General features: G+C 45.2%; 47 protein-coding genes, 1 tRNA gene and 1 pseudogene (1 of these 49 running past the window's edge). 13 read left to right on the forward strand and 36 right to left on the reverse strand.

Annotated features, from left to right (window positions below; genetic code table 11):
- From MHN09_RS09235 to mutY, 5 genes are all read right to left on the reverse strand, one after another.
- A partial coding sequence (locus MHN09_RS09235; protein WP_239240320.1) for a formyltransferase family protein occupies positions 1 to 594 on the reverse strand: 594 nt, incomplete at its 3' end.
- 177 nt (positions 595 to 771) lie between these two features.
- Positions 772 to 1,263, reverse strand: a complete 492-nt coding sequence (locus MHN09_RS09240; protein WP_012516827.1) for a DUF411 domain-containing protein — start codon at positions 1,261 to 1,263, stop codon at positions 772 to 774.
- A 1,470-nt stretch (positions 1,264 to 2,733) separates the two neighbouring features.
- Positions 2,734 to 2,809 (reverse strand) — tRNA-Phe (locus tag MHN09_RS09245).
- 151 nt (positions 2,810 to 2,960) lie between these two features.
- The gene (locus MHN09_RS09250; RefSeq protein WP_014947929.1) at positions 2,961 to 3,233 is read right to left on the reverse strand and encodes an oxidative damage protection protein; all 273 of its coding nucleotides are present in this window, start codon (positions 3,231 to 3,233) and stop codon (positions 2,961 to 2,963) included.
- Between the two features lie 59 nt (positions 3,234 to 3,292).
- Positions 3,293 to 4,360 carry an A/G-specific adenine glycosylase gene (mutY, locus tag MHN09_RS09255; RefSeq protein WP_239240323.1) on the reverse strand — a complete coding sequence of 356 codons (1,068 nt, stop codon included), beginning with the start codon at positions 4,358 to 4,360 and terminating at the stop codon, positions 3,293 to 3,295.
- A gap of 113 nt (positions 4,361 to 4,473) precedes the next feature.
- Between mutY and MHN09_RS09260 the strand changes: the two genes are divergently transcribed.
- The 6 genes from MHN09_RS09260 to arcA all read left to right on the forward strand — a co-directional run bounded on the left by MHN09_RS09260 (position 4,474) and on the right by arcA (position 11,261).
- Positions 4,474 to 5,178 carry an alpha/beta hydrolase gene (locus tag MHN09_RS09260; RefSeq protein ID WP_239240326.1) on the forward strand — a complete coding sequence of 235 codons (705 nt, stop codon included), beginning with the start codon at positions 4,474 to 4,476 and terminating at the stop codon, positions 5,176 to 5,178.
- Positions 5,179 to 5,269: 91 nt separating this feature from the next.
- On the forward strand, positions 5,270 to 5,989 hold the full coding sequence (trmB, locus tag MHN09_RS09265) for a tRNA (guanosine(46)-N7)-methyltransferase TrmB (protein ID WP_014947926.1): 720 nt from the start codon (positions 5,270 to 5,272) through the stop codon (positions 5,987 to 5,989).
- The gene (locus MHN09_RS09270) at positions 5,989 to 7,071 is read left to right on the forward strand and encodes a methyltransferase (protein WP_014947925.1); all 1,083 of its coding nucleotides are present in this window, start codon (positions 5,989 to 5,991) and stop codon (positions 7,069 to 7,071) included. The genes trmB and MHN09_RS09270 overlap by 1 nt, the downstream gene beginning before the upstream one ends.
- A 149-nt stretch (positions 7,072 to 7,220) precedes the next feature.
- Positions 7,221 to 8,645: a glycogen synthase GlgA gene (gene glgA / locus MHN09_RS09275; RefSeq protein WP_156077761.1), complete on the forward strand. Its 1,425-nt coding sequence runs from the start codon at positions 7,221 to 7,223 to the stop codon at positions 8,643 to 8,645.
- A gap of 107 nt (positions 8,646 to 8,752) precedes the next feature.
- Positions 8,753 to 10,399: a HAMP domain-containing sensor histidine kinase gene (locus MHN09_RS09280; protein ID WP_039236941.1), complete on the forward strand. Its 1,647-nt coding sequence runs from the start codon at positions 8,753 to 8,755 to the stop codon at positions 10,397 to 10,399.
- A gap of 154 nt (positions 10,400 to 10,553) precedes the next feature.
- Positions 10,554 to 11,261 (forward strand): two-component system response regulator ArcA, encoded by a 708-nt coding sequence (arcA, locus tag MHN09_RS09285; protein WP_061093994.1) that lies wholly within the window; start codon positions 10,554 to 10,556, stop codon positions 11,259 to 11,261.
- Between the two features lie 157 nt (positions 11,262 to 11,418).
- Here arcA and MHN09_RS09290 read toward each other — a convergent pair whose 3' ends face one another.
- Positions 11,419 to 14,538 (reverse strand): beta-galactosidase, encoded by a 3,120-nt coding sequence (locus tag MHN09_RS09290; RefSeq protein WP_239240329.1) that lies wholly within the window; start codon positions 14,536 to 14,538, stop codon positions 11,419 to 11,421.
- Between the two features lie 104 nt (positions 14,539 to 14,642).
- Between MHN09_RS09290 and MHN09_RS09295 the strand changes: the two genes are divergently transcribed.
- A complete protein-coding gene (locus MHN09_RS09295) occupies positions 14,643 to 15,497 on the forward strand; it encodes an AraC family transcriptional regulator (RefSeq protein WP_239240332.1) in 855 nt (284 codons plus the stop codon).
- On the opposite strand, the gene pmbA is transcribed toward MHN09_RS09295, so the two are convergent.
- Positions 15,494 to 16,825: a metalloprotease PmbA gene (gene pmbA, locus MHN09_RS09300; protein WP_049588406.1), complete on the reverse strand. Its 1,332-nt coding sequence runs from the start codon at positions 16,823 to 16,825 to the stop codon at positions 15,494 to 15,496. The genes MHN09_RS09295 and pmbA overlap by 4 nt on opposite strands.
- Before the next feature lie 72 nt (positions 16,826 to 16,897).
- Between pmbA and yjgA the strand changes: the two genes are divergently transcribed.
- Both yjgA and MHN09_RS09310 read left to right on the forward strand, forming a co-directional pair.
- The gene (yjgA, locus tag MHN09_RS09305; RefSeq protein ID WP_014975398.1) at positions 16,898 to 17,455 is read left to right on the forward strand and encodes a ribosome biogenesis factor YjgA; all 558 of its coding nucleotides are present in this window, start codon (positions 16,898 to 16,900) and stop codon (positions 17,453 to 17,455) included.
- Positions 17,456 to 17,517: 62 nt separating this feature from the next.
- The gene (locus MHN09_RS09310) at positions 17,518 to 17,946 is read left to right on the forward strand and encodes a hypothetical protein (protein ID WP_039225852.1); all 429 of its coding nucleotides are present in this window, start codon (positions 17,518 to 17,520) and stop codon (positions 17,944 to 17,946) included.
- A gap of 88 nt (positions 17,947 to 18,034) precedes the next feature.
- Here the strand turns inward: MHN09_RS09310 and tldD are convergent, their stop codons facing one another.
- From tldD to MHN09_RS09460, 29 genes and pseudogenes are all read right to left on the reverse strand, one after another.
- Positions 18,035 to 19,477, reverse strand: coding sequence for a metalloprotease TldD (gene tldD / locus MHN09_RS09315; protein ID WP_039217280.1), 1,443 nt, complete (start codon positions 19,475 to 19,477; stop codon positions 18,035 to 18,037).
- Complete coding sequence (locus MHN09_RS09320; RefSeq protein ID WP_049588411.1) at positions 19,470 to 20,288, reverse strand: carbon-nitrogen hydrolase family protein; 819 nt, start codon at positions 20,286 to 20,288, stop codon at positions 19,470 to 19,472. Before MHN09_RS09320 ends, tldD begins: the two co-directional genes overlap by 8 nt.
- Positions 20,281 to 24,276, reverse strand: a complete 3,996-nt coding sequence (locus MHN09_RS09325) for a YhdP family protein (protein WP_239240335.1) — start codon at positions 24,274 to 24,276, stop codon at positions 20,281 to 20,283. Before MHN09_RS09325 ends, MHN09_RS09320 begins: the two co-directional genes overlap by 8 nt.
- A gap of 26 nt (positions 24,277 to 24,302) precedes the next feature.
- Positions 24,303 to 25,769: a ribonuclease G gene (gene rng, locus MHN09_RS09330; RefSeq protein WP_014947913.1), complete on the reverse strand. Its 1,467-nt coding sequence runs from the start codon at positions 25,767 to 25,769 to the stop codon at positions 24,303 to 24,305.
- Positions 25,766 to 26,371, reverse strand: coding sequence for a Maf family protein (locus tag MHN09_RS09335; protein WP_239240337.1), 606 nt, complete (start codon positions 26,369 to 26,371; stop codon positions 25,766 to 25,768). Before MHN09_RS09335 ends, rng begins: the two co-directional genes overlap by 4 nt.
- A gap of 36 nt (positions 26,372 to 26,407) precedes the next feature.
- On the reverse strand, positions 26,408 to 26,884 hold the full coding sequence (gene mreD / locus MHN09_RS09340; RefSeq protein WP_061093985.1) for a rod shape-determining protein MreD: 477 nt from the start codon (positions 26,882 to 26,884) through the stop codon (positions 26,408 to 26,410).
- On the reverse strand, positions 26,877 to 27,779 hold the full coding sequence (gene mreC, locus MHN09_RS09345; protein WP_239240339.1) for a rod shape-determining protein MreC: 903 nt from the start codon (positions 27,777 to 27,779) through the stop codon (positions 26,877 to 26,879). Before mreC ends, mreD begins: the two co-directional genes overlap by 8 nt.
- Positions 27,780 to 27,816: 37 nt before the next feature.
- Positions 27,817 to 28,860, reverse strand: coding sequence for a rod shape-determining protein (locus MHN09_RS09350; RefSeq protein WP_014947909.1), 1,044 nt, complete (start codon positions 28,858 to 28,860; stop codon positions 27,817 to 27,819).
- Positions 28,861 to 29,215: 355 nt separating this feature from the next.
- Positions 29,216 to 32,908, reverse strand: a pseudogene (locus tag MHN09_RS09360) (H-type lectin domain-containing protein).
- Positions 32,908 to 33,363, reverse strand: a complete 456-nt coding sequence (locus tag MHN09_RS09365) for an agglutinin biogenesis protein MshP (RefSeq protein WP_239240345.1) — start codon at positions 33,361 to 33,363, stop codon at positions 32,908 to 32,910. Before MHN09_RS09365 ends, MHN09_RS09360 begins: the two are co-directional and overlap by 1 nt.
- A complete protein-coding gene (locus tag MHN09_RS09370; RefSeq protein WP_239240347.1) occupies positions 33,353 to 34,108 on the reverse strand; it encodes a type II secretion system protein in 756 nt (251 codons plus the stop codon). Before MHN09_RS09370 ends, MHN09_RS09365 begins: the two co-directional genes overlap by 11 nt.
- Positions 34,108 to 34,662 carry a prepilin-type N-terminal cleavage/methylation domain-containing protein gene (locus MHN09_RS09375; RefSeq protein ID WP_239240349.1) on the reverse strand — a complete coding sequence of 185 codons (555 nt, stop codon included), beginning with the start codon at positions 34,660 to 34,662 and terminating at the stop codon, positions 34,108 to 34,110. The genes MHN09_RS09370 and MHN09_RS09375 overlap by 1 nt, the downstream gene beginning before the upstream one ends.
- On the reverse strand, positions 34,652 to 35,113 hold the full coding sequence (locus MHN09_RS09380) for a type II secretion system protein (protein ID WP_239240351.1): 462 nt from the start codon (positions 35,111 to 35,113) through the stop codon (positions 34,652 to 34,654). Before MHN09_RS09380 ends, MHN09_RS09375 begins: the two co-directional genes overlap by 11 nt.
- A gap of 1 nt (position 35,114) precedes the next feature.
- Positions 35,115 to 35,615 carry a prepilin-type N-terminal cleavage/methylation domain-containing protein gene (locus tag MHN09_RS09385; protein ID WP_014975389.1) on the reverse strand — a complete coding sequence of 167 codons (501 nt, stop codon included), beginning with the start codon at positions 35,613 to 35,615 and terminating at the stop codon, positions 35,115 to 35,117.
- Between the two features lie 22 nt (positions 35,616 to 35,637).
- Positions 35,638 to 36,225 (reverse strand): prepilin-type N-terminal cleavage/methylation domain-containing protein, encoded by a 588-nt coding sequence (locus tag MHN09_RS09390; protein WP_101563278.1) that lies wholly within the window; start codon positions 36,223 to 36,225, stop codon positions 35,638 to 35,640.
- A 45-nt stretch (positions 36,226 to 36,270) separates the two neighbouring features.
- Positions 36,271 to 36,765: a hypothetical protein gene (locus MHN09_RS09395; protein ID WP_239240354.1), complete on the reverse strand. Its 495-nt coding sequence runs from the start codon at positions 36,763 to 36,765 to the stop codon at positions 36,271 to 36,273.
- Positions 36,766 to 36,792: 27 nt separating this feature from the next.
- Positions 36,793 to 38,028 (reverse strand): type II secretion system F family protein, encoded by a 1,236-nt coding sequence (locus MHN09_RS09400; protein ID WP_014975386.1) that lies wholly within the window; start codon positions 38,026 to 38,028, stop codon positions 36,793 to 36,795.
- Positions 38,028 to 39,740, reverse strand: a complete 1,713-nt coding sequence (locus MHN09_RS09405) for a GspE/PulE family protein (RefSeq protein ID WP_039236887.1) — start codon at positions 39,738 to 39,740, stop codon at positions 38,028 to 38,030. The genes MHN09_RS09400 and MHN09_RS09405 overlap by 1 nt, the downstream gene beginning before the upstream one ends.
- On the reverse strand, positions 39,740 to 40,966 hold the full coding sequence (locus tag MHN09_RS09410; RefSeq protein ID WP_239240357.1) for a tetratricopeptide repeat protein: 1,227 nt from the start codon (positions 40,964 to 40,966) through the stop codon (positions 39,740 to 39,742). Before MHN09_RS09410 ends, MHN09_RS09405 begins: the two co-directional genes overlap by 1 nt.
- Positions 40,963 to 41,865 carry an AAA family ATPase gene (locus MHN09_RS09415; RefSeq protein ID WP_061439063.1) on the reverse strand — a complete coding sequence of 301 codons (903 nt, stop codon included), beginning with the start codon at positions 41,863 to 41,865 and terminating at the stop codon, positions 40,963 to 40,965. The genes MHN09_RS09410 and MHN09_RS09415 overlap by 4 nt, the downstream gene beginning before the upstream one ends.
- A gap of 2 nt (positions 41,866 to 41,867) precedes the next feature.
- Positions 41,868 to 43,616, reverse strand: coding sequence for a pilus (MSHA type) biogenesis protein MshL (gene mshL / locus MHN09_RS09420; RefSeq protein ID WP_061439061.1), 1,749 nt, complete (start codon positions 43,614 to 43,616; stop codon positions 41,868 to 41,870).
- The gene (locus MHN09_RS09425; protein ID WP_014947895.1) at positions 43,600 to 43,920 is read right to left on the reverse strand and encodes an agglutinin biogenesis protein MshK; all 321 of its coding nucleotides are present in this window, start codon (positions 43,918 to 43,920) and stop codon (positions 43,600 to 43,602) included. The genes mshL and MHN09_RS09425 overlap by 17 nt, the downstream gene beginning before the upstream one ends.
- Before the next feature lie 9 nt (positions 43,921 to 43,929).
- Positions 43,930 to 44,577: a type II secretion system protein M gene (locus MHN09_RS09430; RefSeq protein WP_061439059.1), complete on the reverse strand. Its 648-nt coding sequence runs from the start codon at positions 44,575 to 44,577 to the stop codon at positions 43,930 to 43,932.
- Positions 44,552 to 45,178, reverse strand: coding sequence for a PilN domain-containing protein (locus MHN09_RS09435; RefSeq protein WP_061439056.1), 627 nt, complete (start codon positions 45,176 to 45,178; stop codon positions 44,552 to 44,554). Before MHN09_RS09435 ends, MHN09_RS09430 begins: the two co-directional genes overlap by 26 nt.
- Positions 45,175 to 46,089 (reverse strand): agglutinin biogenesis protein MshI, encoded by a 915-nt coding sequence (locus MHN09_RS09440; protein ID WP_156085765.1) that lies wholly within the window; start codon positions 46,087 to 46,089, stop codon positions 45,175 to 45,177. The genes MHN09_RS09435 and MHN09_RS09440 overlap by 4 nt, the downstream gene beginning before the upstream one ends.
- A gap of 166 nt (positions 46,090 to 46,255) precedes the next feature.
- Positions 46,256 to 46,759 carry a hypothetical protein gene (locus MHN09_RS09445; RefSeq protein WP_239240361.1) on the reverse strand — a complete coding sequence of 168 codons (504 nt, stop codon included), beginning with the start codon at positions 46,757 to 46,759 and terminating at the stop codon, positions 46,256 to 46,258.
- Positions 46,760 to 46,894: 135 nt separating this feature from the next.
- Positions 46,895 to 47,479 (reverse strand): phosphoglycerate mutase family protein, encoded by a 585-nt coding sequence (locus MHN09_RS09450; protein ID WP_168462950.1) that lies wholly within the window; start codon positions 47,477 to 47,479, stop codon positions 46,895 to 46,897.
- Between the two features lie 107 nt (positions 47,480 to 47,586).
- Positions 47,587 to 49,134, reverse strand: coding sequence for a glycerol-3-phosphate dehydrogenase (gene glpD / locus MHN09_RS09455; protein ID WP_239240364.1), 1,548 nt, complete (start codon positions 49,132 to 49,134; stop codon positions 47,587 to 47,589).
- Positions 49,135 to 49,438: 304 nt separating this feature from the next.
- Complete coding sequence (locus MHN09_RS09460; RefSeq protein ID WP_014947888.1) at positions 49,439 to 50,197, reverse strand: DeoR/GlpR family transcriptional regulator; 759 nt, start codon at positions 50,195 to 50,197, stop codon at positions 49,439 to 49,441.
- Positions 50,198 to 50,357: 160 nt separating this feature from the next.
- Here MHN09_RS09460 and glpK point away from each other — a divergent pair, with 160 nt between their 5' ends.
- From glpK to MHN09_RS09480, 4 genes are all read left to right on the forward strand, one after another.
- Positions 50,358 to 51,842 (forward strand): glycerol kinase GlpK, encoded by a 1,485-nt coding sequence (gene glpK, locus MHN09_RS09465; RefSeq protein ID WP_239240367.1) that lies wholly within the window; start codon positions 50,358 to 50,360, stop codon positions 51,840 to 51,842.
- A 305-nt stretch (positions 51,843 to 52,147) separates the two neighbouring features.
- On the forward strand, positions 52,148 to 54,892 hold the full coding sequence (locus tag MHN09_RS09470) for a TonB-dependent receptor (RefSeq protein ID WP_014947886.1): 2,745 nt from the start codon (positions 52,148 to 52,150) through the stop codon (positions 54,890 to 54,892).
- 66 nt (positions 54,893 to 54,958) lie between these two features.
- A complete protein-coding gene (locus MHN09_RS09475) occupies positions 54,959 to 56,413 on the forward strand; it encodes an SLC5 family protein (RefSeq protein ID WP_049589074.1) in 1,455 nt (484 codons plus the stop codon).
- Between the two features lie 309 nt (positions 56,414 to 56,722).
- Positions 56,723 to 57,671 carry the 5' portion of an alpha-galactosidase gene (locus tag MHN09_RS09480; protein ID WP_049589075.1) on the forward strand. The gene runs 1,181 nt beyond the window's last position, so only the first 949 of its 2,130 coding nucleotides appear in the window; the start codon lies at positions 56,723 to 56,725; the stop codon falls past the right edge of the window.

Here is a 57,671-nt window from a genome sequence, read left to right on the forward strand (position 1 = left end):
CCAATTTACAAACCTTCTTTTTACTGGAGGTAGACTTTGGAATGACGCTAGCTTTTCCAATTGAGGTGTGGCGTTATTATAAAGCTCATTAAAGTTATTGAGTAATTCTTCTAACAGAGTTTCTGCGAGTAACTGAGACTTGACCATCAATGATGATATCGTTTCATTGTCTTCGACCTCAAATTTCTCTTGGATTAGGATGCTACCTGCATCAAGTTTCTCAGTAAGTTTATGAATGCTAACACCCGCGTTCTCAGGGTTGTCGATAATGTAGGTTAGTGGGGTTGGGCCTCTACTTTTGGGTAGTAAAGATGGGTGGATATTAATCGCATATTTTATTTCGTTTATGGGTAGTTTGTATCCGTAATCTGCTACAACAAAGACTGTCTGCTCGTCATTTAAATATTCTTTAAGAGTCACGACACTTGGGCGTTCGGTGGAATAAACAATATTGTGTGTACGACAAATTCGTTTGATAAAGCTCGCATTTTCCTGAACATCGTTTATGAAAACGAGCTCAATGTTCAATCTAATTTTGATTAGAAGTGACAAACAATTCGAGAATAAGTCACTTCCAAAATAAACTATCTTCATATATGTTTGCACCTTCTGAGAGTAGCGAATGCCATGCTGCTTAGCAGTACACTAAATATTGCAAATGATTTAACAAGTGCTTTCATGATTACCTCTATCTTTGGTTAATATTCGGTTTTTAAAAATTAAAATTACTTTGATTGTCAAAAGTGCGCATTTATTTGTTTAACTTTGACTTCAATCGAATTGACTGTCGTAGCTATCTACTTTCGCGTAAGGTTCGTAGCTCCCATCTTGATATATAATGAAAACGGTATAAGGCATAAATTGCTCTGCTACTTCCATTCCGGGTGAACCTACTGGCATAGCCGGAACAGATAACCCGATAGCCTTTGGATGTTCTTCTAACAAAAATCGTTTTATAAACTTAGAAGGGACATGGCCTTCAAATACAAAGCCACTTTCTGTAACAGCGGTATGGCAAGAGCGAAGACTTGGCGAAATTCCGTATTCGTTCTTGATGTTGCTCAAGTTATGAAAGTCCTTTGTACGTAGGTGAAACCCTTGGCTTTCTAGATGGGTTATCCACTTTTTACAGCATCCACACGATGGTGATTTATAAACTAATAATTCGAAGACATCGTTTGCGCCATGGTGGATATTTGCCATGGCAACGCCAGGTAGAATTAGCAGTAATACCGCAGCTTGATAGGTGATTTTTTTTAACATTTTTGCCTCCAGACAAAGCTGGCACATATAGGTACATTAGCACCTAGATAATAAACAGGAACTGAAACAAATTGTGCGTGAAATTTGGACGCACTAACCCTGTGTTAGGCAAATATCGGGGGGCGAAAAAGTGAGGAAGTTACTGTAACTGGTTGTTGGAAGAATAAGCCAAATGAAGCGTCCGGCACCACTGGGCGTTGAACAATCATCATGAAAGCTATAAGGACGGGAGCATGAGTACAACCACCTGGTGGGCATGTGCATTCCGACGTGTTGCAACAATCTTTAATACTAGCGTTCTCGGAACTGCTAGAATCTACTCTCATACCATGGCTCATGTTCATAGAGCAATTCGATTCAGAATTGCTATTGTAGTGTTTGTTGTCAATAGCCATTTCAAAACTCATAGTATCTATAGCCATAGCTTGCCCAACGAGGGCAGATAGCACTGTAAATACTAGTATTAATTTTGATAGGGATTTAGACATTTTTTAAGCATTGAACATAACCTATACGGAGAATAATGGATTTTTTCGAATTGGTAAACAGTCGAGACTAATTTGTAATCAGAATAGCCCATTCATCGGCAGAATTTTAGAAATAGTCATGATGAGAGAAATAGCCTACAACAATGCAAATTTTTAGCCGCGCCACTAAATCCGTAATTCAGATACTGCGATAGAACTTGAACGCTCTAAGTAGTTGCCACAATGCTTTCTCTTTGTCCAGTTCCATTAACGTTATAACAGGAGGTACCCGGACTTACACAAAAAATTGAGGAGGCTGACAAATAAATGCTTGAGGAACTCGCGCTCTGACAGATAGAGTTTTTGATGTCGGCGACCTTATTGACAGAAACCTAAATTCTGAGAGGTGTTTGAATTTATTAGATGAGAAATGATTCTTTTCTGTATTAGGGAATCATGAAAAACTAATATTAGAAATCAATTTGAGCAAGCTATACCAATCTGAGCTTTGGTATCAGAATGAAGGTAAATGGTGGCAATACTTAGACAATGAGCTTAAGAATAAATATTTTAACTTAGCTAACAAGTTACCTCTTTCGATATCTATTGAAACGAACTTTGACAACATTGGAATAGTCCACGCAGATCATCCTTTCCATTCTCGGCCGCCTACATAAGACTGTCAAAATTATATTAAGCAAATTCTTTGGGAAAGGATATTATCCTAATAACAATATCAAAGACCCTAAATCTACTTTGTATAAATTCTCTGAAGATTTTATACACATATTCAATTACCGAAACTTCAAACTTACTCACAGTAAAATAAAGTTAGACTGCTAAAACAAAAAGCCCCGCATTTTCATGCAGGGCTTTCTGAATAATGGTGCCTCGCTCCGGGATTGCAACGCGCGGCGCAGCCGCAGGGGCACGTTAGCGTGTGCCTGTGTTTTCAACCACCGGGATCAAAAAAGCCCTCGCATTTCTGCAAGGGCTTGAATGATGGTGCCTCGACCCGGGATCGAACCAGGGACACGCGGATTTTCAATCCGCTGCTCTACCAACTGAGCTATCGAGGCTGAAACTTGTTAGCGTTCTAGGCGTTTGCTGCCTGTCCTGCTGTGGGTGCGTATTAAACGGTTTTCGCCTTCACAAGTCAACCGTTTTTCTCGCTTTTTTTGCGCTTTTATTACTGTTTGCGCATTGTTTGCTCAAAAAACGCTTTTTTGCTTATTTTTCAGGCGGAACATAGCCTTCAATCGTAGGCTCTACGTCGTCAAACAAGTAGGCCGACATTTTTTCTTCTAAAAACTTACGGGCATTCGGCTCCATCATATTCAACTTGTGTTCGTTAATCAGCATGGTCTGTTTCTTTTGCCATTCAGCCCATGCTTCTTTAGAAATGTTGTCGAAAATACGCTTACCCAGTTCACCCGGATAAAGCTGGAAATCTAAGCCGTCAGCTTCTTTTTGAAGCTTGCGACAAAATACCGTTCTTGCCATATTATTTCCTTTCGTTCGCTATCTGCTAAGCAATAAAAGTTACGTTGGGCTTAGAAGGCCTAACGCACTAACTGCTGAATAATCTTGGTTGTAGGTGCCGCTAAACCAACTTCAATAGGCTCGTTCAACGAAAACCAACGAAATGCCGTTTCGGCTACGCGCTTTGTTGGAGCAGAGTTTACCACGGCCACTACCGGGGTGATATCTAAATGAAAATGGCTAAAGGTATGACGGAACCCTTCAAGCGTTCGGGTTTCGTCGACATTGATACCTCGCTTGGCCAACTGCTCAATCCCCTCTTCTATTGAAGACACCTCAATAAAACCATATAGGCCACCCCACAGCCCTGTTGTGGGACGCTGCTCTAAATACACTTGGCTGTTAAACTGTGCCACCATCATATAGGTGGATTTTTCCGGTAGCGCCTTTTTCGGCTTCTTACCCGGGTAGTCGGCTTGCGCGCCTTGGGCGTAGGCAATACAGTCGGCTTGAAGCGGGCACTCATCACACTTTGGCTTGCTTCGCGTACAGATCATCGCGCCCAAGTCCATCATCACCTGTGTATAGTTGGCACAACGTCCGCCTTCTGAATTGGTGGGCGTGTTTTTCTCGGCCACTTCCCAAAGCTGATTCTCTACCTTTTTCTGTCCCGGCCACCCGCCGATTGCATAGTATCGGGCCAACACACGCTTCACGTTGCCATCTAATATAGGAAAGCGCATATTGCGAGATAGCGAAAGTATCGCCCCAGCGGTAGAGCGCCCTATGCCGGGCAAATCCATGACTTCTTCTAGACTATAGGGAAACTCGCCGTTGTATTTTTCTACCAGCGTATTCGCAGCTTTGTGAAGATTTCTTGCTCTTGCGTAGTAGCCAAGCCCAGTCCAATGATGAAGCACGTCGTCTTGAGAAGCCTTAGCCAAGTCGTGCACGGTGGGAAAAGACGCCATAAAGCGTTTAAAGTAGGGAATTACCGTGGTGACTTGAGTTTGCTGCAGCATTATTTCCGACACCCACACCTTATAAGGCGTAACGTCTTGTTGCCAAGGCAAATGCTTTCGCCCGTGTTTATCAAACCATGCGAGTGCTCGCTCTGCAAAGCTACCTGTATATTGTTGTTCTGTCATAATCGTCTGTATGGGCAGTTACTACCGCTTGGTCGTTTTCTACTTAGCGACCATTCATTAAAAAGCGCGCTATGGTAGCATGTAACTAGCCAGTTTATTGTTAAGGAGCACACGTGTCTGTGCAGCACCCTGTTTTATTTTTTCCCGGTACGCTCTGTGACGAGCGCGTATTTCTACCGCTTTGGCGCGAACTAAATATTGCACAACGTCGTTATGTACCGCTTCAATGGGCAGCATCGCTAGAAGAAATGCTGGCATTAAGTGAAGATCGTATTCTTGATAACGAAAAAGTGCACCTTGTGGGTTATTCGATGGGCGGGTTTATAGCTGCATTAGTAGCACAGCGCAATCCTGCCAATATTGCTTCGATAACCTTAATCGGTTACAACCCAGAAGGGTTATCAAAAGAAGAAATTGCAAAGCGAAAGCAGCTTACTACTATGCTTAAGCAAGGTAACTTTAAGCCTGACAACGACGCTTATCTCTCGCGATTTATACACCCTTCCCGCTTAGCGGATGAAAACGTGGCTGGCGTTGTAAAATCGATGGCGCAGGATTTAGGTAAAACAACGTTACTCAACCACACGCTAGCAACCACACCACGAGAAAGTACCGTTAAAGCGCTCGCAAAGATCAATGCGCCAGTAACGTTTATTACTGCCCAGCAAGACGCCATAGCACCAGCAGAAACAATTAAGCAGCTAAAAAATGTACTACCCAAAGCGACGTTCCACACCATTAGTGACGCCGGGCATATGGTAGTACTTGAGAAAACTGACGCCGTAGCGTCTATTATTGCAAAACAAACTGGCGTATAAAATTACAGCATTTTTGCCACTATAGCGTTGCATAAGCCGTGGGTAAGTGGATAATGCGCCACCATAAAATTGGGTAAGAAAGGCATTGCAAATGAGGCAATTCAAAAGTCAGGCGGAAGCAGAAGCCGCTGGAGTATACGTAAGCAAGGTAAAAAGCTTCGTGAAACGCGAAGGTAGACTTACTAAAGCACAAGAAAAAGCGCTAGAAGATTACTGGCCAACCAAGGGCATTGACTACGCTGAAGCACCGTTATCGCTGTCAGAAATTTTTGGCCGAAGTGCGCCTGTTGTTGTAGAAATTGGCTTTGGTATGGGCAAGTCATTGGTTGAAATGGCCGCAAATGCACCTGAGAAAGACTTTATCGGCATTGAAGTTCACCGTCCAGGCGTTGGCGCATGCTTAGCTGAAGCGAGTGAACAAGGCGTCGAGAACTTGCGTGTAATGGACCATGATGCGGTAGAAGTGCTTAAAAATATGATCCCAGACGGTTCGTTGTCTCGCCTACAGCTATTTTTCCCAGACCCGTGGCACAAGAAGCGTCACCACAAACGCCGTATTGTTCAGCCTGAATTTGTTGAGCTGGTTCGCACCAAATTAGCTATTGGCGGTTGTTTTCATATGGCGACGGATTGGGAGCAATATGCTGAGCACATGTTAGACGTTATGATCAATGCCGACGGTTACACCAATACTGCAACTGACGGCGACTATGTACCTCGTCCAGACTACCGCCCAATTACCAAGTTTGAAACCCGTGGCCAAAAATTAGGTCATGGCGTTTGGGATCTAATTTTCGAGCGTACTAAGTAATGATTTTATCTCCTCAAAGCCAACTGTTAGAACGTAATATCGCGCTTTTCGACGAAGGTCAGTGGGCATTTATCAACCCTTCTGATGCATATTTTCTGGACGGTCTTAAATCGCAAGAAGTCACGGTAATTCACCAATATTTCGATATTTTTTCAGAGTGCGTAAGAGTCGTACCCTCGGTATCGTTTGATAGCCGAGATATTACGCGCACAGGTTTTGAGGTGACGCAAAAAGTCGGAAATCATACTCATATATTTACGCCTTTCGTTGCACTAGAGAAATCTCACACTGACGTGATGATTTTCTTACCCAAAGCAAAAACCCATTTTCAGATGCTATTGCGAATGGCAGCCAGCATGGTGGGCCAAAATGGTCGTATTCACGTGGTGGGTGAAAATAAGGGCGGTATAAAGAGTGCTGCTAAGTTGATGGACCAATACGGACCAACCCAAAAGGTTGATTCTGCTCGCCACTGCAGTCTTATTACCGTTTTAGTTGAAGAGCCACATCTTGCCTTTGAACCGGATGCATGGCTCGATATGAATACGTATCACGTTGAGGGCACAGCTTGGCAAGTGGCCTCTATGCCTGGCGTATTCAGCTACAAAGAACTGGATGCGGGAACTGAGCTTTTACTAGAAAAACTCTCAACATCATTGAGTGGTGAAATTCTGGATTTCGCATGCGGCGCTGGCGTGATTGCCAGTTATATAATGCTTAAGTATCCGCATTTGAAGCTTCATCTTACTGATGTTAGCGCACTTGCAGTTTACTGTAGTGCACTCACCCTAGCAGACAACGGATTATCAGCAACACTATATGCTGCGGATGGATTGCACGGTTTTACCCAAAAAGTACAGCATATTGTCACCAACCCGCCATTTCATACTGGCATTAAAACTGACTACACCATCACTAAGCGCTTTATCTCTGACGCTAAAGCAAGCTTAAGTCGTGGCGGCACTATGCAGATGGTGGCAAACCGATTCTTACCCTACCCAGGTTTACTCGCTGAGCACTTCCAAACGGTCTATACCACAGCACAAACGTCGCAATTTTCTGTTTATCAAGCGGCTTTGTAATTAAAAAAACCATTAGCTTGTGCTAATTTAGCTTTTCTACCTGTTGCTCATGCCATTGCATACTCCACGCAATGGCATACGGCGCTTTTTCCGTACACTATATTTAAGCATTACAAGTGCACTGCACGTTACGCTCTGGGGGATCACCTGTGAATATTGTATTTGCTATTTCAGAAGTTGAAGAATTGGTAAAAACCGGCGGCCTTGCAGACGTTGGAAAAGCACTCCCACTCGCGCTAGATACCTTGGGCGAAAGCATCACCATTGTTATGCCTTATTACCAAGTACTGGCTGAACAGTTGAACCTACCAACTGTAACCGAGCAACAAACCCTGTTTACTGAAGGTCAGGTGTACCATTTTGATATTCGCTACATGCAATGGCACGGTATTCCTATTTACTTTGTAGACTCGCCCGAATACTTTATGCGTGAAGGGCTATACGCCAACGCATTTGAGGCCTATGAAGACAATGGTGAGCGCTTTAGCTTTTTCAGTGGCGCCGTACTTCAAACGCTAAAAGCTATTGATAAAAAGCCTGACATTATTCACTGTCACGACTGGCATGCGGCCATGCTGCCGTTTTTACTTACCCACGACAAATCTGGGTATTTTGACGGTACTAAAACCATATTCACTATTCATAACGCGGCTTTTCAAGGCGTGCATAAGCTTGAGAGCATTCCCTTTCTTCGCCATCATCCAAACATTCTGGCGCAAGTGCACGGCGGTTACATCAATATGCTGCAAAGCGGAATTGAGTTTGCCACGAAAGTGACAACCGTAAGCCCTAACTATGCGAGCGAGTTACTTACTGACCTAGGTAGTCATGGCCTGCACGAGCGGCTTGTAAATCGTCAAGCCGACTTAAGCGGTATTCTTAACGGATGTGACTACACGCAGTGGAACCCCGAGACAGATACATTCCTACCTGAGAATTACAGTGTAGAGAATCTTCATCCAAAGACCGCATGTAAACGAGCATTACAGGAGAAGTCGGGATTACCTGAGAATGGCAACGTACCGCTTATTGGAATGGTGTGCCGGCTGACTGAACAAAAAGGCTTTGGCTACATACTGCCCATTTTGGACGATTTAATTAAGCACAATGTTCAAATGGTAATTGTGGGCACGGGCGACCCTAAAGTGTGTATGGACCTTGGCGAATTCGCTCAACAACACCCTGACCAATTCGCGTTTATAAATGGGTTTAGTTCCGAACATGCCCATTTGGTAGAAGCCGGCGCTGATTTCTTCCTAATGCCTTCTCAATTTGAGCCGTGCGGATTGAACCAGATGTACAGCTTAGCTTATGGAACCATCCCCATCGTACGTTCGGTAGGCGGACTCAAAGACACGGTTATCGATTACAGCAACGATAGCGAAGGTACGGGTTTTGTGTTTGATGATCCTACGCCATATGCACTGCTATCTTGCATTCGTCGAGCTCTGCTGGCGTTCTACGAAGATGCCGGAAAATTCAGGGCGATGCAGCAACGTGGAATGCGAACGCGATTCACATGGGAAGCAGCGGCGAAGAATTACCAGCAACTATACGTTTCAACCCTCAACTAAAGGGCTTTGCGTACATTAATTATTGTTTATGGGCGTCTTCCTTTTTGCGCATTTTTGCGCCACTATGAATATATGGAAGACGCGAATGGACAATACGCAAAACGGATATGACGGATAAAGTAGTCAAGCTTACGATTAAAAGCCTTTTCATTTGGGTGGTAATGTCAATTACTACGTTTTCGCTTGCAGTGTTATCCAGTCTTGCCGTCTACACGCAAATTAAAACCTACCGTCATGAACTTGAGTCTAACGCACTCATGTTGGCCAAGTTGGTCGCAAGCAGTTCAGCTATGTATCTTTATGACGAAACGCCAGAGCGCATTGAACTTGCCCTAAGTAACCTTGCTGCCGCCGACCATGTTTTAAATGCCCATGTTTACAAAGCGCAAAGCGGTAACCTAGAGCCCCAGATTTTCGCCTCTTATAACAAGGAAGGCCAGTTATTGTTAGGAGGCAAGGAAAATCAACTGGCGTCCATGTTTATGACACCTCAATTGGCCGACAATGGTCAATACCTTGAATTAAGTGCAAAAGTCTTCGACACTGAGACGAACATTCAGTTGGGCTGGATTTATTTACGAATTTCCTCAGAGAATTTTAACCAGCTTGTTGGAAAGTCGATTTGGCTTAATTTGGCAGTAGCCTTGGCGCTATTGGCTATTAGCTTTTACTTTGCAGTGCGTATGCAGCGTATTGTAACTGGCCCCGTTGAGGACATTGCCAACTTCTTGCAGCGTACTTCACGACAACGTGATTATTCAGCCCGTGCCAGCGGCTCCACCATTAGAGAACTCGATATCTTGGCTGACGCCGTGAATGTGATGCTGTTTCGCATGCAAGAGTACATGCAAAAGCAACGACAGGCGGAGGAGCAACATAGAAAGCTCAATGCCAGCCTAGAAGATATGGTAAGTCACCGAACCACCGCCCTTAAGGATGCAAACCAGGAACTTATTCAAACGTTAGAAAAGCTACATCAGTTCCAGCGTCAAATTGTACAGAATGAAAAAATGGCCTCGCTTGGTGATATGGTTGCGGGCGTTGCGCACGAGGTAAATACTCCGATAGGTTTAGGCGTTACTGCGTCGACAATGATGTTAGACAGGTTAGCGGTTATTCAAAAAGACTTTGAAAATAAGACGCTGAAAGCCAGTGCAATGAAACGCTTTTTGGATGAAAGTAACGAAAACCTCAACATTATTTACCGCAATTTGAACAGAGCTGCCGAACTTATTAGCAGTTTTAAGCAGGTTGCTGTAGATCAAACCTCAGAATCTAGCCGAAGTTTTTGCGTTGTACAGCTAGTTAATGAGATACTATTGTCATTGCAGCCTCGACTCAAAAAATTAAAACACAACATCAACGTAGATTGCGACCCTACCCTTAGCGTTGAAACGAAGGCTGGCCCAATAAATCAAATCTTGATTAATTTAATCATGAATTCGGTTATTCATGGGTTTGAAACCATGGATGAAGGCACTATTGATATTCGTGCCGAAATGGTGAGTAGCAATAAGCTCAAGCTTGTTTATACCGATAACGGAAAAGGCATTTCCCCAGAAATTCGCAAACGGATATTTGACCCCTTTGTCACTACGAAGCGTGGGCAAGGTGGTTCCGGATTGGGAATGCACTTGGTATACAACTTAGTAACGCAAGCCCTTAATGGTTCAATATCGATTACCAGTGAGGAAGGCAACGGCGTAGAATTTGTAATTATCTTCCCCGTTGTTAATGCGAAAACGTCAGAATAGTTGTATAAAGTATGAACTTTTCTTGATTTTTATTGGCTAACCCCAATACCTTAACAGTAAGAATATTCACAAGTTGCTTGCAATCAAGTACATGAATATTAAAATTTAACCAGTTAGTTGCTTAAATCGTATTTTAGAAAGAGTGTAGAACACCATGCAGACGCCAAATGTGTTAATTGTTGAAGATGAGGTGGTAACCCGTACCACGCTTAAGAGTTTATTTGAAGCGGAAGGGTATAATGTGTTTGAGGCCGAGAACGGTGATCAAATGCATGATTTCTTCGAGAATCACGCTATCAATTTGGTTATCATGGACATTAACCTACCGGGTAAAAATGGCCTTATTTTGGCACGTGAAGTACGTGACCGTAAAAACGTCGGGCTTATCTTCCTAACGGGTCGTGATAACGACGTTGACCGTATTCTAGGTCTTGAAATTGGCGCAGACGATTATCTGACTAAGCCATTCAACCCTCGTGAATTGACTATTCGCGCGCGCAACTTACTGTCTCGTACTACAAACTCTTCAGAAGACGACGATTTACCAAGCCGTGTAAGCTTCAACGGTTGGACGCTTGACGGTGATAGCCGTTCATTGATTTCTCCAAACGGTAAAGAGTTCCGTCTACCACGTAGTGAATTCCGTGCACTTCACCTTTTCCTAAGCAACCCAGGTAAAATTCTTACCCGTGAGCAGCTAATTATGGAAATGACAGGGCGTGAACTTCGTCCGAATGACCGTACGGTTGACGTAACGATTCGTCGTATTCGTAAGCACTTCGAATCAGATCCTTCAGATGAAGAATTGATTGTAACCATTCACGGTGAAGGTTACCGTTTCTGCGGTCAGGTTGACGGCTAAGACGTTGCCTGAACGAGTTTTGAATTAATGAAAAGCCGCTACTGTGTAGCGGCTTTTTTATATGTAAACACTTTATCCCAATGACGGCATAGCTATGCTATGCCGCGAATTGTCATTTGAGATATCGAGTGCTAAATGCTCGGCTTCACACTGAGGATTAGCTGTCAGCAGCGCTAAAGCAAACTGAGTAGCGGTATTGCTTCTCTTCCAACAAGAATGCTTTATGTGTACTTGGGCTCCATGAATCATCGCCGCCTACGCCCATGTGGGCATGATCTATGTACACAAACACACAATCTTGAGGTGTTAAATCACAGGTGTGTTTTGCCTCGTCTAGCTGTGCTTGCCCATATTCGCTCACGTTAAAATAGAACTGTCCTCTTGCTTTCAGGCCGCTAACTTCAAGTTGCGTACAGCCACAGCGCAAGCCGTTGTCCGTTGGGAATATGTAGCACGTTTGCATCTCTTCTATAGGTAAGGTGTAGCGACCATAACGCGCTGCCGCTTTTCTGTCAGGATAGTTCTCAAATGGCCCTAGTCCTTGCCAGGTAATCGACGTTGGCTTATCGGCTACAGGCACTGCCGTTTGTATACCAATTCGCGGCATAGGTGGTAAACCGTCATCCAAGAGCACTTCAACGTCTACCGATAGCTTAGCCTGTGCATTTATGGTGTAAACCCACTTTGTTGCAGCTACCAGCTTTTCTGAATGGTGATAATCAAATAACGATGTTATACGCACGTCTTGCGCGCCCTGCTCTACGTTTACGCCCGTGCAAGTGCGTGTCCACTTGCCAATACCAGCACGACGCCAGCGAGACTCCCACGCATTTGGGTCTGGATTATCAACTTCGCTTACCCCAATGTCGTTATCTAGCGGCGCTCTGAAGAAGTTATCTTCTAGCGGCGCGGCAAGTGTTTCCTCCGCGCCTTGAAGCCACGAGGTTAATAGCCCTCTCTCACTATTAAAGCTAAATACGTTATTTTGCGCATGTACCAGCAACATCCCATCCTGAGCTTCAATTGATAGCTCACTAGTGCCGCTTGTTGTTTCGTTATCATTAAGAGAAAACGATACTATTCCACGCTTGTTGACTAGCGCTAACTGGGCGGTGTCCATAACATGCCCTGCTTTAGCCCACGAGCAGTCATTCGCTAGTACCACATCAATATTTAAGTGGTAGTCAGCGCCTGCTTTAAACGTAATATCTGGGCTAAGACTGAGCGTTTGTGCTTGTTGTGGCGCTATGTCGATTTCGCATTCGCCCTTCGCCTCAGCAATCAGTTGTCCATTTTCTAACACTTGCCAACGTAATAACTCGTTGTCTGTGCGTCTAAATAAGTAACCGCTGCTTACTGTAAGCTCAAACTTGTTGTCTTTCTCAACCAACGAAAAGCTTAAGTGCTGCTGACAATATTTAGCTTCTAATAAGTGTGGATGTGGCGTTCTGTCTGGAAATAACAGACCGTTTATACAGAATTGTCTGTCGTTTTCAGTATCGCCGAAGTCTCCGCCGTAAGCCCAGTATGCTTCGCCGCTATTAGTGTGCTTTACTAACCCTTGATCAACCCAGTCCCAAATAAAGCCACCTTGAAGGCGAGGATAAGCCTTAAACGCTTTCCAGTATTCATCAAAGCTACCCAAGCTATTACCCATAGCATGCGCATATTCGCATAGAATAACGGGGCGGTTTTCCCCCGGCATCGACAACCATTTTTTAATGGCCCACTTAGGCACTGCATCGTCTTTAATGTCGGTATCAACCCGTGCGTACATTGGCGCAATAATGTCGGTAGCCGAAGTATCAGCGCCGCCGCCTTCGTACTGTACAGGGCGCGATGGGTCAAATGACTTTGCCCAGCCATACATTGCATCGTGGGTAGGGCCGTGACCAGACTCATTCCCCAACGACCAAATAATGATGCTGGGGTGATTTTTGTCGCGCTCGACCATTTGCGTGAAGCGCGCCATGTAGGCGCCGGCCCATAGCGGGTCGCGAGAAAGCCTTCCCATTGGGAACATACCGTGGGTTTCGATGTTGGCTTCATCTACCACATAAAGCCCGTATTCATCACAAAGCTCATACCAACGAGGGTGATTTGGATAATGAGCGGTACGCACAGCATTGAAGTTGTTTTGCTTTAACAACTTAATGTCTTCAAGCATGTCATCTTCATTGATTGCATGCCCTTTCGTTTGATGGTGTTCGTGACGGTTAACCCCACGAATTAGCACAGCTTTACCATTTATCAGTAACTGGCCGTTTTTCATTTCAATGTTTCTAAAGCCAACGTTATAGGCCTCAACATCAACGGCATTGCCATTCTCATCAATAAGCGAGACTACGATGCGGTACAGATTCGGTGTTTCAGCAGTCCAGTGTTTAGGTTCATTCACATGAAGCGTTTGAAAAACTACATCATCCCAACCGCCCTTTTCATCAATACGCTTATTGTTAGTGCCGGTAATGACTTGCTCGGTAACAGCGTTATCGCCATCAAAAAGCTGGATACCCACTTTGTAAGTAGAAGGCGCATTGATGGCGGTACGTACGGTTACTGTTGCGTCGCGATAGCATGCGTCAAGGCTTGGCGTAACAAACACATCCTGAATGTGATGCTGAGGTTTGGTGACTAGATTTACGTCGCGGAAGATACCGCTAAGCCACCACATGTCCTGATCTTCTAAGTAGCTGCCGTCTGACCATCGGATAACCATTACCGCTAGCCGATTTTCACCTTCAACCAAGTAGCCGGACAAATCAAATTCAGCCGGTAGTCGACTGTCTTGGGAATAGCCTACGTACTCGCCGTTGCACCACAAGTGAAACGCGCTATTTACCCCTTCAAAGACGATATGATTGCGCTGTTTTAACTCATCCTTAGTAACGTTGAACGTTGTTCGGTAGCAACCCGTTGGATTCTCGCTGGGTACCACTGGAGGGTTCACCGCGAAGGGATATTTAACATTACAGTAAATCGGTTTGTCGTGACCTTGCAGCTGCCAGTTAGAAGGTACCGCAATAGGCTGCCAATTAGCAGACTCATCATCACTTAATGTTTTAGAAAGTAGGCTTTCAGGTACGTTTGCTGGTGCCTCAAATAAACGGAAATCCCACTGACCGTTTAAACTACGCTTTTGCGCATTGGTATTTTGCAATGCGTCTTTTAGCGTTTTATATCCGTGATGTGGGCTGTGGGCATTGATACGATTCCTCTGAAATACAACCGGGTTTTGCCAATCGTTTTGAGCCACTACTTGCGCAACATTAAGCATGTCATATCCTTTACTTTTTCGTTAAGCGCAATATAGCTAACTTTCATTAAATCCTTTATGCTCTAATCTTTCATATATTTATCCAAAACTATCATTTCAGATTTATGAAACTTAGCTTTAGAGACATTGTAGACATAGGCCCTAAGTGCTTTGAACGCTTTATTGATAGTAGTAATGCGCCTGAAATCAGCGACCTGGAGATTGAACTAGCAGGATGTTCTAACTTATCAGGTGACTATACGGTAGGTCGCGTTTCGCCTCCTAACCACACCTTATTTTACAGCATTCATGGACAAGGAAAATTTCGTGTCCCATCAGGCGAGATGCAATTAGATGAAGGACAGCTAATTATTTTACCCGCTGGACAAAGTTTCGAAGTCACAATAGTCAGTGAGCAATGGGATATAATTTGGGTCAACCTGGCAGACTCCGAACGCTGGACACCATTTAATAAGCTAGGTGCTGTGATAGTGGATAATGCCATGCTGGAAGGACTGCATCATGCAATGGAACTTTTGTATTTAGAGCGTGACGTCGAGAATCGAAATTCGGCGATGCAAGTTGTGTCTCGCTACCTGTACCGTATTATTGATGCCCCTTTGAGTGACGTACATACTCACGATGAGAAAGAACGACGCCAAGTAAGCAGACTACACAGCCTCTTTTCTGCGGTTGAAAAACAGCTTCAGTTTGATTGGGATATGGAAAGCTTAAGTGAGAAAGCGCATTACTCTGCCCCTCACCTTCACAGGCTGTGCTTACAAGTATTTGGGAGAAGCCCCAAACAGCACGTTATCCATTTGCGTATGACACGAGCCAAAAGCTTGTTACTAAGCACGCAGTGGCCCGTATCTTATATCGCCAGTTATGTAGGCTACGCAAATGTATTTACGTTCTCGAAGCGCTTTAAGAAGTCCACCGGGCTGTCTCCTTCAGCGTTTCGAGAAAGCGTAAACTAGCTGCCTGCTATCTTCATTTGGTCAATAAGCACCGAACCGGTCTGTACACTACCGCGCACATCTTTTTCAGCGCCAATTGCCACAATGCCTTTAAACATATCTTTCAGATTGCCAGCAATAGTTACCTCGTGAACTGGGTATTGGATGATGCCATTTTCAACCCAGTATCCCGCTGCGCCGCGCGAGTAATCGCCCGTTACACCGTTAACGCCCTGCCCCATCAGTTCGGTTACGAACAAACCTGTGCCCATTTCTTTAAGCAGGTCGGCGTCGCTGTGACCCGTATCACCTACTAGCCAGTTATGAATACCACCGGCGTGGCCATTCGAGCGGGTGTTTAGCTTACGCGACGAGTAAGTGGTATAAAGATATGTAGCCAATTTACCCGCATCGACAATGGTCATGTCTGAACATGCCACACCTTCGTTATCGAAGCTTGAGCTTGCCAGACCGCCTTTAATAAACGGACGCTCTTCAATATTAAGCCACTCTGGGAAAACTTGTTTACCCAAGCTATCTAACAAGAAACTAGAACGACGGTAAAGGCTACCACCGCTAATAGCTCCAACATAATGGCCAAACAAGCTAGATGCGATGTCACGGTGTAAAAGCACAGGCACGTTTGCCGTGTTAATTTTACGAGCGCCCAAACGGTCTACAGTAGCTTTCGCGGCTTCGATGCCCACTGCACTTGCTGATTGCAGCAAAGAGGCTTTACGGCTTACTGTGTAAGCGTAATCGCGCTGCATGTCGTTATCTTGTGCGCCAATAACCATACAGCTTAGTGAATAACGGCTGCTAGGATAACCGGCGTTAATTCCATGGGTGTTGCCGTAAACGCGCATACCTAGATTTGCGTTATACGACGCGCCATCTGAATTTGTAATGCGCGAGTCGTAATTCATTGCTGCCGTTTCGGCTTCAATAGCTGTTTTAATGGCCTTTTCAGTATCTAACTCTTCAGGGTGATACAGGTCTAAATCAGGAAATTCTGTGGCGATAAGGTCGGCATCGGCCAAACCTGTACAAGGATCTTCACTGGTATAGCGAGCAATATCTACGGCTTTTTCTACCGCGAGTGTTAGCGCCGCCTTGCTCAGATCAGCGGTAGACGCACTGCCCTTTCGCTTGCCTACGTATACGCTTATACCTAAGCCGCCGTCATTGGTAAATTCAACGTTTTCAACTTCTTGCATACGTGAAGAAACGGCGATGCCCTGCACTTTAGACATGCTGGCTTCGGCTTGTGTTGCGCCTTTAGAAAGGGCTAATTTCAGTACATCATCTACGACATTTTGAATGTCGGCTAACTGCTGCTCAATTTGCATAGTAAGTTTCGCTGTCTTAATTCGACTGTGATAGTTACAATTTAGCTAAAGTGTAACACTAATGAGTTTGAAATGAGTGATCAGAAATACAATTCTCCTGAAGATCCTTACTTCGAAGATGCGCAAGCAGATGAGTTCGAAGAGGAAGAATTAATCAGTAAAACTGAGCTGAAGCGTCAAGCTAAAGAACTTCACAAGCTAGGTGAAACGTTGGTTAACCTGACCGATGCTCACATAGCGACGATTCCAATGGATGAAGAGCTTGCTGACGCCGTAGCTATTGCCCGCAAAGTGAATAAGAAAAAAGACGGTTACCGCCGTCAACTTCAGTTTATCGGCAAAGCTTTACGTCATAGAGATACCGCCCCTATTGAAGAGGCGTTGGCTAAAATTACACATCAGCATCAGGCGAGCAATGCGGCCTTTCATGCACTAGAAAAAGCCCGTGAAGCCGTGATTGAACAGGGCGACCCCGCTATTCAAAAGCTGATTGAAGCGCATCCTGAACTGGACCGCCAAAAGCTGCGCCAATTTCATCGCCAAGTTAAAAAAGAGCGTGAAAAAAATGCGCCGCCTAAAGCATTCAGAGAGCTGTTTCAGTATTTGAAAGACGTTATTCATGAGGATTAACGGTCTGCAATTAAAGTAATCTCAACATCACAGTTTCGTTCACCAGCCAAAGGGGTGATAGTGTGAAAATATTTTCTAACCCTAACGCAACACTGAAAAGCAAGTACGGTCAGTATCAAATTGCTGTGCTTGGTAGCATTGTTGGCGTGTCGGCTGAAGGTATTGCCGATGGTTCAGCCATTGAACGCTATGCGCGGGATATGATGGATGTGATTAACAGTTTTGGTGGGAAGCACTGGGCATTTTTAGGTTTTTTGCATGGTTCTGCCCTTCTCACTAAAGCAGGTGAGACAGAACTGCAGCGTTCAATAGAGTGGCGTGCGAAGCACGGAATGGCGCTTGGCGCGCTAGTTATTGGCGATACCACGGTGCAGCCCATTGTAAGAGCCCAATTTCAGAGAATTTACGACAATGCAGGCCTTGAGCTAGGTATTTTTACCAACGAGGAAGATGCTATCGAGTGGTTGAATGAAAAAGGATTTGAAAGTTAGCCACGACTTATCCCAGTTCGCACACAAAAAAGGTTGGAGCCTAGGCCCAACCTTTTTTTAATTTTCCAGTATACAGGTTTGAGCTGAATTAAGCCGTACCACCCACCGTCAACTCGTCAATTTTAAGCGTAGGCTGACCTACACCCACCGGTACGCTTTGACCGTCTTTACCACATACACCAACGCCTTTATCTAGGGCAGTGTCATTTCCAATCATTGAGATTTTTTGCATAACCTCTGGACCGTTACCAATTAAGGTAGCCCCTTTTACTGGCGCAGTAATTTTACCGTTTTCAATTAAGTAAGCTTCCGCGCTAGAAAATACAAATTTTCCTGACGTAATGTCTACTTGTCCGCCAGCAAAGTTCGGCGCGTAAATACCTTTGTCGATAGACGCGATAATTTCTTGCGGATCGTGTTGGCCTTCCAACATATAAGTATTCGTCATGCGGGGCATAGGCAAGTGTGCATAGGATTCACGACGACCGTTACCGGTAGGCGCAACGCCCATAAGCTTGGCGTTATGTTTATCCTGCATATAACCTTTCAAGATACCATCTTCAATAAGCACGTTGTGCGCTGTTGGTGTGCCTTCATCGTCTACCGACAACGAGCCACGACGGTCGTTTAATGTGCCATCGTCAACAACCGTCACGCCTTTTGCAGCAACGCGCTGACCAATACGGCCACTAAATGTTGATGCACCCTTACGGTTAAAGTCGCCTTCAAGACCGTGCCCAACCGCTTCGTGAAGTAATACACCAGGCCAACCGTTACCTAATACTACAGGCATAGCGCCTGCCGGTGACGCCACTGCCTGCATGTTTACGCGTGCCATGTGAAGGGCATCTTCTGCCAAGGTTTCGTAATACGGTTTTCCGTTTTCGTCTTGCTTAAAGAACGAGTAGGCATAGCGACCACCAGCCCCCGCTGAACCACGTTCACGTCTATCGCCTTGTTCTAGCAATACCGAGCAGTTCAAGCGCACCAGCGGGCGAATATCAGTGGCTAAAGTACCGTCACTGCCAGCAACTAAAATTTCTTCATACACACCGCTTAAGCTCACCACTACCTGATTGGCAGACGGCTCTTGTTTGCGGATATAGGCATCTACTGCTTTTAAAAGCGAAATTTTCTCAGCGTCTTGCATCGCAAGAATAGGGTTATTTTCGCTGTATCGCGCTTGCACTGGTTTTTGCCCAAGCGAAGCAACTTGTTGTGATCCGCCGCTTGGCGCAATGCCACGAGCCGCTTTACACGCTTTGGTCAACGCTTCTTCGCTTATTTCATCTGAATAAGCGAACCCTGTTTTCTCGCCGCTAATTGCACGCACGCCTACGCCGCGCTCTATGTTATAGCTGCCTTCTTTAATAATGCCGTCTTCCAACACCCAGCTTTCGTGCTGGCTTGACTGAAAATACAAATCGGCATAGTCGGTATCGTGACGATGAATAGTCGCTAAAGCACGCTCTAGCTTAGAGATATCTAGCCCTGAGTCAGATAATAAATGACGCTCAACAGATTTAGACAAAGTGACTCCTGAATCGGTTATGTTCGGCAACCGGCATATTCTGTTTAATGGTTTCTCTTTCTGCAATATCTACTTTTGCCGAAACTAACCCTACGTCGGTTTTGCGTTCGGCAAGGGTCTCCCCCCAAGGCGACAGTACAAGACTGTGACCGTATGTTTCACGGCCATTTGCATGCACACCACTTTGATTTGCAGCTACCACAAAGCACTGCTTTTCAATGGCTCTGGCTTGCAACAACGCATGCCAATGCGCTTCTCCGGTGCGCTGGGTAAAGGCCGCTGGCAACACCAAAATATCGATATCGCCCATTGCAGTAAATAACCCTGGAAAGCGTACATCATAGCACACCGCAAGACCAATGTTGCCTATTGGCGTTTCAACAGTAACCACCTTGCTGCCCGCTTCGGTTGTCGCCGATTCACGATAACTGCCCGTGTTGTCGTTAACTGATACATCGAACATGTGAATTTTTCGGTAGTCTGCCAACACATCACCATTGGGGCCAAACAGCATGCAGGCTGCGGAAAACTTCTCTGGGCTATTGGTTTTCACTGGAAACGTACCCGAAACCAGATAGCACTGATATTGTGCAGCAAGCGCTGACAAACGTCGCTGAATCTCACCTTCGCCCTTTGTTTCTGCCACAGCAAGTTGGCCTTTGTCTTTACCGCCGAAATAAGCAAAACACTCTGGGAGCACAACTAAACTGTTTTTCTCAATCTTTGCCGATGCCATTTCGTTTGCAACGGTGTCGAGATTTTCTTCCACGCTTGGCGCAGATGTCATTTGTAATGCAACTAAATTAACCATCGATCACCTCCATTTTAAGCCTGCGTACGTCATCTTCCGTTAATGGCCTGTCTTGCGGGTTGGCCGGTACAGGCGCATTTTGCGCAGGTAAGCTGATGTCTTTGCTGTTGCGCTCAACTTCGTCGAACTTAGGAGCTTTTATGGTGCCTGTAACGCGATAGTTCACATTCGAAATAACTTTCGCAGAGGTTAGCACCTGGTCTATGGCAAGAGCAGCGAGTGCAGTGGGCGGCGTAGCCAAGAAATACACTAAAAACGGTAAGTTCCCGGTTACGTTCGGTGCGAACGATACGTTGTAATTTAATCCACCGGTATTGAGATCGGTGAAGCCCGTGATCTCTATTTCACCAGCGCCGCCGTCAATTTCAGTATCGTCGGTATACGCTTTGCCATCAACAATACTTAACGTACCGCCCATATCGTCGTAGAAAAAACCCTTAGCAAAAACGTCTCGAAAGTCGAGGCTGAGCTTCCGCACTAACGAGTTCAAGCTGAACAGGGTGAAGATACGTGAACCTTTGTCACTTAACTCAGTTAGATACCCATCTGACAGCGACCACTGAACATTACCGTTTAGCTGTTCAAACCCGAAATCCATCGGCGCATTTGGCCAAGTGATATCAAACGCGACGTTTGCGCTAGAATCTTTTATACCTGATTCAACACCGTACTCTTTTAGCATCTGCCCAACGTCGGGAGACGTTAATGTTCCGTTTAACGCGCTTTGAATCTCGCCTCCCATGTGCTTCCAATATCCCGTTGCGGTAACGTTAGTTTCATCAGATTTCACTAGAAGCTGACGAATGGCTAAACCATTCTCTTCCTTCGCGATGTCTAAGGTAATTTCACCTAAATCGATGCCATGCACGCCACAGGACTGACAATAAAAATAAATGGGCGGTAGCGTATTTGGGTCAATATTGTAGGGCGACTCGCCTTCCTCATTTGGCATAGCACTATTGGTAGCTAACTCAACGCCGCTCTCTGAGTCGGCTTTTGTCGTCCCCCCGGCTTCAACAGGTTTCTCTAGTGATAAATAGTCGGCATTTATCTCAATGCCCTGCTCGTCTAAATCACTATTAATACGAATAGTGGCTCTTGCCTGAGGCGACGCTAAGTCTAGGATCCAATCTTTATTGCGTTCTGTTGCACTGAGCTGCGCATCTTTAATACTGTGGCCAGCAAAATTTAGCTTGTCGGCTTTGGCGAATATCCGCGAGGGAGTACCAAACAAATTCGCTTTTTTGCTTTCGTTTGATTGGATACTCGAGTGGGCATTTGCTTTTGCAACGGCGGTGCTGGTGTCTTTCCCTTTACCGGAAAGTAACATATTAATAGTAGTAAACCATTCTTGCACATCAGCTTGAGCTAGATTCGCGCTGATACTAAAACCTGTACCAATGTTGGCTATATCGCTTTCGCCAAGTGCCAAGTGCGCACGTGAAAACTGCATTTCTTTGTGCGGTAGTACGCCATCAAAACGAATGTTATCACCAAGTGACGCCTCCACATTTGATACTTTGCTATCGCCTTTACTGGTAATAAGCAGCGGTAGACTGCTGCCCGCTGGCGTATCGAAGGGAGCAGGCAATACACTTTGTGTCGCCGTTAAATCTGCAGTTAAATTGGCAGTATAGTTAAACCCACTGTTTGAAAGCGACAGTTGAACTGTAGTGTTCCAATCACTTTCGCCGTCGATGTATTCGGTGAGGTCTGTATTCACATAGTTAGCGAGCGGATGTACATGCCATCGTCCACCTAACTCTACATTTAGGTCGTACGTGTCGCTCTGTCTACCGGATAGCGACAAGTTCACCGGCTGTTTAAGAAACTGCGCCTGAAGCCCACTTGCGTCTATATCGCCATTAACAAATGACACCTCTCCCGATGCCTTATCAAATAGCATATTTGTGGTCGCAACAAAAACGGGGTTATCCGACAAGTGCGCCGTTCCCGATGCCACCACATCTTTGCCTTTAAACGGGATATCAAGCTTTATGTCGGCAGATAGAGGCCCGCCAATTTGCACGTCTTCGTTAAGTACTTTGCCTAAAGATTTTTTGAGGGACGAGTCCATCATTAACGCGGTTAGCGCATTACCAGTGCCAGTACCATTGGCATAAATAATCAGGCGGGCATCTGGACTAAAGCTTGGAATGGCAGCCGACATATCACTGATTTTCATCCCAGCAAGCGTCGCACTAGGGCTCTCCATCACTAATGCATTATTCACAAAATACAAAGATAGGTCTAAGTTGTTAAGTGCCGGCCAGTCTGGCGCAAAAAGAAAATCCCCCTGCTCAATATCGACATACGCCTGAAAAATACCTGTGTTGTCGTCAAACGGGAAGTCACTCGTGCGACCGTGCCACAGCACGCGCGCGTTTGCGACTTCACCTTCTCCTGTAAACGCACGAGTAAGGTATTTGTCGGTATTAGCCCCCATTAAAGAAGGGGGAAATAAACTGCTCACCTCATTTAGCGCCAATGGGCTTACATCCACATAAAGCGACATAAACCCTGTCGACATATTCAGTTTAAACTGCGGGTGAAGAGTAACGGCATCACTATCAAGCAGCATATCGCTGCCTTTTACTACCCACTGCTTGTCTTCGCTATCTATCTGCTCTGGGTAAATATAAAACTGAGATTTAAACAGGTTTATATTGACGTCTTTCTTAATTACGCCGTTGGTACTTAGTAAGCTATCCGCACTCTCTAAGTAGATAGCGCCATTATTTTTATACCAGAAAAAGTCTGCATCTAGCGACGAAAGACCTGGTACCTTATCTGTTTTGTCCCACTGCAAATCTAGCACTTTAGCCGCTAAAGAAGGCTGGCCGTTGTGCCATTGAACCTGCAACGTGGCCAACTCGCCTTTTGGATTAAGCCCGCGTATTTCTTCTTCACTGGTATCATCCATGAAAAGCGGTAACAGCAGCAGAAAGGGGTTAATTTGCACTGGCTTTACGGTGTTTATCAGCGCATCACCATTTGCACTTATACTGCCAATTAGGTCTGTTGTAAGGGTCTCGTTGCTTGAATTAAGCACCAATTGATCCACTCGGACATTCCAGCCTCCCTGTCTGTTCTCATCGTTAGGCAACGCCTGAAGACTACCTCCTCTGATACCTGTTACCGTTTTCGCGCGGCCACTGCCCCACTCTAAAAGGCTTTCACTAAGCTCGGCTTGTACGCTAGTGACTTCACTTTGAGAAAAGTTAGTCCATACTTCAAAGTTTGCGCGGCTTTGCGCTAGTGGACGCTTGGTTTTGATGAGATCGCTAACCCACGGAGAAATATCGAGCTCTTCTGCTTTGGCGTAAAACACGCCGTCAAAGTCTTCCCGCGTGCCCGTGATATCAATGATAAACGACGCCGAGTTAGCCGCTAAATCTGCAACCTTAAGCTGACCTAAACCTTGGTGTCGCTCTTCATGGTTGTTCCACGATAAACTTTCAATATCAAATGAATTGGTTTCATTAAGATGAGTGACAGATACCACCCCGTCTTCTAACGAGAAGCTTTGAAGCTGCTCTAAAAACAGACGCTCTAGTGCATTTACTACAGGGAAGTTATTCTTATCGCCTCCAGAAAGACGATCGGCGTCAATATCAAGCTTAAGACCACGCAGCTCAAAACGGGTAGATGAGATAAGTTGGTGGCGTAGCGATTCCCAAAAATCTAGCTCGACGTAGATTTGCCTGATATCCAATGCAACAGGGGAAGCATCGTTTTTAACCAACGACACCGAATTGAGCACAATACTTGGACCATTGCGCTGCCAAACAGCATGCACACTTTGGATGGATAGGTTTACGCCATACTGCTCATTAATATAATTTTCCAACAGGTGTTTGTTGTGCTCAATATGCGGCAGAGCATAGCGTGCAGCGCTTAAAACAAGCGCGAAAAGTACAAGCAATACGGCGAGTAGCAGCCAAAACTTCTTAAGTAGATAAGCGGCTACCGACGAAAAATTTGTCACATTTTGCCTTTGTATACGTTAATGCATTACATCATGACGACGTCGTACTTATCCTGATTGTACAATGTTTCTGTTTGAACCTTGATTTGTTTAGACACAAATACTTCCAGTTCTGCCAGCATATGAGACTCTTCACCCATTAAGGCTTCCGCCACTTTTGGTGAAGCGTAAACCACAAACTTGTCTGCGTCGTAGGCGCGATTCACCCGTACAATTTCACGCATAATTTCAAAGCAAATGGTTTCAATGGTTTTTACCGTGCCTCGCCCTTTACACACCGGGCATTCTCCGCACAATATATGCTCAATGCTTTCACGGGTGCGTTTACGGGTCATTTCAATTAGCCCTAGCGCAGTAAAACCGTGAATATTTATCTTGGCTCTGTCCTTGTTCGTCGCCACCTCTAATGAGTGTAAGACACGTCGTTTGTGGTCTGGTTCAATCATATCGATGAAGTCGATAAGGATCATCCCACCCAAGTTGCGCAATCTTAACTGACGGGCAATTGCCTGCGTCGCCTCAATATTGGTGTTAAAAATCGTTTCTTCTAAGTTCCGGTGGCCAACAAAAGCGCCCGTATTAATATCGATTGTGGTCATCGCTTCGGTCTGATCAATGATCAAGTAGCCGCCAGATTTTAAATCGACACGGCGTTCCAAGGCTCGCTGCGCCTCATTTTCCACATCGTATAAATCAAAAATAGGTCTATCACCCGGGTAGTATTCGAGCTTGCCGTTCATTTCAGGCACATACTCTTTGGTGAACTGGTGAAGTTCATTGAATGATAGTTTCGAGTCGATACGAATTCTGTCGAGCTCTGTACCAACAAAGTCGCGTAGCACTCGTCGTGCTAGCGGTAAGTCTTCGTAAAGCACGTTCGACTTACGCTTTTTCATACGCGACTGAATTTTATCCCACAGCCTTCGCAAAAATGCTGCGTCGGACTGCAGTTCGTTTTTGCCCACACCTTCAGCCGCAGTGCGCAGAATGAAGCCACCGTTTTCATCACAAAACTCTTGCACCAGCGACTTTAAGCGTTCTCTTTCTGCTTCTTCTTCAATGCGTTGAGATACGCCTACGTGAGTCACCGAAGGCATAAATACAAGATAACGGCTGGGGATAGTAATGTCTGTGGTAAGGCGTGCGCCTTTGGTACCGATAGGATCTTTCACTACCTGAACCACAATATCTTGACCGTCTCGCACCAACTCGCGAATGTCTTGCTTTTGAATATGGCTTGCCGAGACTTCTTCGGCAATTTCATTGTGAATGACAATGTCAGATGCATGTAAGAAGGCGGCCTTTTCTAGACCGATATCAACAAATGCTGCCTGCATTCCCGGTAATACACGGCTAACTTTACCGCGATAGATATTGCCAACCAAACCGCGTTTGGTATGACGCTCTACGTGAATTTCTTGCAGTATTCCGTTTTCAATAAGCGCCACACGTGACTCTGACGGGGTAACGTTAATAAGCAGTTCAGCACTCACGATACTACTCCAAATTCATTCAGTCCAAATGCATTAAGTAATTGGCGGGTTTCGTACAGTGGTAGGCCTATTACGGCACTTGCACTGCCGTTAATGGAAACTACAAACTCACCACCAATACCTTGAATAGCGTAACTCCCTGCTTTGTCGGCAGGTTCTCCTGTTTCCCAGTATGCGTCAATTTGCTCATCCGTCAATGCTGCAAAAGTCACAGATGTGGTAATTACTTGAGTCTGTTGCTGAGCCTTATCAAGTACACAAATAGCGGTAAGGACGTCATGAGTTTTACCAGAAAGCATGGTGAGAATGCGCTTAGAATCTGCTTTATCTTCTGGCTTGCCAACACTTTGTCCGTTAAACGATATTAGCGTGTCGCTGGCCAGAATAACCTTGTCGTCGGTCATTGCCTGCTGATCCTCAAGGTATGCTTTCACCGCTTGGGCTTTTTCACTGGCTAGCCTTGCGACAAGCTCCATCGGTGGCTCGTTGTCACGGGGCGACTCGTCAATATCGGCAGGCTGTATTGTATGGGCTATGTTCATTTGTTTGAGCAAAGCGGTGCGTCGTGGAGAGGCTGACGCTAACACTACCGATTTTGTCATTGGCTTACCTTTGGTTTAATCGAGAACGTGTTCGGGTTACGAAATTGAAAACTGTCTGCGCGTGCGTCGAAGCAGCCAAAATACCCACGGCCACAACACCATTGACGTTATCACCGGCCACAGGTAATCGACTTGGAAATAAATATCAGTCAGTAGATGCTGCACCCAAAATGTAAGTAAGTGGTATAGCGCCGATAGTAGACCGATAATAATGGCTTGCTGCCAAACGGAGTAATTTCTTAGTCTTTGGTAATTAGCCGCTAATATATAAACACAAATACTTAAGCCGAAACTATGAATGCCCAAGGTTGTGCCTACAAGCACATCCATAGCAACACCAGTTAAAAACGCCACGCCCACATTCACTCTGTGGGGCAGTGCCATGCTCCAATATGCTAATACAACCAGTACCCAGTCAGGGCGGTACACATCTACTTGAGTGGGCAGCGGAACAATTTGCAGTACCAGAGCAACTAACAAACTAATCCATATAACGAGGTTACGTTTACGCATCTGAAGATTCTTCCTCGTTTACAGCTGGCTTATCAGTGTCGTCAGTAGAGTTAGCATCAGACTCACTCTCTGACTCAGGCGTGTGCCATAACAGCAATAGGTGTCGAAGCCTGTCTAGGTTTGCTAAAGGTGTGACAATAACACGAGCAAAAGGGCGGCTTTCATCTCGGACGACTTGTGAAACTCTTGCCACAGGGTAACCTTCTGGAAAGACCTTTCCTAAGCCAGACGAAATTAATGTGTCACCTTCTTGAATATCGACACTGTGAGGAACATGCTCTAGATACAGCTCGTTTAGCGCGCCGCTTCCGGTTGCGATAAAGCGAATATCGTTTCGAAGAGATCGCACAGGAATAGCGTGGGTAACATCGGCAATCAGCAATACACGGCTGTTTGTAGACCCAACTTCCATTACCTGACCCACTATGCCCTTATCATCAATAACTGGCTGAGACAGATATACGCCGTCTATCGCACCCTTGTTGATAACCACCTGCTGGCTATACGGGTTTTTATCCACCGCCATTAACTCAGCAACCATTTTTCGAGAAGAAACCCGAATAGGTGCCTGCAGTAACTCTCTTAATTGTGCATTTTCTTTTGCAATTACATCGAACTGCTGGAGCTTTTCGCTCATTAACAACAGCTGATTATTAAGTTTCTGGTTTTCGGCCAGCAATTGCTCTTGAGAGGTAAGACGCTGGGCACTTTCATTTAGCATTAAACCGGGAAGGTTTGCTAAATACTGAAGTGGGCTCATTAATGAGTTGAGATAAACCCGCGTTGATTTGAAACCGTCTAGCTTATGGTCGACAAATATCAGAATCACCGACAGCACAAGCGCCAGTGTAAGCCTGTTATTTAACGAAGGGCCGCGGGTAAAAATAGTATCCATGATACAAATAAGGCAACCTTACGGTTGCCTTTCCTGTTTATTCGTAGCTAAACAGGTCGCCACCGTGAAGGTCAATCATATCGAATGCCTTACCACCGCCGCGTGCTACACAAGTAAGCGGATCATCAGCAATAACAACTGGAATGCCCGTTTCTTCCATTAGCAATCTATCTAAGTCTTTAAGTAACGCGCCACCACCGGTAAGTACCATACCGCGCTCAGAAATGTCTGAAGCAAGCTCTGGCGGAGACTGTTCTAGCGCCACCATAACTGCTGAAACAATGCCGGTTAGTGGTTCTTGAAGCGCTTCAAGAATTTCGTTTGAGTTTAGCGTGAACCCGCGAGGTACGCCTTCTGCTAGGTTGCGACCGCGCACTTCAATTTCGCGCACTTCTTCACCTGGGTAGGCAGCACCTATTTCATGCTTGATGCGTTCAGCGGTTGCTTCACCAATTAGTGAACCGAAGTTACGACGAATGTAGTTGATAATAGCTTCATCAAACTTGTCACCACCAATACGAACAGATGATGAATAAACTACGCCGTTAAGTGAGATAATGGCAACTTCTGTTGTACCACCACCAATATCGACCACCATTGAACCTGTTGCTTCTGATACAGGTAAACCCGCACCAATAGCAGCCGCCATTGGCTCGTCGATAAGATAAACTTCGCGGGCACCTGCACCCAGTGCAGATTCTTTAATTGCGCGGCGCTCTACTTGTGTTGAACCACAAGGAACACACACTAATACACGAGGACTTGGGCGCAAGAAATTATTGTCATGCACTTGTTTAATAAAGTGCTGAAGCATTTTTTCAGTGACGTAAAAGTCGGCAATAACACCGTCTTTCATCGGACGAATTGCACGTATATTACCCGGCGTACGACCAAGCATTCGCTTAGCTTCTGCACCTACTGCTGCAACACTTTTTGGTCCTGCTGCGCGCTCTTGACGAATAGCTACTACTGAAGGCTCGTTTAGAACAATACCTTGGTCTTTTACATAAATCAGCGTATTAGCTGTTCCGAGGTCGATGGACAGATCGTTAGAGAACATGCCTCGAAGCTTTTTAAACATGAAGAGTGTATTCCTGTTTCTGTGTTAACGCGTATTTGCAAAGGTGAGATGGCGACGCTTTAACGTGAAGTCGATATTTATTCGCACACTTTAACAATGGGGGCTATTTTGGGCAAGTAATGCTGTAATTAAGTGACGAAATAACTGCATTTTTGCTTAGTAGTTTTAGCGCTTTACCCAAGAAGGGATACCACACACGCGTTTCCAAATAATTTTAAAATTAGACCCACATAGTGACCCTGTGAAAATTAGAAGGTTCAAAAACAATTTGCTAATAATTTACATCTCTTTATGTTGGCGCCACTACGGTGTGCTACGCAACCAGCATTACGACCAAACCGGATAACCTTCTTTGCTAATTATTGATTTGCTCGCGCTTGTAAATGATATTGTCGTTTCCTCGATACACACCATACGTGAGCGTTGCGTTTGGAGGGTTATCAGCTTCGCCATCTCCATCCCAATCCCACAATAGCCAAGCATCAGGCGTATAACTAACAGGATAATTGCCAGCACCGTTTGGTGATGACAGGCGTATTCCGTCACTATTTCTATAGGCTCCTTCACTTAACGACTCTTCCCCCGAAGAAACCAATTCACCAGATTCGTCATTCACGTTGTCGTGATCATAAGCCGTACAACTGTCATACTTATTAATTCGCCAATTATTTCCGTCCCAATATTGAGTGCGAAGCGGTAACAAAAGTGCTTCGTCGGCTGCACCGTAGTTATTTATCAACGTTGCACGACCGTAGGCGAAGCTGATTGAATCACCAAAATCATCAACGCACTGACCGGAACAAGAAAGTCCATTGAAGTTTGCGCCCTCAATTTGTGCTTGGTCTGCCACCAGCGCAATGTGTGCTTCGAGGTAAGGCCCATCTACGCTGTTATCAGCAAGGCGACTAAATACGATATCGTTGTCAGAAAATGAAATAAGACCAGCACTGGCATTTTGCGGTCAACTTATTGAATTAATGTTTTCCAGCCTATTTAGCAAGCTTGTGCCGTGCTCGACTTGTAAGCTGATATTGATCAGTTTATCGAAACCATCGTAGTAGTTTGTGGTGCGGCTGCCATTTTGGTTAAGTGCGGTTAGCGAGAAGCTTACTTCGCTAATGGGTTGATCAAAGTAATTAAATGCACCATTGACGTTACATGCTGCTTCAACACTTCCGCTCAAGGCAAAATTAGAAGGTGCGAAACGCCCAACATTTTGCACCAGCCCTTGCACGGTGGTATCTGACAAATAAGTACTCTGTGCCGCAATGGAAATTGTACCTACCTCATCGTAATTAATACCAACGTTAACTTTACCTTCGTCGCTAAATAAAACACTGGGCACGCTCAATGTACCCGTTGCGCCGCCACTAGGAAGTATATTTAAGGGTGTTAACAACGCGCTACCTGAAAAATGCTCCGCGGTATTATTATTTTCCAGTGCTGCAAAGTTATCTGGTATTCCATCGTCGTTACTGTCTTCACCATCGACCCACTGTACTGTTCGCAAGCCTAAGACAAAGTCTTCCCCTGTCAGTTTGAGCAGCGAACCATTCGCACTATTCGCGTAACCGTTAAGATTGGAGCTCGTGCCGCTATCATTTAAGATATTCATAGCAAAGCCGAACGGACGCACTTTAAAAGTATTAGAAGAACCTGCAATACCGCTTCGATTTGTTATGTCTGCTGACAACGACAACTCTCCCGCATCTGGGTATTGAATTGTAAAGGCAGCTCGCGAGTCAGCATCAAATTGAATAGGAAAGGTGCGTGGGGTTAGCCCCAGTTGATGTTCATTACCGTTATTGATAAGCAGTAGGGTGTTAGAACAATTACTCGAACTAGAACAGTTATAATTTAATTCAACATCGACAATTTGATTTTTTAGCGTGTCAGAATTCCCACATGCTTCGATAGCATAGGTCTTGCTGTTAAAGCCAGTGTCTGAAGGCTTACCAGAAAGCTGAGTAACGATGGTTTCTGAATCATCAGTGATATTCTTAAACACCAGCCCGTCGGATTCATACTTTATTTTACAGCTACCTAAATTCACTTCTTTACCACCGATAAAGCAACGCAATTGAGAAGATGGATTTTCTCCCGAAGTAGCAAGTTCAGGATCTGCGCCTCTTAGGCTATCGAGTGTTAGCGAGGTCTGCCCGATAAACGTTACGCTGTCGTCAGGCGACCATCGATAGTTACCGCTATTAACGGGCACTAAGTTGACTGTAGATGGCTGGGAGTAGAGTAAATCACAGTTGACGTCTGCACAGGCTTTTAGGGTAACTTCTTTCGCGGCGCAGCTACTACCCTTGTTATCAGCTAGTTCAAAACGATAGTGATTCAGTACTTCAATAACTTCCCGACCGCAGATGCCAGGAATATTGTTTGGCACTTCATTAGCCGTCACCCTCAGAGTAGCAGGTGAGCCAACGCCTCCTCCCGCGGTAAAGCGGCCTCTCAATGTGCCTTCAGACACATTGGCAAAGGTTATTTCACCTTTTGCTAAAACCAATGCGTTGGGGTTTGAGCCATCGATGACCACATCTCCGTCGACATAAATAGCGAGATAAGCCCCTTCAGCGACAGTGATATTTGCATTCACCATGGTGAACTTTGTAGCCACGCCACCAATATTGTCCCCCGGATCAGAAACATAAATTCGCGTGGGTGCAATTACGTTGTAGTTACCCGCCGCCATGGTTACCAGTTGACGGTTAAAATAATAATCCCCCGCTAAATCCCCTTCTGCTATCTCTGGGCCGCTATCGTCAATGGTAATTGTTGGTATCGCTCTCGCTTGTGAGTCGGTAAGCGCATCTGTGTTGTTCACGGTACAGTCGACAGGGTTCTGTCCGCATTTTGGGTAGTCTGCAGATCCACTTGTAGCGTCGGTGATAAACTGCTGTGCTGACAACACACCTGCATTTTCATCAATCATTCGGCTACCAGCTGCGAGTGAAATTGCGGAACCACTAAAAGCGGCAACCGCGCCAGGAAAGGCGTCATCACAACTAGGAACTTCACCACTAAACACAAACTCTGAAGTCATAGCCAGAATGCTAGCGTCTTCTTCAGTGTGGTTGCGCTCAGAGTCTAAGCTTCTATCCTCATCTACACGCAGTCCAAGCCTATTTTTGTTTACGCCGCAGCTGCGAAGCCAACCGCCGTCGCCGCCGTTTCTACTTATTTTACTGGCTGCAACCAAAGGAGTTTGCGCATAGTTATTTTTAAAGTCATTTCGAAAGCAACCATCGTCCCACCCCTGTATGCGTACGTCGGCAAAATCGGCTTCCCAAACCACTTCAATACCATTGTCATCGAAAAATCTACGATTGAATCCCTCTGTTGTCGCCATGTAAGCTACCGTTTCATTGCGTGTAACTGGCGCATAATCTGTTTCAGACGCTTCCAACGCCATAAAATAAGACGGTGCTTCATACTTTGCTGCAATAGTTAGAAACGGTAACAAATGTTCGTTGGGTGGCTTCTTTCCATTAACGTCAACTTGGTTATTTAACGTTTGAATAGAGTGAAAGAAAACAGGCTGTTCACCAAAATCAGTTTCAAGTGAAACGCGAGCATATCTCGCATTTTCTTCGCCCACCTTCAAGGGGCCGTTAGGTTCATACCAAGGAGAGCTTGTCGATGCCTGAATAGTCCCCCCTCCGAGCTCCATCTTACCGACTTCAACAATATCACCGTCAGGAAATTCATGAACGCCATACGCAATCGCTAAGTAATGTGCTCCCATCGTGATATGTGGACCATCTTCTCCAGAAGGCTCAAGGGGCAGCGCTTCAAAACCTGTGCGGGTAACATTGCGAATTTTGACAATCGCTGGGTTGCTACCTTGATTGGTAGACAGCATAAACACCGCTGGCGGCTCGTCGTATACCTGTGAAAAGCTAATGGTTGTCCACTCTGCTTTATTGTAGGTGTTTTGAAGCTCGATGAACCTGCCTTCGATTTGAGGGACGGCTAGTACCCGGGGTGCAACATATAACGTTAGAAACAAACAAAACAGCGAAATAGACTTTAAGTTCATTATTGTTCCTGCCTTACTTCAACGCTTACTTTCCTCGATGTTTCTATTTGTCCCGCAGAGCAACTAGATTCCGATGTCAGCAAGTAGACTTCCACTGCATTAGAGGTAACTTCCGGTTCTGGTGCTACTGCAGGACCTATACACTCTATGTCCGCTTTACAGTTTTTAAGACCACTTGTTGTAAAAATTATTTCGGTCTGATAAGGGCATGTTCGGTCTTGGATTTCAACTAACCCGGAAACCGCAACTTCCATCCCGCTCTGCGCTGCTAAATAGGCGCGAGCACCATAATATTCAATGGATTGCTGACGTATGTTTGATGAAATCTGATTAGACAACGCAATGCCAAGTCCTAGAAGTACAATGCTAATAATGATCGCCACAATAGTGGTAGAGCCACGTTGTTTTGATAGGGTGCGAGAAGGCGATAAAGTAAATTGTCTATTAGGGAACATTGGGGAAGTGTACCTCGTGCGAGAAAGCCAACGTCTCGTCATCATTACCGATGAGCGTCAAGTCTAATTTGACCAAAGCATTTTGGCGCAAACTTGCCGTTATTACATCTGCACTCCAGCTACTTACATTCGTTGCAATAATACCTGAACTCATTCCATCTCTGCGGACCAAAGTCTCACCCTGCGCCGTTGTTTCCTTACACACTGACACTGGGTTTTCGTTAAACACAAAAAAACGCTTCCCTGGAGACGATTGAGTGTTTTCCGTCCCTAACTCAATTAGGTATTGGTGATCCAAATCATTGCCTTCGTCATCGGTGGCGACGGTAAATCCATTATAGTCTACGCTGTTGTCAATCACACTTTGCGGACTCGTTGGGTAAATAACTAATTTATCGTCCGCTGTAGGAGCCTCCATTTCAAACACTACGGAATGCAGCTTGTCATCGAAAGGGTCTGCGGTATATGTACCGCTCATGACAATTGGATAGTAGGTCAAGCACCCTAAACTAGCGTCAAAAGAGACCGAGTTAGGCACAATATTTCGAAGTTCTTTTTCCAATCGCAAAATAATAAAGCGCGCATCTGAAACAAGTCGGGTACGCTCTGCGCCAGTTATATAGATTTGTGCGCTTAAAGAAATAACCTGTGCCACGGATACGCTAATCACGCCTAAAATAGTGATCACTAAGATAAGCTCTATAAGTGTAAAACCACGTTGGCGTCTTGCTTTTGGTAGGGACATTAATAGCTCCCTCGATAAGCACTGAAGTTGTAAACTTGGCCGTCTGGAGCTGTGACCGCGATATCGATACGCTTGTATTGTTTTGGTGCTCTTTTGTTTAAGTCTGACTCAATTGAAGAGTCATAAGTAACATTTACTCTGTATGCAAAGCCATTATAATTCCCGCCAGCATTACTTACTGTATAACCGTTGTAATCATCTACATCGTCATAAGCTTCTTCGGAGGTTTCACCAGCGTCCGGACCCAAAGCGCCGGAACACAGATTATCGCTGGCATTAGACGGATTAGGTTTATCGACGCAGGTGACAAATGGTGGGCTTCGGTCGCTATTTTCATCATAAGAGCGACTAAGAATGTCGTTCATTAAAGACTGCCCTAGCTTCGCCGCTTTCACCTGACGAAATGGCTCTGCGGTTTGTTCAGCTTGCGGGACAATAAGCGATAGTACTACGGTAAGGCTAATCGTAAATACAACAATGCCAATCACCAGCTCTAACAGGGTAAAGCCGTTCACGCATTTCCTATGTACAGGCAACACAACCCTAGCACGCATAAACTGCCCCTTCGCTTTGTAAACACATGGCAAAGGTACTTATTTGAATTCTACAATTCGTTGAACACGCGATATTTCGCGGCCTGCCAAACCCATCAAACTGAATTTGAGAAAAGCTATCGCCATTTTCATCGGCCGTTTGAAAAGTAAAGTCGGTGCTTGATGCATCGACTACCTGATCGGCATCAAAAGCGGTAGAAAGAGCGTTTGCACAATCGTGGCCAGCGGGAGGGGCAATGATTGTGGCGGTTATTTTCACACAGCTAGTGTCTTGCACATTTTGCATAGCACGAAACTGCATGTTACGAACAACTTGAAGTGTGCGATCGCGAAGGGCGATAGCTTCTTCCGTATCGTTACCAAGAAAGCGAGGTGCGGCGGTTACCGCCAGCACCCCAATAACCAATATAGTTATAATAAGTTCTACTAGTGTAAAACCGTTTTTCTTCACATTACTGAACGCAAGAGTTGACTTTAATTACAGGGCGTACACCTTCACCAGTAGAATTAAAGTATTCTACTGAACAAGGTGCCTCAGTTTCTGTAGGTGCTGTCGAAGAGTAATCACTGAATCCGGTTGCATAAACTAACACAGAGTTCGAAGCTGAAATCTCTTCTGTACCAAAGTCTGCAGCATCTATATCAAGCAATGCTGCCATATTATCTTCAGTCGCTTGCGGGTACCCGTTTACAATAGTCACGTTATCAGATCCAACATCTAACGTTACTGGTGTGTCTGTGGTACCCAAAACGTCGTTGATCAAAGCTTTACCATTAACAACCGACGCCGAGGTTTGAAGAGAGGCTTTAATTCCTTCAAGCGTTGCGTCACGCGCATCATCTTGAAGGTTCAGAAACTTAGGTGCTGCGGTTACCGCTAGGATACCCAGCAATACAATTACAATGATTAACTCGATTAGGGTAAAACCCTGTTGTGTTGATACTTTTTGCATAATTAAACTTCCTAGGTATTAATTAAAAAACAGTAACCTGGCCAGTGGCTGGGTTGTAAGTGAAACCGTCGTACGTTGTACCGTCTGGCGTTCCGTCTGCCGGTGCTGAGCTATTAGGTAAACCCATAGATTCAACTAAGTAGTAAACACAAAGTGTATTTGCACCTGAGTCGTCCTCACGAACGGCATATCTGAAATCAGCAACAACGGTGTCGTTCGTCGACGTTGTGTTTGTTGGTGCTGACTGAAGAATTAGGTCAAATACGTTTTTGCATTCAGTGTCGTTAACTGTAGAAATAAGTGTGTTGCCTGTAGAGCTTCCCGTTGGGTAACCAATGGTGCCGTCTACCCCTACTTGCGTTTGATCGTAAGTGACTACAGTGCCGTTCCCATTTCCATTGTTTCCACTCGGACGGCCTTCAACTTCCCACTGCGCTCTTACAAGACCTACCGCGGCTGCAAAACCACCGGCAACACCTTCAACACTTGCTTCACGAGCTTCATCAGTAACATCAATAAAGCGTGGTAATGCTGTGGCCGCAAGCAACCCTAGAATGATTACAACAATTATCAGCTCGATTAGCGTAAAACCTTGTTGTTTGGTGTTCATAACATCTCCTTGATGACGATAAAGGCGAATTGTGCCGCCGTTTAATCAACTGTTTCTTTGCCTGACAACGCCGCTACCAGCGTTATATTCAAACCAAATCTCTTTTCCCCAAAAGAATGCACATTGTAAGTGACCGTTTGCATACTGGTCGCTTACAGTCACTGTTGACAGCGCTTCACCTTCTCTTAAGGTTGCAAGTGTCAGCATGTATTCGCACGCATTCCCCTGTTCTTTTTCAAGTCCTTCGGGCCAGCCTTTTTCATTAATGTATAGCTCTGCCGCCACATCTTTGTGCTGTTTAACTTTGCCACCAGCGTCAAACTCAGTTTCGTAAATAAGCACGGTATCTTGCTTAGTCTTTATCCACTGTGCCCTGGCTAACATCACCACTCGCTGAAACTGTGCAACCGCATTCTCTTTGTTAACCTTTTCCGCTTCATCAATAATTGGTGTCGCGTAAAACACGTATGTTGTTCCAATAACAGCAAGCAATACGCCTATATCAACAAAATTAAGTAACCCCGTTTTGGTGCTTGCCACGCTTTTCCCCAGTTATAAAGCGCTTTATCAGCCGCCTTTCACCGCCGACATCATGTTCCACATTGGCGTAAATATGCCTAGCGCCAGGATCAATACCATTACCGCAACAAAACCAATCAAAATAGGTTCGATTTTGGCCGTTAAACTTTTCAAGTCGAAGTCGACTTCACGTTCGTAATAGTCAGCACTTTCTTCTAACAACGGTTCTAGTCGCCCCGTCTCCTCACCTACTGCAATCATCTGTAGTACAAGTGTAGAAAACAGTTCGCTATTTTTCGAAACTCTAAGCAAACTTTCGCCTTTTTCGATCCCTTGCCGCATTTCTTTAATGCGCTTTTGCATGTGCGCGTTGTCAACGGCGTCGGCAGTAAGTGAAAGCCCTGCGGTTAACGGCACGCCTGCACGTAAGATCATTGAAAAACTTCGGCTATATCTTGAAAGTAATGATCGCTCAATAATGCTGCCCACGACAGGCAACTTTAGTTTAAATTTGTCCCATTTGAGTCGTCCATTAGTCGAATTAACGTATTGTTTAACAGCGAAAATCCCTCCCACAATCACAATAATTAGCAGCCACCAATAGTTCACAAAGAAATTGGAAGTACCAATTAACACGCGGGTCATAATTGGAAGTTCAGTGTCAAAGCGCTCAAACATTTGGGTGAACACTGGCACAACAAATAGATTCAAAATAAACATGGCAATTGCTAGCGCAATTAACACAAAAGTGGGATAGCGAAGCGCCGATTTGATGCGCTTGCGGGTTTCTTGCTCGCGCTCGAAATAGAGGGCAAGCTGTAGGAATACGTCGTCTAATTTACCGGTATTTTCACCTACCACCACCACGGATATGGTAAGTCTCGTAAACACCTTTTCATATTTAGCCATGGAAGAAGACAGACTTCGTCCCTGCTCTAACTGGTCTGCAATATCTTTCAAAATCTCTTGAAAGCGTTTATGCGATGCATTTTCGCTTAGGCCTTTAATGGCGCGAATAATGGGAATACCGGCCTTTAGCAATGAGTACATTTGGCGGGAGAAAATGATCATTTCATCCAGTCCCACCTTTTGTTGAAATAAACGCGTGATATCGAAGCCGTCTCCTTCATTTTCTGCACTGCGTTTTTTTGATTCAACAATGGTAAGAGGCACAATGTTTTGTGACAGCAAGGCTTGTGCTGCGGCTTGCGCTGACGCGGCTTCTATAACTCCTTTTTGAGGCCCGCCTTGCGTTGACTTACCTGCGTACTTGAACTGTGGCATTAGTGATTCACCACTTCAGGAACAAATTCAGCGACTTTGAACACTTCATCTAAAGAAGTTTTGCCCTGAGCTGCGTAGTCCAGCGCCATGTGAGATAAAGGAACAAAGTCTTTATTCGCCTTAGTCGCATCTACGAAGCCCTGCGTGTCGTCTTCACGCAAGGCCTCCATCATGTCCTCGTTCATTTCCAGAAATTCAAAAACACCTATCCGGCCTTTGTACCCTGTGTGATTACAACTGTTGCACCCGCGCCCTTTATAGAAGGTGGCAGTGGCTAATTCAGGTTTCAAGAAGCCAACCCACGCTTGTTCTTGGGCGGTTGCAGGCTTTTCTTCTTTACAGTTTTCACACACCCTACGAACCAGACGCTGTGCAAGCACTCCTCGTAATGAAGTGGCAACCAAATACGGCGCCGCGCCCATATCGATAAGGCGAATAGCGCTGGTTACTGAGTCGTTGGTGTGAAGCGTACTTAATACCAAGTGGCCGGTTAATGCACCTCGAAGACCAATCTCTACGGTTTCTTGGTCACGCATTTCCCCCACCATGATAATGTCGGGGTCTTGACGTAACGTAGTGCGAAGAATGGCGGCAAAGTCCAGCCCAATTTTGGCATTAACCTGAACTTGGTTGATTCGCGGTAGACGGTATTCAATGGGGTCTTCAGCCGTTATGATTTTAAGGTCAGGCTTATTGAGTTCGCTAAGTGCCCCATACAGAGTCGTAGTTTTACCGGAACCCGTAGGCCCCGTTACCAGGATCATACCGTGGGGACGATTAATGGCAGCTCTAAATTTCTCTGCCATAGCATCGGGCATACCGGTTTGGTCTAGCGTTAGTAGGCCAGCAGACTGGTCTAATAAACGCATAACTACCGCTTCTCCGTTGGCCACTGGCATGGTCGACACACGCACATCTAAGGTGTGTCCTTTCACTTTAATATTAAATCGCCCGTCTTGTGGAATACGCTTTTCAGATATATCCAAGCCAGACATGAGTTTGAGTCGTAGTACCAGCGCCGACGCTATTTTCACTTGGTTGAGCGTGTTTTCTTGCAAAACGCCGTCGACACGTTGTCGAATGCGCAGGATTTTTTCATCGGGCTCGATGTGAATATCTGATGCCCTAACTTGAACGGCATCTTCAAATATGGAGTGAAGTAGCTTAACAACCGTGGCATCCGAGGTGGTGTCATCAAGGGCTGACAACTCAAAATCAGCTTCGTCTGCATACTCTTCACCTAGTTTTTCAGCAAACGACGCAATGTCCTGGGTACGGCGGTAAACAGAATCAAATGCCTCTAGCATTTGGTTCTCTTGCACAATAGCCAGCTCAATGGTTCGAGGAGCGACTAACGGGCCGAGTTGGTCTAAGCCTCCCAAGTCCGTTGGGTCGCTCATGCCCAGCAGCACTTCATCGTCGTCCGCCTCTAACACTAAGGCACGATAGCGACGTGCGTAAGTCTCTGGGATAAGCTGAGCTTGCTCTGGGTCTATACGGCGCTGTGTTATATCCAAAAAAGGAATATTTAGCTGCTGTGCCAAGAAGCGAAGAAGCTGGGGTTCGCCAATAAAGCCCAAATCGATAAGTGTATCCCCCAGTTTGCGCCCTGACGTTCGCTGCGCCGCAAGCGCATTGTCAAGCTGCTCACTGGAGATAATGTTTTCGTGAACGAGTAAGTCGCCAAGGCGCATCTTTAATCGAGGTCGCATTAAGGCTGCTCCTGTAAATCAGTTAGACGCGAGTTTGCATATTGTGCAGATGCAGAGGAAAGCCCGCCAATGGCGAGTGCCCTGGAATAAGATGATATCGCCAGGCGCTCATCTGCCAATGCGTCATAATTCACCCCTAGTGCCAACCACCATTTCGCATTATTAGGCTGTAGCGATGTCATAGCGCTGAATGCTGAGATCGCTTGCTCTGACTTATTGATGGTTTGAGCAGAGGTGCCCTTTAAAATTAGATAGTCGGCACGGCCTTCGGCTAACGCTTTAGCATCCAAGCTATCAGGCATCAAATTCAATACTTCTTCGAAGCGGCTTTCCTGCACCAGAATTTTGGCCATTAGCTCTCGCCAAATTAATTCGCTAGGCGAGATCACAATGCCCTCTGAAAGTACCTGCAGTGCCTGTAAATTATTGTTTTGTCCAAAATAAAGTGCAGCTAGCTGCTTGCGCGCCTCGTCATTTTGCGGAAAGGTTGCCAGTGCTAGCGTGAAGCTTTTTTGAGCCTCATCAAAAATGCCAAAGTTATACGCTTTAAGTCCTGCTTCTAAATGCACTGCACTTTGTTGTTCAGGTGACTTAGGTGCTACCTCAACTACAGGCTCTCTGGTTATGATATTTGTGGGTTTAGGCTCTGCGGCCTTCGAGCTTGAGGGTTGTGTTTTGCTAACCGCAGACAGTTCTGATTGAGGGCTACTGGCGTTTGCGCTGTTATTGACGCTTGACGCATTCACATCATCAGCTGTGCTGGTTGCTGATACCGTAGTTGTAACCCTTTTTCTGTATTGAGCTTCATCATCTTCAAGGGACTCATCAACGGTATTGAAAACAAGCTCAGCCACATCTGACGCACTGTTTTGTAGCGCCATATCACTTTCAGATAACGGGGTCGATTGCATTCCTTGTGACGGCGCATTTATATCTGCTGTGCTATCGGCAACGCGCTCTGATATTGTACTTTCAGCAGGCGGGTTGTTAACGCTCGGGGCACTTGAAACGGCCGTTGTGCTTAATCCATCTTCATTTTTTTCGCGATGGGAAGTACCAGATAAAAGTGTAATTACTAACCATACTACAAACACCAAAACGGCGATGATCATGAGCGCTTTTGGCCACACTGGACGTTGACTGACTTCAACGGTTGGCGGCAAACCAAAGTCTTCACTTTTATTGCGTTCATCCAGTGACTTTAAGGTGTCATTCAAAATACTCATATGCCACCTGCGCCGTATACATGCAGTACACTTGCTACTGCCACCACAGCAAGCGACAAAATAACAAGACTCTGCCTTGGGACAAGTCTGCGTTTACAGTCATGTGTATCGAAAACGGCGCTTAGTGTATGTGACCAGGTCGCCGACGCCTTGCCCTGACCATATGCGCGCAAAAGAATCTTATGACAAACTATGTTAACCAAGCGAGGCGTACCCTTGGTAACCAACGCTATAAATGCGCGCAGTCCTCTAGATATCAACTGCTCGTTACCACCTGCTGTCGTCAACCGGTGACCAATGTAGTAATCGACTTCGGCTGACGTCATTGTGCGTAAAGTGTAAGAAAAACTTATTCGCTGGCGGATTTGTCTTACTTTAGGGTTTGCCAGGTTGTCATCAAGTTCAGGCTGTCCAAACAAGACAATTTGAAGCAGCTTACTTTTTTCCGTTTCCAAATTGCTAAAAAGACGCAGCATCTCAAGAGCATCCCAACTCAGCGACTGCGCTTCGTCAATGATTAATACCGCTTGTCGCCCCTCTTTTTTAAGGGCTAATAGCTTTGTCTCTATTGCATTATGCAAGCCTTGATTATCACTATTTCCTTCCGTAACAATACCTAACTCTTTCGCAAATGCTTGGCGTAATTCATCAGGCGAAAGGTATGGATTGGGTAAATAGCAGGCTACAAATTTATCAGACAGATGATTAATTAATTTACGGCATAACAATGTCTTACCTGTACCGACTTCACCGGTTACTTTTATAAAGCCTTCAGACATACTTAATGCTGATAAAATGACTTTTAACGCTTCATTGTGTGGCGCAAGCGCACAAAAGAAATCCGTATTCGGGGTAAGCGAAAACGGCATATCTGTGAAGTGAAAAAAGCCCTGATACATAATTAGTTTCTATACCACTGATCAAGTAATGACTGAGTGCGAAGACGTTGTTTTTCCCACGTGTCCGGTTGCACAACTGATGGGCGTATCAAGATCACCAGCTCGCGCTTACTTTGCGTTTTGGCTTTGTTTTTAAACGCGTTACCAATGAATGGAATGTCTCCCAACAAAGGCGTTTTTGATTCTTGCTCACTGGTAACGGTTTCCATCAAACCGCCAATCACGACAATTTCTCCATCGCGGGCACGAATTACCGTATCTGACTCTCGGATATTACTTTGTGCCAGTGGCAGCAAGATTTGCTGATCGCCCACCTGAATGACTTTAGTCTGCTCTGCCGTTTCCGTTACTGATGGGTGAACGTGCAATATAACCGAGCCGCTTCTGTCAATTTGAGGGGTAACATCTAAGGCAATACCTGAAAAAAACGGGGTAAGTTCGATGTCATTTTCGTTTTCGGTTTGTGTCGCGCTTTGATCTTCACTGGTCGACACATCGGTGACAAAGTATTCGTCCTGACCGACTTTAATCACTGCTTTCTGGTTGTTAGTGACGGTCACTCTGGGGTTACTCAACATCTGAACATCACCTTGGGTTTGCAGCATATTGATAACGCCGTCAAAGTCACCTCGGGAAATTCTCAATGTAGAAACGCCGCCAATATCTGTAGATATTGAGTTCCCTATGCCGTTAACTGCATTAATGGCTGGATCTATACCTGCAGCGGTATTTGCAGCAAAGTTTGACGCTATAGCTCCGCCGCTGAAGCCAAAGTTCACACTGCCCGTCAAGCCGCTTGCAATGCGATCCCAGCGCACGCCTTGCTGATAGCCATCGTTTAGCGTGACTTCAATAATGCGCGCTTCTAATACCACCTGTCGCTGTAAGCTCTCTTGGCTTTGGTTTAAAAAGTCTTTCACCACTGCGATTTCGCTGGGCAATGCTCGAACGGTCACTAAGCCTGCTTGGGGTGAAACCACAACTTGGCGACCTTCTGTTGGAGAGACCAGTACTTTTAGTGCCTCCTTTAAATCGCTCCAAAAGTCGTTTTCACTGGTAGTCTGAATGTTTGAGCCATTGAGCTGTTGGATGTTATTGCCGCCAAGTCCGCCTTGGCCTCCAAAACCACCCTGACCACCTAGCGCGTTCCCGCTAATGTTATTATTGCCGTTAATTCCACCGTTGTTGCCACCATTGTTTTGGTCTTGCTCACTTACCCCACCGGCAATAACGCTTACGTTAGATACACCGAAGCGCTTGATCATAAGAAAGTTAACCGGGATAGATTCCGTCTTTAGTTGAGAAGGCATAACCTGAATTACCTTCCCTTCTAAAAACACGTCTAACGGATACATTCTCGAAATAATGGTTAACACATCTTCTAACGCCACTTCTTTGAGCGTTAAGCTAATTTGCCCTGACACGGCTGGATGAACGGCGACACTGTAAGGTGTGTCTTCAATTAACGCGTCGAAAAACGGACGCACGTCTACATTGTTAGCAGAAACTGCGAACATTTTCTGTGATGTTGGCGCAGGTAACGCTTGATAACGGGCAACCTCTGCCAGCAGTTCTTGATTAAGCTGAGGGGGCGGTGTTGGTTTACTTGATGTCGTATTCTGAGAACGTGCTAGTTCATCGCGAATATGAGGTTTTACTTCCTCGCCAACACCATAAGATTGGCAACCTGCCACAACTAACGCTGCAGACAAAACCAATGTGTTAACAATGAGGCTATTTTTTAATTTCATATGCATACATTCTTAGTATTTTCTGCTGACGTCCGTCAGTGATAACCACGTTCTTGGGGTTAATTTTTGATACGGTGTATTCGTTCAGTGTGTCGCCCACGCGGTAAGATTTACCCGATATGATCGCGCTATAACCTGTACTGCGTTTAAAGATAGATTGAAGTGCTAGCTCTCCTGCTACCGCTTCATCATTGCTAGACACTGATGCACTGGCGATTGCAGGCCTAGTCGGGTCGACAGACGCAACTGCAGGTAAGCATGTTGCTATCGCTAAAGCTGTGACCACAATTCTTAACCGTTTCACACTCTCTCCTTACAGCGAGATAAAGGTTTCATTATTGCTTACCGTTGCTAACCCCAGTGCTAACGTGGCACTTGGGTAAGCTTCAACGTTGTAAGCAAAATCTGTTACTACGACTTTTTCAGGGGCGGCTTGAAGGCGCGCTAGGTAGCTACGCAGGTCAAAGTAACTTCCCTCAATAATTAAGCGCATGTTATGACGGTAAAACGGTGTGCTTTGAGACTCACCGTCACCAAAGCGTACTGTTTCGGTAGGCTCGACCTTAAAATTCACTAAACGTACGTTGTCTTCTTCGTTTAGAAGCGTCATAAGCAGCTCGGGCATTCGATCGGCTGCGACAAACCCTTCATTAAGTGAAAGTAGTGCCTCATCAATTGATAGTAGGTCTTTTCTGGCCTTATCGAGTTCTAGCTGCGTGCGCTTTGTATAATCGATGGTTAGCGCTTCTTGAATAGCATCTCTTTGAATGACCAATGCTTTGTGCTCGCTCTCCTTTCTGATGACTGCTTTATCGGTTGCAGACAAGTCATCAAGTGCAGGCGAAACACCGAACCAGAAGAATAGATAGATAATGAGAGCAAAACTCACCCATGTAATTAGCTGTTTTTCTCTGCTTTCAAGAGCGGAGAATTTCTCAGAGAGCTGCTGGTACTGATTCATCAGCGTCTCCTTCAAAATCTGTGGATATCAAGAATTGTTTCACGTTTTCTTTGCCGTCTACTTCATCAAACTGCACTGAAGAAAATGACTTACCTTGGAAAAACGGAGACTGCTGCAACTTTTTAAGCCACACAGGTATAGATGAAGGCGCCAAGGTTTGGCCTGACAGGCGAATGGTTTGTGTATCGATATCAATACTCGTCAGCCATAGGTTCTGATTGTGGAAATTAGCCAAGTCGTCCATCACCTCGCCGTACTTTGTTGCGTCAAATGACAACTCTCCGCTATCAAGATACGCTAACAGACGTCTTCGGTTTTCAATTTTGGCGTTCACCTTTTCAAGCTGTTGCTGAAGCGACTGGGTGTCTCGTTTCTTCTCGAGTGCAGCGCTTAAGGTTTTAATTTCGCTATTCAGTTGGCTAATCGCGTTTGTTTTTTCATTTAACTTTTTCTGCTTCGCCCCCAACGTAATATTGAGCGCGATTACCACCACCAACATGACACCTATTGCCGCGCCATTAAGCCAAAGTACCTTCGAGAATGGTAACCGCTCTTTCTTTGGTTTAAGAGAGTCCTGATAGAGGTTTATCGTTCTTTTCATGCCACCTCTCTCGCTGCAACAAGTGCACTTGCTAACGCAAAGTGGCAGGCAGGTTCAACTACATCGGCTAAATTAAGCTGTGAAGTAAAGACATTCATGGCAACGGGCTGAAACGGCTTCAGCCGTTCGATCACTGGCACACAGTCAAATTGAGTTTTAAACAGAATTTCTTTTAAAGGCGGCTGCTTAAGTTGCGACTCATAGAAATCCATTGAGCGTTGAATTTCTAATCCCAAAGTATCACTTAGCTGTGACAGGTCTGTTTGCTCATTAACTTTGCTTACAAATCCACGTAAGCGACGTGCCAACCAAATAGCCTGAGAGCGCACTATCATTAAAAACGGTTCACTGTTGGGCTCTTGGATGATGAGTAGTCGCGCATAGTCATCATTTGGCACCATTTCAGTTGCTAACACTTCTTTGGTGTGGATATGTGTAAGCTGCTTGTCTTTCTTTTTTGCCATGCTCGCTGCGACGGCAGCAAGTGAGGACCTTTCGGCAGCGAATACATTTATCTTTTGGCCGCCACTCCGACTTTTAACCGGGTAGTCGACATAGTCTAAAACCATGTTGCTGGAGTCATAGGGAACCAGCTCTCCGAGAGTCCACGGTAACGCTGTTGTAATATCCTCTTCTGCCATTTCTGGCTTATCAACCTGTACCATGTGGTACATATGCTGTGAAAGCACTATAGAAACATTACAGGTCGACTTAGCAAACGGGCTTAACGCCGCCGATAGCTGTTGCTTGAGAGGCTGATGCTGATCATAGGGAATTGAAGAAACAGAATTAAGTGAAACAGCGTCGCCACTGCGCTCTATAGCCACAATGTGTAGCTCAGAAGCACAGACCGATACGCCTACAGTGACGCTAGTTTTTTTACTTTTCGAAGAAAATAAGCGTGAAAGCATATATCTACTTAATTCGTTAATGCCGAGTATTATCTTATAATCAACAATACCTTATGGCGCCAATAAGTAACATGGCATTAACTCAAAAGTAGACTAATTATCTAAATAGAACAAATACCTATATAAGCATAGGCCTATATTGTGCACCCTCGTTTATGTGGCCAGTTTAATCGCTTAAATTTGTTACTGTTCCATTTGCAGGAAAATAGTCGAAATACGCGCCGCTACTTAAGCTGAAGCGACACCAATAGTTGTCTTCGTTCTCTTCAAGTTCAGCATAGTAGTCTGCATGGATCTTAAAGCCGTCCACGCGCAGTGGTGTCGCCATTAGCGACGTCCATATTTTTTCACACCCTTCACTAGAAAGCTCTGCGGTCGGCCATCCGTTGTGATTCATTCGCACCGGAGTACGATTCGTTTCTTTGCCCGACTCGTTGTAGTGAATCAGCATTATCATAGTGGTGGGTTGGCGGACTCGCCATTGCCAGTGAGACGAGACGACGTGACGCTTAAACGTATCTAGATTTAGTGCAAATGCGGTGATTGTGGTGTCTTGCTCGTCGGTATGAAGAAAGTTGATAGTGACGCCAAAGGTAATTGCAAAAATAGCTGCAATAGCCGCTTTAAAAACATTAGACGTGGAAGGTTTCTTTTTGTTGGTTTTATTCATTGTCGATTCCCCATGCCTTTGTTCAAGTCGTTAGCGCTTGTTAGGCATTGTTCTATTTTATCGACATTTTGAAGAAAAAATGAAGTAGGTATAAATAAACCTTAAGAATTTCTGGTTAAAAACGAAGGCTCAGCATTATGGCAACGGCTTGTGCAATATCGTAATTCCCCAAAAATCACCGTCTTTTTGCTTTAATTGCCAGCCATTTTTTATGAGTAATTTTCGGGTGTAATAGTTAGTCATACCATGCCCGAATAGCACTATCCGCTCGTGTTTCTCACACAGTTTTTCAATACGCTCGGAAACAAGATTAACCCTTTGCTTGGCAGCTTTGAAACTTTCAAATCGACCTTTAAATCCTATAAACCATAATGCACGGCTTAAGACGACCCAGTGCCAACTGCGCAAGGTGAACGGAAGTTTGTAGTAAGGAATATCCATTTCTTTAAGATGGGGCAACTCTTCATCAATTTGAGTCGCGCCGTAATAAGCCGCAGACAATTTAGCCCTTAGTAACGGGCTAACCACAATGTAGCTGTCGTCGATATGGGTCTTCTGCTTTGGGTGACTTGTTGGATCGAGTATCGATTTATCATAGTTACGCACCCACTGAGCATATTGAGCTGAGTTTACTTTGTCATTATGCGCCGAGAGAGGCTTACCGTGTCTAATAAGTACGACTTCCTTGACGGAAGTATTGTTTATCACGTCCATGTTCATTTTAAGTCGTCTACTTTATCCTGCTGGGCTAGCTAATCAATGGCGATTGAGCCACCTTATTGCTTTTCAAGCAAAGATGGCTCCTTCTAATGCGTAACTTTCACGGGTTATGCGCTTGCCAATACAGCATCCACAGGCTCATCCGATTGAGCTGCGCCAGAAACTTTCATTGAGATATAAGAAGACAGCGCTTCCTGTTGTGCTTTGTCCAAGCGTAATCCATGTTTTGTTCTGCGCCAAATCACGTCTTCTAGACAACAAGCCCACTCGCACTCTATAAGGTAATCAACTTCTGCCTGATACATACCAGCCCCGAAATGAGTCCCCATAGCATCGACTGACACTTTACCTTTAAGAAACTTATAACATAGCAAACCATACTGTCTTGCGTAGCGTTCAGCGATAGCGTTGTCCAGCCAAGAAAACTCGGAAGTTAGTTGAGCAACTAACGATTCTTGACTCTCAAATGCACCACCTGGTAGCGGTACTTCTTTGGTCCACGCTTTTTTCGCTTTCGGGAAACATGAGACAAGTTTATCTACCGCGTGCTCTGAAAGCTTTCGATAGGTTGTAATCTTGCCGCCGAAGATATTCAGTAATACGGGCTTTCCAGCCTCACCCTTAAGCTCTACTTTATAGTCCCGAGTAAGTTCTTGTGCTGACGCGTTTTTCTCTTCTAAGAGTGGTCGCACGCCACTGTAAGTATGGACTATATCTTCGCGTGTTATCTTGGACTTGAAGTAGTTGTTTACGACGTCAATTAAGTAATCAGTCTCTTCGTTTGAAATTGCAGCGTCAGACGGATTACCTTTAAAGTCTTCGTCTGTCGTGCCCACAAGTGAGAAATCACCTTCGTAAGGGAGCACGAATACAATACGCCCGTCTTTATTTTGCAGAATGTACGCTTCGTCAGAGTTATATAGCTTGGGAACGACAAAGTGGCTTCCCTTTACCATGCGCATCGCATTGGGGTTGTGAATATTTACCAAGCGATCTAGAAACGATACTGCCCACGGTCCAGCCGCATTAACAATTGACTTGGCCTTAACTGTAAACGTTTTCCCTCGAGACGTTTTAAGCTCCACATTCCACAAATTATCTAACTTTTCAGCTTTAACGCATTCAGTACGCGTATATATCTTCGCCCCCTGATCTTGGGCAGCTAGCGCATTTAGTACCACTAAGCGTGCATCATCTACCCAACCATCTGAGTATTCAAAACACGTTAAAATATCGCTAACCAGCGGGCTTTCACTGGTGGTCGTTAGCTTACGTGAGCGCGGCAACATATTGCGCTTAGCCAGCGAGTCATAGAGGAATAAACCAATTCGTATCATCCACGCAGGGCGTAAATGCTTTTGGTGAGGCAAACGAAAACGTAGCGGCCACATGATGTGAGGCGCTTTCTTCAACAACACTTCACGTTCTGCCAGCGCTTCTTTCACTAGGCGAAATTCATAATGTTCTAAATACCTAAGTCCACCATGAATTAATTTGCTGCTAGAAGAAGACGTTGCGCCTGCGAGGTCACCTTTCTCGCACAAAGCAACCGAAAGCCCGCGTCCCGCAGCGTCAAGCGCGACGCCTACGCCGTTAACACCGCCGCCAACGACTAAAACGTCGACTGTCTGTTCAGTTTGATTGCTTTGACTCATACATTGCCTCTAGTGGTATTTATATGGATATCCTCATATGGTTGTCTATTTGACAAGCAAAAAGAAAACATGTCAACACAAAACGAACATTTACGAACATTAAAGAAAGTTAAAATTCGTAATTAAAAGGAATGAACAAATTCAATCGCAACAATATTTGACTGATTTACATTGAAAAATACGTGGTGTGTAAGAGCGCTTGCGGCAACAGTGCGTAATGTTTAAAGAAGGCTGCCAAAAAGTAGAATGCGACCAAAACCGAGAACAGGTTTAAGAGTAGTGGAAAACTATGGTAAATAGATGGTCACGCTTTGACAAAGGTGATGTTATTTTCTTCGATTATCTTGCTTATGCTGGGCGGCGGCGTTTTATCACAAACCAAGCAATCAACCTGTGAAATGTGCCCCTGCTCCACCATTGCGCGGCGTTCAAACTTACTGTAGTCCGCAGCTAATATAACGTGTTGAGTATGTTCCAAAATGGCTTGGGACACTTTGACTTCTCTGAAATCAAAGTCAAGTAGTGCACCGTCCGAACTAATACCACTGATACCGATTATGCCGTAATCCATGCGGAACTGGCTTATAAAATCGCAGGTTGCCTCGCCAATGATTCCGCCATCGCGATAGCGAACTTCACCGGCAGCAATTATGACGGAGAAATCCTCTTTAGCCGAAAGAATGGTAGCAACGTGAATATTGTTGGTTACTACGTGAAGATTTTTGTGGTTGAGCAACTTAGTTGCAATCATTTCCGTCGTCGTACCGATATTAATGAACAACGATGCGCCGTCAGGGATCATCGCAGCCACTGCTTCAGCAATTTTCTCTTTGACTTCGCTGTTTTGGGTTTTCCTTTCCTGGTATGGCGTGTTTTCCCAACTTCTGTTTAGGCCAGCACCACCATGATAGCGACTTACCACACCATTTTCAGCAAGCTGGTTAAGGTCTCGACGGATTGTTTGCGGCGTAACTTCGCAAGCACTGACCAAATCATCAATAGACATAAAACCATGTAGCTTTATAAGCCCAACAATTTTTTCGTGTCTTTGCGTTTGATTCATCACGAGTCCTCAGAATTAGAAAATTACATCAATTATACGTGCTTAACTTCAATGTTCCCATAACAAAACGAAACACCAATGTTCGTTTTCGAAAATATAGCATTGTTAATCCTGTGTAAATGATGCAAACTCTATGAAAACTATCTTCAGGAGTGACCTTATGGGACAACATATCCTTGCCATTGACCAAGGTACAACAAGCTCTCGCAGCATCATTTTTTCTCCAAAGGGCAGTATAGACGCTATTGCACAACAGGAATTCTCTCAAAAATATCCGAAAGATGGCTGGGTTGAGCATGATCCAGAGGAAATTTGGGAAAGCGTTGTCTCTACCCTCAAAGAAGTTTTCAATAAATGTTCATTAACACCATCAGATATCGCAGCCGTTGGTATCACTAACCAGCGCGAAACAACCTTAGTGTGGAATAAAAACACTGGCGAGCCGGTCTACCCGGCTATTGTTTGGCAAGACAGACGCACAGCCCAGCTTTGTCGTGATCTAAGTGAAGACGAAGAGCTCGTTTCACACATTACTGAATCGACAGGGCTTCTGTTAGACCCTTATTTCTCTGCCACAAAAGTAGCTTGGATATTAGACAATGTAGAAGGTGCAAGACAGCAAGCCGAGGACGGAGAGCTGTTGTTTGGAACCGTAGACACGTTCCTTATATGGCGCTTAACGGGTGGTGAGTCACACAAAACTGATGCCACCAATGCCTCGCGTACAATGCTGTTCGACATCAATAATCAATGCTGGGATGAGAAATTACTTAATAAATTCAATATCCCACGCTCAATGCTACCCGAGGTGATGGACTGTGCGGCTGACTTTGGTGTAACGAAAGAAGATATCATAGGTAGAGTTATTCCTATCCAAGGCGTAGCAGGCGACCAGCAAGCAGCATTAGTTGGCCAAGCGTGCTTCGAAAAAGGCATGGCCAAGAGCACCTACGGTACCGGTTGTTTTATGATATTGAACACTGGTGACGCCCCTTTGCAATCGAAAAACCGATTGCTCACCACCGTTGGGTATCGTTTAAACGGCAAAACGACTTATGCGCTTGAAGGCAGTATTTTTATGGCCGGCGCAACCGTTCAATGGCTCAGAGATGGCCTGAAGCTTATCGACGATGCCGCCGAATCGGAGGCACTTGCACAGCGAGCAAGACAAGATAACGGCGTGTTCCTTGTCCCGGCATTTACTGGTTTAGGCGCACCTTATTGGGATCCAGATGCCCGTGGCGCAATTTTAGGTTTAACCCGCGACACAGGCATTAGCGAAATCGTTGCAGCGGGACTTCAGTCTGTTTGCTATCAGACTAAGGACCTGCAAAAAGCAATGGAAAGCGATGGCGCTCGCCCCACAACTATTCGTGTAGATGGCGGTATGTCGCGTAATGATTGGGTTATGGGCTTTCTTTCAGACATATTGGGCGCTGAAGTAGAGCGCCCTGAGATTACGGAAACCACCGCTCTTGGTGCTGCCTTCTTAGCAGGATTACAGGCTGGTGTCTTCAATTCAATCGACGATTTAACCCATTGTTGGAAGAGTGATAGCGTTTTCACTCCAAGATTGACCAAGCAAGAACGTGATCAAGCCTATGATGGTTGGAAAGCCGCCGTCGACCGTATCCGCTGCAGCTAATTTTCCTTTATTTTTCTGATTGTTAATAAAGTGCGGCTATAGGCCGCACTTTTTTTATACAAAAAAATTTTTTATAACATTGTAATTACATTGTCATTTTGTGCTAGTATTGGATCCAAGGTAAACGTTTCACCTTTTACCTTAAATCAGAAACGCTATATTTTTCATAAAGTTACAAATAATAATCACGAAAATATAACGTTAAATGTGTAAAAGTATTGTTAATAAGCTTGATCCGCACATACTAAAAACGTAATTTAAGTGCAAAGTACGTTAAAACGTAGCCTACTCACGGAGAAAACACAGTGACACATAAAATTAACACATCACAGTTAGGCCCTATCGCGAAACGCTCACTTTTAGGTGTTGCTATCGCCTCTGCCCTACACGCCCCTATTTCACTGGCACAGGAAGCAACTACTGCTACTGATAAAGAAGTGGAAGTTATCGAAGTTAAAGGTTTTACCAGCTCTCTGAAAGCATCAATGCTAGATAAGAAAGCATCTGATGTTGTTTACGACGGTATTACGGCTGAAGACCTAGGTAAATTTCCAGACCAAAACGTAGCTGAATCACTACAAAGAATTACTGGTGTTGCCATTGATCGTTCAGGTGGTGAAGGTCAATTTATTACTGTGCGTGGTTTCGGCCCAGATTTTAACACCGTACTTGTTAACGGCCGCCAAATTGCTACAGAAAACCAAGGTCGTGCTTTTAGTTTCGATACGCTTCCAGCTGAACTTATTAGCGGTGCAAAAGTTTACAAGAGCCCTCTCGCTTCTATGCAAGAAGGTGGTATCGGTTCAACCGTAGAAATCACAACTGCTCGCCCATTCGCATTTGACGGCTTCAAGGCCGTTGCAAGTGTAAAAGGCATGTACGAAGACATTTCTGAAGAAACAACGCCACAAATGTCGGGCTTAATTACCAATACCTTTATGGATGGTAAACTAGGTGTGTTAGCTGCTGCATCATTCCAACAGCGTAAGCTACAAACAAACATGCTAGAAACGCGCTACTGGCGTCCTGAAGTAAGCCTAACCAATCGTTCTGAGCTAGATAACCCTGATTACGCTGACAATGCCCAGTTCAACGGTGTGTACATTCCGCAGAACTTTGACCAAATCGTTGATTTAGTCGATCGTGAAAGAACATCTGGTAACCTTGTTGTTCAGTATGCTCCTAACGATGACATGACGCTTACTTTAGATGGTCTTTACTCTAAATTTGAAGTTGACTCAGACGCACACAGTGTTGGCCACTGGTTCTCTGATAGCAACCTCGACAACATGTCTTTCACTGACAACGGTAGCCTATCAGGTGTAACAAGCACCGTTGTAGACGGTGTTGGTGGTGCGACTGACTTTATTCGCCGCCGCTACGGCCGAGATGTTGAAATCCAGGCTTTCGGTGCAAACTTTGAGTGGTTAGTAAACGACAACTTAACAGCAAACATTGATATCTCAACTTCAACTGCCGAAGACAGCAGTGGCGGTGACAACTTCTTCACTGTTGTGGGTTATAACAACGAATACAGTGTAGATTTCACAGGTGCTACTCCATCATTGACTGTTGCCGGTGGTGATGCCGCTTTACAAACACCGTCACTAGGTCGTATGCACTACAATGAGCGCAACGGTTTTGACACGGAAGATACCATCAGTGAGTACCGTGCAGACTTCTCTTGGGTACCTGATTCAGACAATGCGTTCTACAAAGCAGATTTCGGTATCTATTTCCAAGATCGTGAAAAATCTAATACTCGCTTGTTCGCTTCTGGTTGTGACATTTATTGCGGCTACACATTCGATCTTCCTGACGAGCTTCTAAGTGTATTTACTGCACAAAACTACTTCGGCGGTGTGCCTAATCAGTGGCTAACTTATGACCCTGAAGCGTTCTTTGACTACGCAACATCTGATGCAGCAGTACAGCAAATTGCAGACGCTACAGGTGAATCGTTTGACGACGTTCGCGCAGCGATTGATGCAACAAATATCGGCAACCCACAGCCAAGCAATGACTCATTCGTAGTGAGCGAAGAAGTATTAAGTGCGTACGCACAATTCTACTTCACTACTGAAATCTCAGAGATGCCACTTGATGTGAATTTTGGCTTCCGCTACAGCGAAACTGACACTTCAGTAGACGGGACAAGTCAGATTGTAAGAGATCTTCAGCCAATCCCTAACGATCCGTCAGACCTTAATGTAGTTTATGAAACAGAAGTAGGTGCGCCGGTTAACGAGAAAAACAGCTACTCTTCGCTGCTTCCTAACTTAAACGTTAAGCTACAGTTAACAGACGATTTATACCTACGTTATGCGTTTTCTGAAACGCTAACGCGTCCAATGATGGATGACTTAGTGCCTGTATTTAATGTTACTGTGAGCCGTCCGGGTAACTTGCAAGCACAAGCGGGTAACACTGAACTTAAGCCATATAAAGCCACCAGCTGGGATGTATCTTTAGAATGGTACTACGACGATACTAGCTACTTCTCAGCTGCAGCCTTTAACAAAGAAGTGGAAGACTTCATTGCAGGTGATGTTGCTGATGAGTCTCTTTTCTTAGAAAGTGGCGAGTATGTATTTAGCGTTCTGCGCCCTCGTAACGGCGATACGCTTGAAGTTGAAGGTTTAGAGCTTGCTTGGTTGCACACGCTTGAAAGCGGCTTCGGTATCCAAGCTAATGCTACTATCGTTAACTCAGATGCAGAATTTAGCCTTCCAGGTTTAGGTAACTCACAAAACATTACATTGTTCTACGAAAAAGATGCGTTCCAAGCGCGTGTTGCACTGAACAATCGTGAAACCTTTATGCAAGAAGCGGTAAGTACTCTTGGTGGTACTGAGCCTCGTTTCACTGAGACTTACACCCAAGTTGATATGAGTGTAAGTTACGATGTAACTGAGTCTCTTACGGTATTCTTCGAAGGCATTAACATTACTGACGAAGAGCTAACGCGTCGCGGTCGCTTATCAGAACATTTCGTTCAACAAGTTGCTGACGGTGCTCGTTACGCTGTTGGTGTTCGTGCTAGCTTCTAATAACAACTAGTCTATCAAGGGGGCGCTGTTGCCCCCTTTTGTCTTTATTCTGCTGAGGAGCTTTTCGTGTCAGGCAGCTTAACCCAACTTGTCGTTTTTATTTTCATCACCGCACTTATCGGGCTTCTTACCTATTTAAAGTGTCGCGGTCATGGGCATAGTAAAGCCAACGAAAACAAAGAATATTTCTTAGCTGGCGGCGGACTAACATGGATATACGTCGCGGGCTCAATAACGTTAACTAATTTAAGTACCGATCAACTTGTAGGGATGAACGGTAACCAAATGGCACTGCTTGCGTGGTGGGAATTTGCCGCGGTGGCGGGCCTAATCATTCTCGCGCGAGTTTTTCTTCCCGTTTATTATCATTATCAGTGCACCACAACCACCGAATTGCTGGAAATGCGCTATAACAACAAGCATATAAGAGCACTAATAGGCCTTCTTTTCTTCCTAGGTAGCAGCCTTATTTTCATGCCTGCCGTAATCTACACCGGCTCGCTTTTCATGATTAACATGTTCAATGTAGACATTCCACTTATGTATGTTGCGACCGCTTTTGCATTGATTGGTGCCTTCTACGCTATCTTTGGTGGGCTTCGCGCGGTTGCAGTTTCGGATACCTATTCTGGCGTATTGCTTTTGACTATGGCGATTGTTGTTGTCGTTCTTGCACTATTCGCAATCGATTTTGATTTCTCGGGCATACCTGCCGAACGCTTAACCCTAATTGGCGATAATGATTCGCCTCTACCATGGCACACGTTATTAACCGGTATGGTGTTTATCCAGACTTTCTACTGGAGTACGAATCAGGTAATCACTCAGCGCGCCATGGCTGCACCTAATTTAAAAGAAGCACAGAAAGGCGTATACGCAGCGGCGATCATCCGCTTTATCGTTGTTCCTACCATTATCGTAGTTCCAGGTATCATTTCGTATAAGCTGTACGGCGATATCAACGATGCCGCTTACGGTACGTTGGTAGGTGATGTTTTACCTAGCTGGCTATCAGGTGTATTTGCAGCGGCCCTCGCTGCCGCAGTACTCACTACTTACAACAGTAACCTCAACTCTGCGACTGCACTTTATGTCTGCGATATACACGAGGCGTATTTTCAGAAGAAGCCAAGCGTTGCACGCTTAAGCGGCTTTGTGACCGCGGCGCTTACTATTGTGTCGCTAGTTATGGTTCCTGTGTACGCGCAAGCAGAAAGCATCATCAACTTGCTTCAACAACTTTTCGGGTTGTTAAGTATGCCTATTCTTTCCATCTTTATTGTTGGATTACTATTTAATAACGTAAACGCCAACGCGGGAATAGCGGCAGTTGTCTTTGGTGTGGGTCTATACGCTTTCTTTAGCTTTGTACACGCTCCTTTCGGCCTGCACTACATTCACCTGATGTTGGTCACATTGGTTTGCTGTATTGCCCTCGCCCTTGTCTTAAATCGGGTTGTATTTAAGCAAAAGGCAGAATGGCGTGGTCGTTTGATAGAGAGCGAAGAAGCACACGGCTAATAAGGTCAGCCATATATTGGCTGGTTCAGATAACTAGGATTACTACGGCTGTGGCGGAACAAAAGTACGGTTTGTTCCGCACTTTTGTTCCGCCACACGCTGTGAAGTAGATGAAAGCAGAGAGGAGACTCTGTTAGCGTGATTGAAACAGATTTAATCACTCGACGACCGTGCAAGAAAGCAGGTATTAAGCTCGATAAACCGTTGTAAAACCATAAAACCGTACGGATGTTCCTTCTGTACTTTTCAGTCATCTTTTCTTTTAACAACATGCGCTATAAACATCTAGGCATGTAAAATGAGGTTTTTATGTCGTCACTCACATCATTCGTTCGTTTGTCGAACGAGAAAGCCACATTAATATTCGACTGCCAGGGTCGTATGCCCAAAGTCATTTACTATGGTGCGCCATTAAGTGACAGTACAACACCAGAAATGCTGAGCGTTTTAAACACCCGTCAAGAAGCCAAATGCGCTCCTGTAATTGAACCGCCGATTACGTTGGTACCGACTCACGGTGACGGCTGGACGGGTCAGCCAGGTCTTGAAGTGTCGGGCGATGCCGACCAGTGGTCAGCAGGCTTTAGCCTGACCGAAATAAATGAAGATGCACAGTCTGTTGCTTTCGTAAGCGAAGACGCTCGCCGCGGTATGCGTCTTGTCACAACTGTTGAGCTCGATAACAAAACGAGCGTAGTAAAATACGTTTCTCGTCTCGAAAACAGTGGCGAAACACCGCTCAATTTAGGCTATTTGAATGCCGCTAGCCTGCCCTTGCCTACTTCCGTAAGCAAAATTAAAACATTTGAAGGCCGCTGGTCAGCAGAGTTTCAAACCAAAGATCACGATCTCTTCTTTGGAAGTTATGTACGTGAAAATCGCCGAGGCAAAACATCTCACGACACCTTCCCTGGTCTGATTGCATTCCCTCAAGGCACGGGTGAACTTAACGGTGAGTGCTATGGCTATCACCTTGGCGCTTCTGCAAACCACAAGCTTCGCGCCGAGCTTATGGCTGATGGCAGAAGCTATGTGCAGTTTGGTGAGTTATTATTTCCAGGTGAAGTGGTACTTAACGCTGGCGAAAGCTATACATCCCCCGTGCTTTACACAGGCTATGGCTGTGAAGGTTTCTCTTCGCTATCACAACAGTTCCATAACTTTATTCGCAGCAACGTGCTAAACCACAGTGCTGAGTCGAAGCCTCGCCCAGTGCACTACAACACATGGGAAGGAATTTATTTCGATCATAACGAAG

Origin of the sequence: Alteromonas sp. MmMcT2-5 (genome assembly GCF_022348315.1) — a bacterium.
Classification (GTDB): domain Bacteria; phylum Pseudomonadota; class Gammaproteobacteria; order Enterobacterales; family Alteromonadaceae; genus Alteromonas; species Alteromonas macleodii.

Bases quoted from the DNA above. Each gene is read 5' to 3' on its own strand.
- MHN09_RS09370 (WP_239240347.1), bottom strand. From the start codon at position 34,108: ATGTCCCTACCAAAAGCAAGACGCCAACGTGGTTTTACACTTATAGAG.
- MHN09_RS09460 (WP_014947888.1), bottom strand. From the start codon at position 50,197: ATGAATCAAACGCAAAGACACGAAAAAATTGTTGGGCTTATAAAGCTA.
- MHN09_RS09295 (WP_239240332.1), top strand. From the start codon at position 14,643: ATGAAACTTAGCTTTAGAGACATTGTAGACATAGGCCCTAAGTGCTTT.
- MHN09_RS09410 (WP_239240357.1), bottom strand. From the start codon at position 40,966: ATGAGTATTTTGAATGACACCTTAAAGTCACTGGATGAACGCAATAAA.
- MHN09_RS09290 (WP_239240329.1), bottom strand. From the start codon at position 14,538: ATGCTTAATGTTGCGCAAGTAGTGGCTCAAAACGATTGGCAAAACCCG.
- MHN09_RS09450 (WP_168462950.1), bottom strand. From the start codon at position 47,479: ATGAACATGGACGTGATAAACAATACTTCCGTCAAGGAAGTCGTACTT.
- MHN09_RS09270 (WP_014947925.1), top strand. From the start codon at position 5,989: ATGATTTTATCTCCTCAAAGCCAACTGTTAGAACGTAATATCGCGCTT.
- MHN09_RS09350 (WP_014947909.1), bottom strand. From the start codon at position 28,860: ATGTTTAAAAAGCTTCGAGGCATGTTCTCTAACGATCTGTCCATCGAC.
- MHN09_RS09250 (WP_014947929.1), bottom strand. From the start codon at position 3,233: ATGGCAAGAACGGTATTTTGTCGCAAGCTTCAAAAAGAAGCTGACGGC.
- MHN09_RS09280 (WP_039236941.1), top strand. From the start codon at position 8,753: ATGACGGATAAAGTAGTCAAGCTTACGATTAAAAGCCTTTTCATTTGG.
- MHN09_RS09430 (WP_061439059.1), bottom strand. From the start codon at position 44,577: ATGAATCAGTACCAGCAGCTCTCTGAGAAATTCTCCGCTCTTGAAAGC.
- mreC (WP_239240339.1), bottom strand. From the start codon at position 27,779: ATGGATACTATTTTTACCCGCGGCCCTTCGTTAAATAACAGGCTTACA.
- trmB (WP_014947926.1), top strand. From the start codon at position 5,270: ATGAGGCAATTCAAAAGTCAGGCGGAAGCAGAAGCCGCTGGAGTATAC.
- glpK (WP_239240367.1), top strand. From the start codon at position 50,358: ATGGGACAACATATCCTTGCCATTGACCAAGGTACAACAAGCTCTCGC.
- MHN09_RS09365 (WP_239240345.1), bottom strand. From the start codon at position 33,363: ATGTTCCCTAATAGACAATTTACTTTATCGCCTTCTCGCACCCTATCA.
- mreD (WP_061093985.1), bottom strand. From the start codon at position 26,884: ATGCGTAAACGTAACCTCGTTATATGGATTAGTTTGTTAGTTGCTCTG.
- MHN09_RS09400 (WP_014975386.1), bottom strand. From the start codon at position 38,028: ATGCCACAGTTCAAGTACGCAGGTAAGTCAACGCAAGGCGGGCCTCAA.
- MHN09_RS09240 (WP_012516827.1), bottom strand. From the start codon at position 1,263: ATGTTAAAAAAAATCACCTATCAAGCTGCGGTATTACTGCTAATTCTA.
- mutY (WP_239240323.1), bottom strand. From the start codon at position 4,360: ATGACAGAACAACAATATACAGGTAGCTTTGCAGAGCGAGCACTCGCA.
- MHN09_RS09375 (WP_239240349.1), bottom strand. From the start codon at position 34,662: ATGCGTGCTAGGGTTGTGTTGCCTGTACATAGGAAATGCGTGAACGGC.
- MHN09_RS09415 (WP_061439063.1), bottom strand. From the start codon at position 41,865: ATGTATCAGGGCTTTTTTCACTTCACAGATATGCCGTTTTCGCTTACC.
- mshL (WP_061439061.1), bottom strand. From the start codon at position 43,616: ATGAAATTAAAAAATAGCCTCATTGTTAACACATTGGTTTTGTCTGCA.
- MHN09_RS09335 (WP_239240337.1), bottom strand. From the start codon at position 26,371: ATGACAAAATCGGTAGTGTTAGCGTCAGCCTCTCCACGACGCACCGCT.
- pmbA (WP_049588406.1), bottom strand. From the start codon at position 16,825: ATGCAAATTGAGCAGCAGTTAGCCGACATTCAAAATGTCGTAGATGAT.
- arcA (WP_061093994.1), top strand. From the start codon at position 10,554: ATGCAGACGCCAAATGTGTTAATTGTTGAAGATGAGGTGGTAACCCGT.
- MHN09_RS09385 (WP_014975389.1), bottom strand. From the start codon at position 35,615: ATGCAAAAAGTATCAACACAACAGGGTTTTACCCTAATCGAGTTAATC.
- yjgA (WP_014975398.1), top strand. From the start codon at position 16,898: ATGAGTGATCAGAAATACAATTCTCCTGAAGATCCTTACTTCGAAGAT.
- MHN09_RS09320 (WP_049588411.1), bottom strand. From the start codon at position 20,288: ATGGTTAATTTAGTTGCATTACAAATGACATCTGCGCCAAGCGTGGAA.
- MHN09_RS09440 (WP_156085765.1), bottom strand. From the start codon at position 46,089: ATGCTTTCACGCTTATTTTCTTCGAAAAGTAAAAAAACTAGCGTCACT.
- MHN09_RS09445 (WP_239240361.1), bottom strand. From the start codon at position 46,759: ATGAATAAAACCAACAAAAAGAAACCTTCCACGTCTAATGTTTTTAAA.
- MHN09_RS09390 (WP_101563278.1), bottom strand. From the start codon at position 36,225: ATGAACACCAAACAACAAGGTTTTACGCTAATCGAGCTGATAATTGTT.
- MHN09_RS09435 (WP_061439056.1), bottom strand. From the start codon at position 45,178: ATGAAAAGAACGATAAACCTCTATCAGGACTCTCTTAAACCAAAGAAA.
- glpD (WP_239240364.1), bottom strand. From the start codon at position 49,134: ATGAGTCAAAGCAATCAAACTGAACAGACAGTCGACGTTTTAGTCGTT.
- MHN09_RS09405 (WP_039236887.1), bottom strand. From the start codon at position 39,740: ATGCGACCTCGATTAAAGATGCGCCTTGGCGACTTACTCGTTCACGAA.